We start from the raw sequence: 56789 nt of genomic DNA on the forward strand, positions 1-56789 counted from the left end.
CTCCGTGGCAGTCGTCGGAGCCCGGTAAGTCGGGTCAGAACAGGTGGGACAGGGTCCGGAAGATCTCCGCGTAGAAGTTGCCGTCGATCTCGCGGTACAGGCTGAACTTCATGCCTGGGCTGCCGAAGAAGGGCCGCAGGGTCCAGGCGAGCTGCGTGCCGACGAAGCCGAACAGCAGGATCCACACGTACAGCAGGGTCATGCTCGGCGGCGCGGGCTGCTTGACCGCGACGGGCCGCGGGGCGGGACGCGGCTGGCCGATCGGCGTGAGCATGTAGCCCGGCGGCACCTGAGCCGGGATCGGGGCGGGCGCCGGGGTGGGGCTCCCGTTCGGGGCCGCACCCACCGGGACGAGCTCGGGAGCGGGGACCGGGGCCGTGACCGGGGGGCTGACCGGAGCCTCGACCGGGGTCTCGCTCTTTTCGGGGGTCAGCAGGCCGTGGTCGTTGAGCACCCGCATGCCCCCGGTGAGGAAGCGCAGCCCGACCAGCGCCGACAGCGCCAGGATCGCGACGTTGAGCAGCTTGAAGAAGTTGTAGTCCGGCGCGGTGATCAGGAAGAACAGCGCGATCGGCGCGAACGCCAGCGCCAGCATGGCGGTCACGGTCAGCGCCACCATGACCAGGGCGAGGGACTGGCGTACGGACAGCCGCGCCCCGAAGACGAGGTTGAACAGATAGAGCGTGGGCAGGCAGATGGCCAGCGTCACGAGGAACAGCAGAGGCAACTTCACCGCGGATGTCAGCGCCATGAAGACACTGTGGAAGGAGCCGAGCACCGCCCCGTAGCACGCGAGGGCGATCACCGAGCTGACCAGCATCTGCCCGGTGAGCTTCGACAGTGCGCGGTCCTCGACGACCTGCTGCCAGATCCCCTGTCTGTCGCGCAGGATTCTCTCGATCACCAGCAATCCGGATGCGTTCGCCATTGTCGCCACCCTTCAGGTGTGTGACGTCGATACGCCATCGCACCGACGTGCGGCGAACGATACGGCACCGTGTCAACGGCACCGACCCGTCTTTTCGGTCGCCGGGGACCGAAATCGACTCGATGAGTCGAATGTCTTCTTCAGCGCCACCCGACATCGATGCGGTCGCCGCGCTCGTCGAAGAAGTGCAGCGCGTCCATCCGTACGCTGATCGCCAGCGGATGCCCGGGCGAGACCGCGGGATAGGGAGCCAGCCTTACCGCGAGTTCGGCGGGACGCCGGTGGTGCCGGCCCGGATCGCTGAGCACCGAGTCCTTCTCGGCTTCCTCGCGTTCGAGCACCGCACGATCACCGCGGCCGGCGAGCCGCTGCAACGCACCGCCGAAGCGCTTGAGCGCACCGCCGCTGGGGGCCGCGTCCGAGACCCCCTTGCCGAGCTCGTCCACGACGATCGCGGTGGCGCCGATGTCCAGGAAGGCCAGCGACTCGTGGCCGTGGTGCTCGAGGTAGCGGATCCGGCCCTGCAGCACGTCGCCCGGGGCGTCGGGCGCGACCGGGGTGAGCGCCTCGGCCCGCATGCCGATGACGATCCGCTCGCCGTGGTAGTGCGAGATGGCCCGGGCGCGGATGTCGCTCCACGGCAGGTAAAGCGCCTGTTCGCCGAGGTTGAGGGCGATGTACCGGTCGAGGTGCACGTACACCGACGCCTCGAGCAGGTTCATCCGGGGCGAGCCGAGGAAGGCCGCGACGTAGAGGGTGGCCGGGCGGCCGTACACCTCGGTCGGGGTGCCCAGATCCTGCAGGACGCCCCGGCGGATGATCGCGACCCGGTCGGCCATGGTCAGCGCCTCGGCCTGGTCGTGGGTCACGTAGAGGGTGGTGACGCCGAGCTCGCGGGTCAGGCTGGTGATCTCGGCGCGCAGCTCGGCGCGCAGGCCGCTGTCGAGGTTCGACAGCGGCTCGTCCATGAGGAACAGGCCCGGGCGACGGACGATCGCCCGCCCCATCGCGACCCGCTGGCGCTGGCCGCCGGAGAGCTGGCCGGGCTTGCGAGCCAGCACGTCGCCGATGCCCAGGGCGCTCGCCACGTCGCCGATCCGCTCGACGCGGGGACCCGGCTCGACGCCGGAGAGCTTGAGGGGAAAACCGATGTTGTCCCCCACGGACATGTGCGGGTACAGCGCGAAGTCCTGGAAGACCATGGCGATCTGCCGGTCTCGGGGAGCCAGGTCCATCACCGGTTCGCCGTTCAGCAGGATGGCACCGGCCGTGGGGTCCTCGAGGCCGGCGATCATCCGCAGGATCGTCGACTTCCCGCAGCCGGACGGGCCGAGCAGCACCATGAACTCGCCGTCCTGCACATCGAGGCTGACCCTGTCGACCGCCACGGTCCCGTCCGGCCAGACCTTCGTGACGTCCTTGAGCGCGACGGTGGACACCGTCAACCTCCTGCATGTGAGCTGCGACGATGGCTTAGCGTGACCAGACGCATCGATCGCTGCCATCGGGTGAACGGCCATTCGCGGTCAGTCACCAGATCGTCACAGCGGTAAATGTCTCCGCAGGAAGTCAGGTTGCGGCCTCACCCAGGAGCACTCGGCGGACCACCCGCTCGGCGGCTCCGCCGTCGTCCAGATAGCAGAACCGCCGCCGGAAGCGTGCCCGTTTCGCTGCGGCACCTGCACTTTCGTACGCCCCGCCGGCGAAGATCTCGGCGAGCTCTGTGACGGTGGTGGCGACCTCGCCCGGCGGCAGCTCCACGAGGTCGAAGTAGACCCCGCGCAGTTCCCGGTACGCCGCCCAGTCCGGCGCGTAGATCACGACTGGCCGGTCGAGGACGGCGAAGTCGAACATCGCGGACGAGTAGTCGGTCATCATCACGTCCGCGGCGAGGTACAGGTCCTCGACCACCGGGTACGCCGACACGTCCACGATGCGCCCGCGCCGGGCCGGCGCCTTGTGCTCGTCGGGCACCGCGAAGTAGTGGGCGCGGACCAGCAGAACGGTGCCCGGGCCCAGCGTGTCGGCGAACGCCTCCACGTCCAGCACCTGTCGGCCCGGCGGCAGCCACTCCCGGTGCGTCGGGGTGTAGAGGACGACGCGCTCGTGCGGCCGGATGCCGAGCTGCTCGCGTACGGCGGCGGTGTCCGCGGCGGTCGCGGTCGCCAGCCGGTCGTTGCGCGGGTAGCCGACCTCGAGGGTCTCGTGCCGGCACGGATAGGCGCGCTCCCACGCGATCGTCGTGTGCGCGTTGGCCGTGACGCTGAAGTCCCAGCGATCCGCCCGGCGCATCTGGGCGTGAAAGTCCCGGTCCTTCGCGCCCGCCGGGTGATCGGCCTGGTCCATGCCCATCATCTTCAGCGGCGTGCCGTGATGGGTCATCAGGTGCGTCGTGCCCTCGCGCTTCACCGCCCAGTTGGGCCAGTTCACGTTGTTGACCAGCCAGCGGGCCCGGGCCAGCGCGCGGTAGTAGGGCAGCGAGCCGGCGATCACGTAGTCGGTGCCGGGCGGGACCGTGCCCACCCGTCCCCGGCCCACGACCCAGACGCCGCGCACGCCGGGTGCCAGTTCGGCGGCCTTGCGCGCGATGGCAGCCGGGTTGCAGGTGACCCCGCGATACCAGTACGCGGCGTACAGGGCAAGGTTCTCGTCCACCGGCAGTCGCAGCTGCGCCCGGTAGTACGCCCGGAAGACCGCCTGATGGACGCGTCTGGCGAGCCCCTGGGCCTTGATCGCGGGCAGGTACCGGACCCGGTCGGCGGCCCGGACCGCACCGATCGCCCGCTGCATCGCCCGGTACGGCAGGAACGCGCCGCGGGCCACCAACCGGTGCCGCAGGCCCATGGCACCCGGCGGAACCCGGTAGCCCGCGGCCGGCTTGTAGCGGTGGTAGTCCTCGGTGATCCGATCGAAGAAGCGCCGTCGGGACGCCTTCCGCACCCGCTGGGCGTTGCGCAGCACCACCAGGTAGTGCCAGATCATCCGCTGGAACAGCACCGGTCGCAGCGCCTCGGCACTGTCGCTGTACTGGTCGACCAGCGTCATCGCGTGCGCCCAGTGGTCGAAGACCTCGAAGTGCCGGTCGTCGAGCGTACGGGTGATCGCCCCGGTGCGCCGCTGCCGGTAGTGCACGCAGATCCGGCTCAGGCCGCTGATCCGCGGGGCGGCGGCGAGCAGGGGGAAGGTGAACGAGACGTCCTCGTACCAGCCCGTGGCGAACCGGAAGCCGAGCTTGAGCAGCAGATCGCGGCGCACGACCTTGTTCCAGGCGACGTGCAGGGTGTTCAGGATCCGCGGCCACTCCTCGGCCGTGAAGGTCTCGGGCGCTTCGGCGAGGAGCCGGCCGGCCCCCGGCACGGAGACCCGGCCGTCCCAGTGCACCCGGTCGAAGCCGACGACCAGGACGTCCGCGGCGGTGTCGGCGAGCCGGTCCGCGACGGCGGTCAGGGCGCCCTGGGCGAGCCTGTCGTCGCTGTCGACGAACCAGACGTACTCGCCCACGGCATGGTCCAGGCCGGCGTTGCGGGCCTGGCCCAGGCCCACGTTCTCCGCCAGGGTGACGATGCGAACCCGGGGGTCGCGGGCGGCGTACTCGGCGAGGATGGCGCCGCTGTGGTCGGGCGAGCAGTCGTCGACGGCAACGACCTCGAAATCGGTGAACGGCTGCTCGAGCAGCGAGTCCAAACATTGACGCAGGTAGCCCTGCACCTTGTAGACGGGCAGGACCACGCTCAGCAGCGTCATCGGCGTCCTTCGGTGCGCCAGTCGCGGACCGCCTGCGTGAGGAATCCGAGACCGACCCCGACGGCGAGCAGGAGTTGACCGGCCGTCGCGACCCCCGCCGACGCGAAGAGCACCAGCAGCAGGACGCGCCCGTCCCAGCCGAGCAGCGCCCGCTTCGCCCGCGCCGCGGGTGCGCCCTTCTCCATTCTGGCCGTCAGGTCGTAGTGGTGCAGCGCAAGCACGAACAGCAGCGTGAACACCACCGGCGGCGGCACCGCGCAGATCATCGCGACGGCCACCGCCATCAGATACTCCGCCGCCCGCAGCCCGGCGGGTACCAGCCAGTCCAGCGGGCCGTCGTGTGGGGACCGGGCCGCCAGGCCGGCGCCCAGCACCAGCAGGCCGGCAACCACGAGCGCGATCGCGGCGTCCCCCGCGCGGACGAGCTCGATGTCTCCGGCGCCCCACCGCGTCCCGCGCGGCACCCACCCGGCCGCGACGGCGCCGATCAGCGCCAGCGGGGCCAGCGCGGCGACCGCCGCCCACAGCAACGGCCAGGACAGGTCCGCGGCGCTCACCGTTCCGCGCACGAGCCGGCCGTCGTCGCGGTGCCGCGAGGTGTCGACGGTGTTCAGCACACCGACGCGCATCGAGACCGAGCGCAGAGATCTCAGCCCCAGCGTGTACGCGGCGGCCAGCAGCCCCCAGATCACGACGGCCGCGAGCGCCACCCGGCCGTTCGCCAGCGCCGCGAGGACCGCGATCAGCGCCCACCGCTCGCCGATCGGGAAGACCACGATCCGCTTCAGCCAGTACGCGACCGAGCCGGTGTCCGCCTGCACCTTGTTGGAGGCGCGGCTGAGCCGGGCACCCATGCCGCCGCCCGCGTCGGTGTTGCCGGCGGTGCCCACGGCCTGACGGGCGGCGGCCTCGTCGTGCAGGGCGCCGTACCAGGTGTCGGTCATGTGCCGGACGGTCTGGAGGACGATCGCGGTGATGGCCAGCGGCCAGGCGTACGGCAACCCCACCCGCTCGGCACCGGCCGCGAGACCGGCGTAGGCCGCGTACTCCTTCGCCCGGTCGGCCATCGTGTCCAGCCATCCGCCGAAGGCCCCGAAACGCCGGGTGTAGCGGGCGAGCTGCCCGTCGACGCAGTCCAGCACGAATCCGAGGTACAGCAGCACCGCACCGGCGATCATCGCGGGCCGCGACGCCTCCCAGAACGCGAGCGCCGCCCCCACCGCGAAGAGCACCGACAGGGCCGTGACCCCGCTCGGTGTCAGGCCGGCGCGGGCGCACAGCTTGGTGACCAGCGGCGACCAGGAGCTGACCGCGTACGTGGTGAAGAAGTCGTCCTTCTCCTTGACGGCAAGTCGCAGCAGGGCCTTGTCCTCGTCGACCGCCGCGACCGCCGCCTGGGCCGCGGCCAGCTCGGCGTCGGTGTGCACGCGCTCGGCGTGGAGCAGGCGTACCCGGGTCGCGATCGGCACCAGCCCGCCCGCGAGCAGCGTGGGCAGCAGGGCCTCCAACGCGTTCCCGGCCGTCCGCGGCGCCCGGGTCATGAGGCCGGTGCCGCCGCCGTTCTCGCCGGCGATGATCGCCTCTTCGGCGGCGGCCGCCACGAGGCGCAGGTCGCCGGGCGCGAGGCGGAGGGCGCCGAGGAAGCGGGTGGGACCGTCGACCGCGGGGACCAGCCGGCCGCGCTCCTCGCGCAGGTCGCCGCCGGCGCCGCTGTCCGTGGTCGCGACGAGGGCGGTGCTGCGCCCGGCGGGCTCGGTGGCGAGCGTCCACAGCAGACTGGGGTGCGCCACCAGGTCGTCGGCGCAGAGCAGCAGGGGTTCCTTCGTGCCCGCCGCGATCCGCGCGATGTCCCGCAGCTGCCCCGGGATGTCGGCGCCGTCGGCGGTCAGCACGGCCGAGGCGCCGGCGGCGGTCAAGGCGACGGTCAGCTCGTCGGCAAGCCTGCCGGCGGCAGCCGGGTCGAGGTCGTTGCCGGTGCTGCCGCACAACACGGCGAGCGTCACCGCGACATCCCTCCCACCAGAAGCCGCCCGGGGGCGGAATTGCCCCGATGTTAACAGCGGATCGGTGACGGGTACGGGGAGCCCTTACGGGAATGTGAGCCGCCTTCTCCCCCTCACGGCCGAGGGCGCAGGCGCTGCGGGCTCCTACCGTTGATCGCAGGTCAGGCACCCCGCCGGACCGACACCGAAGGAGTGGATGACATGGCTCGCCGACTGGTTCGCCCCCGCGACGACCGATGGATCGCCGGCGTGTGTTCCGGCCTGGCCCGCCGCTTCGGCGTGTCCTCGGGCGTCATGCGGCTGATCTTCGTGCTGTCCTGCCTGCTGCCCGGCCCGCAGTTCCTGATCTACCTCATCCTGTGGGTGCTGCTGCCCAACGAGTGAGGGTCATTCAGTCACGGATTGGTGAACTCGACGGTGACCTTGGCGTAGCCGAGGCGCTCGAAGAGGCTGGTGAGCATCTTCTCGGTGTTGTCCCGCGCCCGCTGGTCGAGGCCGCTGGCGCGGGCCGACTCGGTGATCCGTTGCTGCGCGAGCTGGTAGACCCGCTGCTGCTGGTCGGGGTTGCTGGAGAAGGCGTCGCCGATGCGGTTGAGCAGGCCCCGCTCCTCCGCCACGACATAGCTGCGCTGCATGTCCAGGGCGGCCTGGCCCTGCTCCGGCGGCGGCAGCTTGATCTGGACCGACTTGTTCTCCTCGTCGACCGTCAGGGCGTCGGAGGCCAGCCGGCTGAAGTCGATGTACTCCTCCACCGTGCCGGCGCCGACGAACAGCGTGCGCTTGTTGAGCAGGAAGTCGGGGACGTTCTCCTTGTTCTCCTGCAGGTCGACGATCACCTGGAAGGTGCCGTCGGCGGCGACGTAGCGGCTGAGGTCGCGCATCGACTGCAGCAGGACCGGCTGGCTGCGGTCGGTCGTCTTGTCGGCGAACGGGTTGTCGAAGCCGGGCAGCACGTTGATCGCGCGCAGCCCGAGGCACATCGCCACGATCAGCGCGAAGACCACGCCGATGAAGATGACGACCCGGGCGAAGCCGCCGACGCCGGGCGACCGTTCCGGCGCCGCGGGCTCGGCGGTGACCGGCCCGGGCTCGGTCACGGCCGGATACTCCCTGGTCGGCTCATCCACATCGTGTGAGTTGGCCATGCTCCTTACGGTACGGCGGGGGTGCGACAACCGCAGCGCTCAACCGCCGAAGGCGTTCAGATCGGTCAATTTCTGCCCGATGACGAGCTGATGGATCTCGGAAGTTCCCTCGTACGTGAGCACACTCTCGAGGTTGCTGGCGTGCCGGAGCACCGGATACTCGCCGCTGATGCCGTTGCCGCCGAGGATCGTGCGGCACTCTCGGGCGATCTTGATGGCCTCGCGCACGTTGTTGAGCTTGCCGATGCTCACCTGCTCGGGCCGCAGTCCCGCGGTGTCGCTGCGCCGCCCGAGGTGCAGCGCGAGCAGGTAGCCCTTCTGCAGCTCGAGCGCCATGTCCGCGAGCTTGGCCTGGGTGAGCTGGAAGCCGGCGATGGGGCGGCCGAACTGTTCGCGGGCGGTCGCGTACGCGATGGCCGTCTCCAGGCAGTCCCGGGCCGCGCCGAGCGAGCCCCAGACGATGCCGAAGCGGGCCTCGGTGAGGCAGCCGAGCGGGGCCTTGAGACCGCGCGCCAGCGGCAGCCGGGCCGAGTCGGGCAGGCGCACGTCGTCCAGGGTGATCTCGCCGGTGGCGGAGGCGCGCAGCGACAGCTTCTTCTTGACCTCCCGCACCGAGAAGCCGGGCGTCGCCGTCGGCACGGCGAAGCCGACGATCCCCTCCTCGGCGCGGGCCCAGATGACGGCCACGTCGGCGAGCGGCGCGTTAGTGATCCACATCTTGCCGCCGTGCAGCACCCAGCCGTCGCCGTCGCGGCGGGCGCGGGTCGCCATGGTCGCCGGGTCCGAGCCGTGGTCGGGCTCGGTGAGCCCGAAGCAGCCGATCAGTTCGCCGGCGGCCATGCCGGGCAGCCACTGCTGCTTCTGCTCCTCACTGCCGAACTTCCAGATGGCGTACATGGCGAGCGAGCCCTGGACCGAGACGAGCGAGCGGACGCCCGAGTCGGCGGCCTCCAGCTCCATGCAGACCAGGCCGTACTGCACCGCGGTCGCGCCGGCACAGCCGTAGCCGGTCAGGTGCATGCCGAGGAAGCCGAGCTTGCCCAACTCTCGGGCGAGGTCGCGGACGGGCGCTTCGCCGCGCTCGTACCAGTCGGAGACGTACGGGCGGACGCGGTCGTCGGCGATCCTGCGCGCGAGCTCGCGGACGTCGCGTTCCTCGTCGGTCAGCAGGTCATCGAGGTCCAGCAGATCCAGCGGTGATACGGCCATGCCGTTAAAACTAACAGCGTTAGTTGTCGATGACGAGCACTCTGGCGTGGATCTGGTTGCGTTGTTGCAGCGCTGCCCGCAGCGCCCGGTGCAGGCCGTCCTCCAGATAGAGGGCGCCGTTCCACTCCACGACGTGCGGGAACAGGTCGCCGTAGAACGTCGAGTCCTCGGCGAGGAGCTTGTCGAGCGCCAGCTCGCGCTTGGTGGTGATGAGGTCGGCCAGCCGGATCGGCCGGGGCGGGATCTCGGCCCATCTCTTCAGCGTCGTGTGATGGTCGGGGTACGGCGCTCCGTCCCGTACCGCTTTGAAGATCACGACGGCACGCTCCCCTCGGTACCTCACTCTGGCCATACCCGGCGGACGGGCCTGTACGCCTGCCAGCCTAGCGAGCCGCCGTCGTCCCCCCGGCGGTCCACCGGCCATGATGCACCACCTCGTCCACCGGGCGGTGCCCCCGGCGCAGTGACGGTGACCTCTTGTCCGGCGCCGGATAGCCCACGGTGAGCGCGCCGACCGGCGTGAATTCGTCCGGAATGCCGAAAGCCTCCCGGAAAGCACCGATCCGCTCGGCCGGCACGCCGAAGAACAGCGAACCCAGCTCCTCGTTGACCGCGGTCAGGTGCATGAGCAAGGCAGCGAACCCGGTGTCGATGTCCCAGTACGGCACCGGCCACCGGCTCTCGTCGCGGTCGGTCCAGCCCTTGTCGGACTGGGCGTACCGGTCCAGGTAGACCGACTTGTTGGAGAGGGCCACGATGATCAGCGGCGCCGACCGCATCCGCTGCAGCCAGGAATCCCCCGGCCCATCCGCGGCCGTGACCGACCAGTAGAGCTCGCGATCCTCGGGCTGCTGGAGCACCAGGAAGCCCCAGCCCTGGGAGAACCCGGCCGACGGCGCTCGCAGCGCGTGCTTGACCAGCTTGTCGACGATCTCCGGCGGCACCGGGCGCTCCGGGTCGTACGTCCGCACCATCCGGCGCCGGCGGAGGACCTCGTCGAACTCCACGGCTCAGGCCGCCGAGGGCCGGATGCCCCAGGACGCCCGCCACGTCTGCCCCGGCGCCAGCACGGTCAGGTCCCGGCCGGAGCGGAAGGCGTCGGGCGGGCAGGTCATCGGCTCGATCGCCAGCGAGCGCCGGAACCGCTCGCCGCGCAGCGTGTCGCCCGTGAACACCTGCCACCACTTGAAGACGTCGTCGCCCCAGACGGTCACCGCCTGGCTGCCGTCGGGCGCCGCGATAGTGACCGACGAACCACCGTCGGCGTCCGTGATCAGGTCGCCCCAGGTGGTGTCGAGCACGGCGGCACCGATGCGGCGCGGCTCGGTGTAGTCGAACTCCGTACCGGCGACCCGCACGGCGCCGATCGGCAGCAGCCGCTGGTCGGCCAGGATCTTGCTGCGCCCCGGCACCCGCAGCACCGTGTCGTCCACGGCCACGCCCGGGAGCTGCACGTACGGGTGGACCGAGAAGCCCCACGGCGCGGCAGCGTCGCCGGTGTTCGTGACCTCCTGATCGGCGCGCAAGCCGTCGGCGGAGACGCTCCACCGGATGCGCATGGTCAGCGGCCACGGGTAGCCGACCTGGGGCGGCAGGTCGAACCCGAGGGTGACGGAGTCCGCGGTCTGCTCGGCGAGCCGCCACCGGGACCAGTTGACGAGCCCGTGGATCGCGTTGTGTTTGTCCGGCTCGGTGAGGGAGAGCTGGTAGGTCGTGCCGTCGAAGGTGTAATGGCCGTCGCGGATGCGGTTGGGCCAGGGCGCGAGGATCTGCCCCGCCGAGGCCGGCGAGATCTCGTCCGGCCCGAAGCCGTCCACCACCTCGCGGCCGCCCACCGCGTACTCGCGCAACACCCCACCGACCTCGGCGACCGTGGCCCGATGGCCGTCGGCCTCGATCGTCCACTGAGTCCCAGATCTCGCCGACACGACGTCCGTCATGGGCACGACATTATCGGTTCGCGTCAGTGTCAGCGGGAGGGCGGTATCGAACGAGGGCCGGGAATGCTAGAGCCAGCACCACCGCCAGCCCGGCGGCCGCGAAGCCACCGCCCGCCCAGGACGCGGTCGGTCCGGTGAGGCCGGCGGTGGCGCCCGCGCGCAGATCGCCGAGCCGGGGCCCGCCCGCCACCACCACCGTGAAGACGCCCTGCAGCCGCCCGCGCAGGCGGTCCGGCGCGTACACCTGCAGGATCGACTGCCGGTAGACCGCGCTGACTAGGTCGGCCGCGCCGCCCACGGCGAGCAGCAGCACCATCGCCCACAGCGAGGTGGCCAGGCCGGCGAAGCCGACCGCCACGCCCCAGCCCACCACCGCCAGGACCAGCGCGACGCCCTGCCGCTGCACCCGGCCGATCCAGCCGGAGGTGAGGCCGCCGATCACCGAGCCGATCGCGATCGCGGCGAAGAGCCAGCCCACCGCGGACCCGCCGCCGAACCGGTCCGCGGCGATCTCCGGAAAGAGCGCCCGCGGCATGGCGAGCACCATGGCGATGATGTCCACCGCGAAGGACAGCAGCAGCACCGGCTGGGTGGCGAGGAAGCGCAGGCCGTCCACGATGCCGCGCAGGCCGGCCGTCGGCTTCTCCGCGTGGCCGTCGTCGTGCACCGGCGGGATGGGCGGGAGCCGGTAGGTCGCCCAGAACGAGACCGTGAAGAGGGCGGCGTCCACCGCGTACGCGATCGTGACGCCGGTGCCCGTCGACCAGGTGCCGAAGATCAGGCCCGCCGCGAGCGGGCCGAGGACACCGCCCGCCGTGGTCGTCGTGTACGCGAGGGTGTTGGCCGCCGGGACCAGGCCGCCCGGCACGAGCCGCGGGATGATCGCCTGCCGGGCCGGCGAGCTGACCGCGAAGCCGGCGGACTGCACCGCGGTGAGGACGAGCAGCAGCACGCCGCTGCGGATCCCGAGCAAGGCCTGCACCAGCAGTCCCACGGTGGACAGCCAGGCGAGCGTCGAGCTCGCGAGCAGCAGCTTGCGGCGGTCGACCACGTCCGCGGCGGCGCCGCCCCACAGACCGAAGATCAGCAGGGGTACGAGTCCGGCGATGCCCAGCAGGCCCACCCACGCCGACGAGTGCGTGATCGCGAACATCTCGACCGGTACGGCCACCGAGGTGAACTGGAAGCCGAAGTACGAGACCCCGTTGCCGATCCACATCCGCCGGTACGCGACCTCGCGCAGCGGACGTACGTCGATCACCCAGCTCCGGTGCCGTCCCGCCTCGACGACCTTCTCGGCGGCCTCGACGGGCTCCTGGCTCACGGGGCGAGCCGCTCGACGACCCAGGTGTCCCCGGTCCTGCGGTAGCGCAACCGGTCGTGCAGGCGGTTGCTGCGGCCCTGCCAGAACTCGACGGTCTCCGGCACGACCCGCAGTCCACCCCAGTGCGGCGGGGCCGGAACCTCGCCGTCCTCGCCGAAGCGCTCGACCGCCTCCGCCAGTCCCCCCTCCACGGCGTCCCGGTCCGGCACCACCGTGCTCTGCGGGCTGGCCCAGGCGCCGAGCCGGGAACCGCGCGGCCGGGTGGCGAAGTACGCCTCGGTCTCCGCCCGGGTCACCTTCTCCACGCCGCCGCAGACGATCACCTGGCGCTGCATCGGGAACCACGGGAAGACCAGGCCGGCCTGCGGGTTCTCGAGCGCCTCGGCACCCTTGCGGGAGGTGTAGTTGGTGAAGAACACGAATCCGCGCTCGTCGTACCCCTTGAGCAGGACCGTGCGCGCGCTCGGCCGGGCGGTCGCGTCGGCGGTCGCCACGATCATCGCGTTGGGCTCGGGGAGCGCGTACTCCAGGACGTCGGCGAACCAGCGGCCGAACTGCTCCGGCCAGGTCGCCGCCAGATCCGTCTCGAGCAGCGCGCCGCGCTCGGTGTAGTCGCGCCGCATGGCGGCGGGCGACGATTGTTCGGGCGTCACATGCTTTCCTTTTCCGAGATCGACCCAACGAACCTAAGTCGCGTACGGCGGCCCGTCCCCTCAGGAAGGATAGGTGTCGCAGACAGCACATTTCCGCGGGTCGACCTCCCGGTCACCGGCGGGCAAGATGAAGCATCCACGGCTTTCGTCCAGCCGGAACTCCCAGGAGGCGTCGTGTCCGATTTCAAGCCGGGCCTGGAGGGCGTCGTCGCCTTCGAGACCGAGATCGCCGAACCCGACAAGGACGGCGGCTCCCTGCGCTACCGCGGCGTCGACATCGAGGACCTGATCGGCCAGGTGTCCTTCGGCAACGTGTGGGCGCTGCTGGTCGACGGCCGGTTCGGCCCCGGGCTGCCGCCCGCGGAGCCGTTCCCCGTGCCCGTGCACTCCGGCGACATCCGGGTGGACGTGCAGTCCGCGGTCGCCATGCTCGCGCCGTACTGGGGGCTCTCCCAGCTGCTGGACATCGAGGAGGACCAGGTCCGCACCGACCTGGCGCGGGTGTCGGTCACCGCGCTGTCGTTCGTGGCGCAGGCCGCCCGCGGGCTGGGCCTGCCGGCCGTGCCGCAGAAGGACATCGACAAGGCCCAGACGATCGTCGAGCGGTTCATGAAGCGCTGGCGTGGCGAGCCCGACCCGCGCCACGTCAAGGCGGTCGACGCCTACTTCATCTCCGCCGCCGAGCACGGGCTCAACGCCTCCACCTTCACGGCCCGGATCGTCGCCTCCACCGGTGCGGACGCGGCCGCCTGCATCAGCTCGGGCATCGGGGCGCTCTCCGGCCCCCTGCACGGCGGCGCGCCCTCCCGGGTGCTGCACATGATCGAGGCGGTCGAGCGCAGCGGCGACGCGGAGGCGTACGTCAAGGGCGTGCTCGACCGCGGCGAGCGCCTGATGGGCTTCGGCCACCGGGTCTACCGCGCCGAGGACCCGCGCGCCCGCGTGCTCCGGCGTACGGCCAAGGAGCTGGGTGCGCCCCGCTTCGAGGTGGCCGAGGCGCTCGAGCGCGCCGCCCTCGCCGAGCTTCAGGCCCGCAAGCCGGATCGGGTGCTGGCCACCAACGTGGAGTTCTGGTCGGCGGTCGTCCTGGACTTCGCCGAGGTCCCGTCGCACATGTTCACCTCGATGTTCACCTGCGCCCGGGTGGCCGGCTGGAGCGCGCACATCGTGGAGCAGAAGAAACTCGGTCGCATCGTGCGCCCCAGTGCGCGTTATGTGGGACCGTCGGCCCGCAAGCCGCAGGACGTGGAGGGCTGGGACGCCGTCCCGCATAATCTGTAGTCGCTTCGCCACCGCCCGGAAGGACCCCCCGTGACTGACCCGATCCGCATCCCCGACGACCTCAAGCCCGTCGACGGCCGGTTCGGTTCCGGTCCGAGCAAGGTGCGGCCGGAGGGGGTCGAGGCGCTCTCCCGGGTGGCGAAGACCCTCATGGGTACGTCGCACCGGCAGAAGACGGTGAAGGACCAGGTCGCCCGCCTGCGCACCGGGATCGCGGAGTTCTTCTCCCTGCCGGGCGGCTACGAGGTGATCATCAGCAACGGCGGCACCAGCGCGTTCTGGGAGATCGCCGCCTTCGGGCTGATCCGCGACAAGGCCCAGTTCGCCGAGTTCGGCGAGTTCGGCGCGAAGTTCGTCAAGGCGGTGAAGGACGCGCCCTTCCTCGCCGAGCCGACCGTGCACAAGGCTCCCGGCGGCAGCGCGGCCCACCTGACCGCCGAGGCGGGCGTCGACGCGTACGCGAGCGTGCACAACGAGACGTCGACCGGCGTGGCAGTGCAGGTCAAGCGGGTCTCGGGCGCCGACCCGGGTGCCCTGCTGCTGACCGACGCCACCTCGGGCGGCGGCAGCCTGGACGTCGACCTCACCGAGACCGACGTCTACTACTTCGCCCCGCAGAAGGCGTTCGGGTCCGACGGCGGGCTGTGGATCGCGCTGATGTCGCCGGCCGCCATCGAGCGGGCCCACGAGATCAAGGCGTCGGGCCGGTACATCCCGCAGTTCCTGGACCTGGTCACCGCCATCGAGCAGTCGCGGCTGGAGCAGACGTACAACACGCCCGCGCTGGCCACCGTGTTCCTCGCGGCCGAGCAGGTCGACTGGATGAACGCGCAGGGTGGCCTGGGCTGGGCGGCCAAGCGCAGCGCGGAGAGCGCCGCGGCGATCTACGGCTGGGCCGACCGCTCGGCCGTGGCGTCACCCTTCGTCACCGACCCGGCACTTCGCTCGAACGCGGTGGCGACGATCGACTTCGCCGACGGGGTGGACGCCGCGGCCATCGCGAAGGTGCTCCGCGCGAACGGGATCGTGGACACCGAGCCGTACCGCAAGTTGGGACGCAACCAGCTCCGGGTGGCCCTCTACCCCACTGTCGACCCGAGTGATGTCGAGGCGCTGACCCGCTGCATCGACCACGTCATCGAGCGACTCTGAACGATCCACGGCTGCCGCCCGTACTGACGGACGGCAATGTCGATGGATGTGAAGGAGTCGCCGTGGCCCGGACCGGTATCGACACCTCGATCCTGCACAAGGGAGCGCACAGCGCCTCTTATTTCGATCTTTCTCGAAGCATGGACGAAGGTGCGGAGATCGTCGACTTCTGCATTCCGTGCAACCCGTACTTCCCGACGCCGGAGATGTTCGACGAGCTCTCCCGCGACCTGAAGAACATCCTGAAGTACTACCCCAGCGACTCGCACAGCATCACGAACAAGCTGGCCAGTGTGCTCGGCCTGCACCCGCAGACGGTGGCGATGGCCAACGGCTCCACCGAGCTGATCACCTGGATCGACCACCTGCTGATCAAGCAGAGCGTGGCGATCCCGATCCCCACGTTCGGCCGCTGGACCGACCAGCCACTGGAGACCGGCAAGCGCGTCGACATGTTCCCGCTGCAGGAACGCGACGCGTTCCGTCTCAACCTCGACGACTACGTCCGCTTCATCCGCGACCGCGGCTCCCGCGTCGCCGTGGTCTGCAACGTCAACAACCCGGACGGCGGCTATCTCGCCCGCCGCGACGTCATCCGCTTCATGGACGCGCTCGGCGACCTGGACCTGGTCGTGATCGACGAGTCCTTCATCGACTTCTCCGACGCCGAGCAGTACCCGTCGGTCGGCCCGGACGCGGTCATCCGCCCCAACACGGTCGTGCTCAAGAGCCTCGGCAAGAACTTCGGCCTGCACGGCATCCGCTTCGGTTACCTGATGGCCAACCCCGCCATCGCCGGCAGGATCGGCAAGGCGCTGCCCAAGTGGAACCTGAACTCGCTGGCCGAGAAGGTCGTCTACATGATCCAGGAGCACGACGCCGAGTACGACGACAGCCTGCGCCTGCTCAGCCGCGACCGCCGTACCATGGCCGGCGAGCTGGCCCGCATCCCCGGCCTGACGGTCTTCCCGTCCCAGGGCAACTTCATCCTGGTCAAGCTGCCCACCGAGTGGTCCGGGGTGGCCCTGCGCGACTACCTGGTCGCCAACCACGGCGTCTACACCCGCGAGTGCGGCAACAAGCTCGGCATGACCAGCCAGTTCATGCGCCTGGTCGTGCGCCCGGCCCGCGACGTGGACCGGCTCATCGACGGGATGATGGACTACGGGCGCCAGTTCCGGGTGCGGCCTGCGTACGACGAGGACCCGCTCGACACCCGCCGCAGCTGGAACACCGCCGACGAGGAACCCGACAACCTCATCCAGTACCCCGGCCACCGCTCCACCGAATACACCGCGCGCCGCGCCGCCAACGGTTAGCCGAGGTGGCGCACCATGACGACCTCGCCGTCGTCCATCTCGCCGGTCGCCACGAAACCGGCGGAGAGGTAGAGGGCGCGGGCGCGGGCGTTCGACGGCACGAAGCTCAGCCGTACGGATTCCGCCTTGTGTTCGCGCCCCGCATACTCGACGGCGGCCTCCAGCGCCTGCCGGCCGAGCCCACGACCCTGGAACCGATGGTCGATCATGAGCCGGACCAGCACGTGCTCGCCGGCCCGCCCGCCGGGATGCAGCAGGACGAAGCCGACGAGCTGGCCGTCCGCGTAGACGGCGCGCGGCTCGGCCTCCGGATAGACATGCGTCTCGGCGATGCCCACGACGTTCGGGGCGACGAAATCGGCCTGGTCCGGGCCGACTTCCAGCTTGATGACGGCGCGGAAGTCGTCCTTGGTCACCGGGCGGAGTTCGACTGCCATACCGTCTTTGTAGGGTGGGTGACGGGCCCGGGCAACAGGTTATCCAGTGAAGATCATCTTCGCAGGTCAGCAAGTTGAACGGCGTGGCTTACCACCATCGAGTGATCGCGACGCGTACCGTGTTCCAAAACGTGCCCGGGTGGCTGACTCTCGGGACCTATATCCGATCAACAGCCGAGTTAGCGACGGGACGGAGGCAACGCATGCGGCCGGTACGCTTCGTCGCCCTCTCCGAGGACGGTCAGGCCCTGGTGCTCGCCGACGAGGTCGGCCGGCTCCTGGCACTTCCCATCGACGACCGGGTGAGCACCGTCCTGCACCACGAGGGCGGAGCCGTGGCGGTGCCCACGACGGCGAACGCCGTGGCCGTGGCCAACGCCGAGTCCATGGCGATCCTGTCACCCCGGGACATCCAGGCCCGGATCCGCTCCGGCGAGTCCGCCGAGGACGTCGCGCGCGTCGCCGGGGTTCCGGTCGACCGCGTCCTGCGCTACGCCGGTCCCGTGCTCCAGGAGCGGGCCATGCTCGCCCAGCACGCTCGTCGCACCCGGCTGAAGACGTCCGACTCGGGCGCGCCGCTGGCCGAGGTGGTCGACAGCCGGCTCGCCCAGCACGGCATCGACACCGAGAAGATCTCCTGGGACGCGTTCCGGCGCGAGGACGGCACCTGGCGCATCGTGGCCACCTGGCCGTCCGGCAAGGCCACCGCGCAGGCCGTCTGGGACCTCGACAAGGGCCGCCAGGTCGTCTCGCCGCACGACGACATGGCGCAGTATCTGTGCGCCGAACGCCCCACCCAGATCCTCGGTCAGGAGCCGGCGCCCGAGCGCAGCGCCCACGAGCGCGGCGGCCACGGCCTGCCCGGCCCGACCCGTGGCGCCGAGCCGGCCCGCGGCGGGCGTGGCCTGCCCACGACGGACTCTCCGCGCCCCACCCGTGACCCGATCCGGGCCGGGCGCGACGCGCTGCTCGCCTCCCTCGACCGGCCGCTCGGCAACGAGCGTCCCGGCCGCGGCCTGGAGCCGGCCGCCCAGGAGACCCGCCGCCCGGTCGCCGGCGGCGCTGCGGCGCTGCTCGGCGGCGGTGCCGGCTCGGCCTTCGACGACGACGCCGACCTGCCCAAGGAAGTCCCGGCGGTGCCCAGCCTGGCCGTCCTCCGGCCGCGCCGCACGGTCGGCGCCCAGCCCGGGGAGGTCGAGTCGGAGGAGGCAGCGAAGCCGCGCAAGCGCCTTCCGAGCTGGGACGACGTCCTCTTCGGCGGCGGCCCGGCAGCGCGCGAGAGCTCCTGAGCTACCAGGTTCGCAGGGTGGTGTAGGTGCCGGCCGGGTCGCTGCGGACCAGCGTCATCTCGTCCAGCGTCCACGGCGGCCCGGAGTAGGTCTCCAGGGCCGTGCGGACAGCATCGTCATGGGCGTACATGACGGTCAGGTGCGCGGTGAAGGGCCGTTCGTCGGGTGACACCCCGGCCTCCTTCGCGGCCCGGCGCACCTGGTCGCTGAGATCGCCCAGCTGTCCCTCCACGCCGGCCCACGTGACCCGGCCGCTGAACCCGCCCCCGCCGCGCAGCCGCAGCTCCCGGCCGCGGGGCAGCACGACCCGGTCGAGGGCGTCCTCGAGCCCGGGAAGCCCCTCGCCGGACACCTCGCCGAGGAACGCCAGCGTCACATGCCATTTCTCGAGCGCCGTCAGGCGCAGGCTGCGTCCCGCCACCGCTTCGGTCAGCCGCCGGCGCAGATCCCGCCGTACGTCGTCCGGCGGGTACACCGCCACAAAAAGCCGCACGCCGAGAACCTAGCGGAGGCGCAACCCCGCGGCACGCAGCTCCTCCTCCACCCGGATCCGTTCGAGGTCCCGGTCCATCCCGTCCAGCGCGGCCAGGTGATGCCGCACGCCGAGGGCCTCGCTGGCGACCACGAGGCGGTGGTCGTACGCCCGCAGCACAGCGGCCAGCCACGCGGCGGACTCGAGCGTGGGACCGCTGGACCGCTGCCGTGCCAGCCGGCGCAGATCGGCGGCCACCTCCTCGATGCCGGGGGCGGGTGCCGGCGGCCGGACGAACGGGTCGGCGCCGCTCAGCCGGCGATCGAGGCAGCGCAGGGCATGGAGCTCCCGCCGCCGGCCCCGCGCCCAGGGGCGGCGGGCGGCCACGGCGTCCGTGCAGACGACGACCGCGACGGCGCACGGCAGGCACAGCAGCGCCACCAGCGCCATCGCGAGCACCACGATGTGCGTGATTGCCACGGGATGACGCTAAGCCTTCCGGAAAGCGAAGCGAGACAGCCGTTCGGATGACTCGGTCTGCCAGGATCCAGCCGTGGGCGGGCCCGTCGTCAGCCGATCTGCCGGTCCCGGCCGGCGAGGTAGCCGGCCACCATCTGCGGCAGCATCAGGAACGTCATGAGGGCCAGCGGCACCCGCCAGCTGCCGCTGTGCTGATAGAGGGCGCCGACGACGATGGGACCGGGGATCGACAGGAGATATCCGGCGCTCTGCGCGAAAGCGGACAGCCGCACGACCACCGCCGCGTTCCGCCCCCGGAGTGCGATCATGGTCAACGCCAGCGGGAAGGCGCAGTTCGCGACGCCCAGCAACACCGCCCACACCCAGGGGGCCGCGGCCGGGGCGGCCCAGAGTCCTGCGTAGCCGGCGAGGCCGAAGAGACCGATCCCGACGGCGAGCCCACTCTGCCGGGGCAGGCGGCCGGCGACCGCGGAGAGCGCGAACGACAGCGGTACGCCGAGCAGCGCCGTCACCGCGAAGAGCAGGCCGGCGGTGGTCGGCGGGATCCCCGCGTCGCGGAACACCTGGGGCAGCCAGCCCATGATCACGTACGCGGCGGTGGACTGGAGCCCGAAGTAGACGGCGAGCGCCCAGGCCATCGGCTGGTGCCGCAGCCGCAGGTCCGGCTCGACAACTGCCGCGCCACCGGGCGGCGTCTCCCCGGCCCGATCGCGCGCGAGCAGGATCCACAGTGGCAGGGCGAGCGCGGCCACCACGGCCCACAGGCCCAGCCCAAGCCGCCAGTCGCCGCCGAACCCGGCGGTCACCGGCACGGTCACGGCGGCCGCCGTCGAGGCGCCGAAGTTCAGCGCCACGGAGTACAGGCCGGTCATGGCCCCGACCCGGTCCGGGAACCGTTGCTTGACGACGACCGGCAGCAGGATGTTGGCGAGCGCGATGCCGGCGAGCGCCAACGCCGTCAACGCGAGGAACAGGGGCGTTCCACCGGCCCAGGGCCGTACGGCCAGGCCGCACGCGAGCGCCGCGACGCCGACGGCGACCGCCCCGCCCGTGCCCCAGCGGCGGGCCAGGAGCGGCGCGGCCGAGCCGACCGCCGCGAAGCACAGGGCCGGCACGGAGGTGAGCAGCCCGGCGACGGCGGCGCTCATGCCGAGGCTGTCGCGCACCTCGGCCAGCACCGGTCCCAGGCTCGTGATCGCCGGACGGAGGTTGATCGCCGCCAGCACCAGCGCCGCCACGGCCAGGGCACGGGTGCGCCCGGCGCGGCCGGCCGGGAAGCGGGTGCTGGTCATCGTCATGGAACCCATCATAGAATCATGGGATGAATTTAGGACCGGTCACTCGTACCGAGCCGCTCGCCGGCCGGGTGATAGCCGAGCTGCGCCACCAGATCACATCGGGGGCGTGGCCGGTCGGCTCCCGCATCCCGACCGAGCCCGAGCTGGTCGCCCAGCTCGGCGTCGCGCGCAACACCGTGCGGGAGGGCGTACGCGCGCTGGCCCACAACGGGCTGCTCGACATCCGGCAGGGCTCGGGCACCTATGTGGCGGCTACCAGCGAGCTGGCCGGCGTGATGCAACGCCGCTTCGCCGCCGCCGACCCCGGGCAGGTCCGCGAGTTGCGCCGGACGCTCGAGGCTGCGGCCGCCGGCTTCGCGGCCCGCCGCCGCACCGACGAGGACCTCGGCCGCCTCGACGCCCTGTACGCCCAGCGCGAGCAGGCCTGGGCCACGGGCGCCCGGGACGCGTTCGTCGACGCCGACGCGGCCTTCCACCGGGCCGTGGTGGCGGCCTCCCACAACGAGGTGCTGACCGAGCTCTACGCCGACCTCGGCGAGGTGATCCGCGAGTCGCTGAGCGGTCACTTCGGCGCGTCGCTGAGCCCCGAGGAGTACATGCAACACCAGGGCCTGCTGGAGGCCATCCGCGCAGGAGACGCCGCGGCCGCCACCGCCGAAGCGTCGCTGATCTCAGGCGGCGATTGAGCGGGCCGGGGCTCGCTCCGCCTCCCCGACTTCCGCCTCCCCGACTTCCGCCTCCCCCACTTCCGCCGCCTCGCTGCGGATCAGCGTAAGCCGGGGCCGGGGGCCGACGCTGACGCTGACCTTGTCGCCGCTCACCCGTAGCTGCCAGACAAGGGCCGCGACGGACGCCAACAGGCAGACGATGCCGGCCGCCCAGATGCTGGACGACACCCCGAAGTGCTCACCCCACCAACCGGCCAGCGACGCACCGACCGGCGTCGTACCGAGGAACACGAGCACGTAGAGCGCCATCACGCGTCCCCGGTACTGCGCGTCGACGCCCATCTGGACCCGGTGGTTGGCAGCCTGGGCGAGGTACATGGAGAAGAAGCCGGTCGGCACCAGCAGGATCATCGCGACGAGGAAGGTCGGCGCGAACCCCACCGCGGTCTCGAAGACGCTGAAGATCAGCGCCGCGCCGAGCACGCGGTAGGCACCCGGCCGGCTGCGACGGCCGCTGCCGGCGAGCGCACCGCAGAGCGCACCCACTGCCAGGGCCGTGGTGAGCAGGCCGAAAGACGACGGCCCGGCGTGGAAGTCGATCTTCGCGAGGGCGGCCAGCGTGACCGGGAAGTTGAAGCCGATCATGCCGATGGCCGCCATGAGCCCGATCGGCAGCAGCAGGTCGTCGCGCTTCCGGACGTACTTCAGCCCGTCGACGATCCTCGTGTCCCCGGCCTTGGGGCGCCGATCGGCGCGATGCAGCTCTGCGGGGCGCATGCGCCAGTAGCTGAAGACCGGCGCGATGGCGAGAACCGTCGCGATGAGGAACACCGGGCCGGTGCCGAACAGCGCGAGCGCCACACCGGCCAGCGCCGGGCCGCCGATCCGGGCGGTGTTGAAGGTGGCCGCGGACAGGGCCAGCGCGTTGGGCAGCAACGGGAGCTCCACCAGCTCCGAGACGAACGACTGCCGGACCGGTGTCTCCACAGCGTTCGCCACGCCGAGCAGCGAGGCGAACAGGAACACGTGCCAGAGCACCACGATCCCGGCCGCGACCAGGATCGCGAAGACGATCGCGGTGATCGCGAAGACCGCGTTGGCGAGGATGAGCAGCTTGCGCTTGTCGTACCGGTCGGCAAGCTTGCCGCCCCAGAGGGTGAGCAGCAGCACGGGCAGGAACTGCAGGGCGGTGACCACGCCGAGCGCTCCCGGCGAGTTGCCGGAGAGGTCGAGCACCAGCCAGTCCTGCGCGGTGAACATCATCCAGACGCCGATCAGCTTCACCAGCTGACCGGTCGCGAAGATTCGGTAGTTAGGGATATGCAGGGACCGGAATGTCGTGCTCAGCACTGCCCGCACTCGGGTGCGCCTCCTCCTCAGTCGTACGCGTCATCGCCGTGTGACGGAACGACAGGAGGCGGGGGCGGTCAGGCCCGGGCGACCTGCTGGAGGATCTGCGCCGCCCGTTCGAGCGTGTCGCGTTCGTCCGGGGTGAGCTCGGCCAGCTGCTTCGCCAGCCACTCGTTGCGAGCCTTCTCGAACTGGGCGTACACGACCCGGCCCTGCTCGGTCGCGGCCAGAATGACCTGGCGGCGATCGGTCGGGTGAGGCGTTCGCGCGACCAGGCCGCGCTCCTCCAACTTGCCGACGATCTTGGTCATCGTCGGCGGCTGCACCCGCTCGACATCGGCGAGCTCACGCGGCGTCAGCGCCCCGGCCAGCTGCAGGCTGGTCAGGGCGGAGAGCTGACTGAACGTCAGATCGCCGACCGGGCGTTCCTGGCGCACCCGGCGGTTGAGCCGGGTGATCGCCTCGCGCAGCCCGACGGCCAGCTGCTCGGCTGAAGTCCGCTCCGCCACCGACCGCTCCATCACGTTAATTAGCCTAGCTAATGAGCTTGGCTAACGACATCCGATACGCCTATGACCGTAGTCACCGGGCACGGTAACGCACCCGGTGACTCACCGCGTCCGTCAGAGCAGCACCGATTCCAGCGGGCCGCGCAGGAAGTAGAGGACGAACAGCACGGCTACGGCGTACAGCAGAGGGTGAACGGCCCTTGATTTGCCCACCGCCAGCTTGATGACCACGTACGAGATGATCCCCGCGCCGATGCCGTTGGAGATCGAGTACGTGAACGGCATGAGGGTGATCGCCAGGAACGCCGGGATGGCGATCTCGTAGTCGGTCCAGTCGATCTGCCGCACGGCCGTCATCATGAGGAAGCCGACGACGACCAGCGCGGTGGACGCCGCCTCGAACGGCACCACCGTGACCAGCGGTGCCAGGAACATCGCCAGCAGGAACAGCACCCCGGTGACCAGGTTCGCAACCCCGGTACGCGCCCCCTCGGCAACACCCGACGCGCTCTCGATGAACGAGGTGTTGCTCGACACGCTCGCCGCGCCGCCCGCCGCGGCCGCGACCGAGTCGACGAGCAGGATCTCCCGGGTCCGCGGCGGCATGCCCTCGGCGTCGAGCAGCCCGCCCTCCTGCCCGACGGCCACCATCGTGCCCATGGTGTCGAAGAAATCGGTGATCAGCAGCGTGAAGACGAACATCAGCACGACCAGCCAGCCGGCCCGGCCCCACGAGTCCAGGACGTTGAACTTGCCGAGCAGCGACAGGTCCGGGGTGTCCACGATCTTCTCGGGAAGCCGGGGCACGTTCAGCGACCAGCCGGCCGGGTTCGGCTTTCCGTCGACGAAAGAGGGGCCGATCTTCGCGATCGCCTCGACCACGATCGCGAGCACCGTGGTCGCCAGGATGCCGATCAGGATCGCGCCCTTCACCCGGCGTACGAAAAGAATCAGGGTGAGCAACAGTCCCAGGCAGAAGACCAGCAGCGGCCAGCTCGTGAGCTTGCCGCCGATGCCCAGCTCGACCGGCACCGTCGTGCCGGAGGCGTCCGGGATGCGCCGCACGAACCCGGCGTCCACCAGGCCGATGATCATGAGGAAGAGGCCGATGCCGACGCCGATGGCCGTCTTCAGCTCGGTCGGCACCGCCCGGAAGACCGCGGTCCGCAGCCCGGTCAGGACCAGGAGGGCGATCACGACACCCTCGATGACCACCAGACCCATCGCGTCGGCCCAGGTCATCTCCGGCGCGATCTCGTACGCCACCAGCGCATTCACCCCGAGCCCCGCGGCGAGCGCCAGCGGGAACCGCGCGACGACGCCCATGAGGATCGTCATGACGCCGGCGACCAGGGCCGTACCGGCCGCGAGGGCGGTGATCGGCAGCTTCGCCCCGGTGGCGTCGACCCCGGCGGCAAGGATCAGCGGGTTGAGCACCACGATGTAGGCCATCGTGAAGAACGTGGCGAACCCGCCCCGGACCTCCCGGCCGACCGTCGAGCCCCGAGCCGAGATCTGAAAGAAACGATCAAAACCATTTCCGGGGGTACGCCCGGACGAGCCGACATTCGCATCGGCGGCAGCAGTGGCCATCGGAGCCCTTCCACGCGGGACATGCGGCGGTTGTTACGGGCATCGAATCAGACCATTGACCTCGGTAAAAGGTCGGAACTGTTACAACCGTCACGCGTCCCCACGGACGATCTCGCGAGACGTACGCTCAACACGTGGCCGACCTCTCCCCCACCCCGCACGCGACCACGCCCGGCACCGGTCCGGAGCGGCACGTACCCGGGCTGGACGCGGTGACCGGCACGAAGCCCAGGCCGGAGCCGCTCGACCCGCCCATGGTGCCGTTCGCGCTGGCCGGCATGGCGGCCTTCGCCGTGGCAGGCGTGGTTCTGCTGCTCGTGCATGCCCCGGACGACTGGCTCTGGACGTGCCTCGCCGGCCTGCTCGTCGGCATCCCCGGCCTGATCACGATGCTCCGCCACGACGCCCACCGGCGCCGCCGCCGCGCGCTCAGTCACCCCGAATTCACGGTGACCGACCAGGGCTGAGCTCCTCGCTCAGCTGTGGCCGTAGTCCTCGGCGGGCTCGCTCGCCTCGACGGAACCGTGTGCCCGGCTGACCGCCACCGCCTCGACCTCGCTGTCGTCGTAGACGGTCGGAAGCTCCTCGACCGGCTGCTCCGAGGTGCCCAGCAGCGCTTCGGAGTGCGCACCGCAGCCGTGGTCGGCGCTGACCGCCCGGCCGTCGTCGGGGGCGTACAGGTTGCCGCAGACGCCGAACATCGTCCGCATCGCCCCGGCGAGCGGCAGGTAGAAGCCGCAGGTGCCGCAGCGGGCCGTGCGGGGTGCCGCGGCGGAGATCGGGGCCTCCGGGCCGGGCTCGCCGTCGTACCACCGCTGGGCCGTCTCCATGCGGCCCTCGAGGGACATCACCCGGGACCGGCCCAGGCCGAGCTCCCAGGAGACCTCCTCCACGGCGGCGTCATCGCTGAGCACGTAGCCGGGCGCGAGCCGATCGTCGTCGGGCGCGGTCGGCATGAGGTCGCCGACGCCGAGGTCGCCGGGCTGCACCCGCTCGTTCCACGGCACCCAGCCGGGGGCGAGCAGCGCATCGGGCCCGGGCAGCAGCACGGTCTCGCAGACGGTGACGTGCCGCGAGCGCGGGACGCGGGTCACGGTCACCGCCCAGCGCCAGCCCTTGTAGCCGGCGAGGTGGCTGTCGAAGAAGTGGGTCACAACCCGGTCGCCTTCGGCCACCGCCTCGAGATGCTCGCCGATATCGGCGGCGTCCACATCGGTGATGGCGCCCCGGGCGACGCCGACCGCATCCGCACAGACCTGGTCGAGTCGGGCGGCACGGTTCCCGGTGGTCCTGGTCGTCACCCGGTCATTGTCCCTCACCCGCCAACCCCGATGGCAACGAGTCCCCCGAATCCGCGTAAGCGGGTCGCGCCGCCCGCCGAATTGGCCTCTCCACGACGCGAACCACCGGCACAGCGCCTCCGGCTGAAGCCGCCGAATTGGCCGCCTCACGACGCGAACCCCGGCACTCCGCGCCCGCGAGGCGACGCGGGTCGCCTCCATGCGACAGGATGGGGCGATGCCGCTGCTTCCCACGATCGGACGCACCGTCGGCACCGGCGTCAAGGCGATGCGGATGCTGGTGCGAGGCGGGCTGCGCGGCAGCGCGTGGGCGACCCGCCGGGTGGGCGACGCCCGCGCCCGCGGCGCGGCCAACGAGATCGGCATGATCCGCCTGTTCGACCTGCACGCGATCTCGTGTGCCGGCGACACGCTCATCGCCATCGGGCTGGCCGGCACGATCTTCTTCAACGTGCCGCTGGGCGAGGCCCGCAGCAAGGTGGCGCTCTATCTGCTCGTGACGATGGTGCCGTTCGCGCTGCTGGCCCCGGTGGTGGGCCCACTGCTCGACCATTTCCGCCACGGCCGCCGGTACGCACTCGCTGTGACCATGCTCGGCCGCGCGTTCCTGGCGTACGTCATCGCGGGCAATTTGCTCGGCTGGGGACTGTATCCGGCCGCGTTCGGCGTGCTGGCTCTGTCCAGGGCGTACGGGGTGGCACGCTCCGCGGCCGTGCCTCGCCTGCTGCCGGAAGGCGTCGGCCTGTCCCAGGTCGGTGCCCGGGCCAGCGTCTACGGCACCTTCGCGGGCGCGGTGGTCGCCCCCATCGGCCTGCTCGCCTTCGAGTTCGGTCCGCAGTGGCCGCTGCGGGTCGCGTCGATCATCTTCGTGATCGGCATGGTGATCTCCCTCCGGTTGCCGCCACGCGCCGACTCCGATCCGCCCGAAGAGGTGCCCCGGCCGTTGCGCACCATGCTGCGCCTGCGCCGCGGTCCGGACCGTCCGCTGTCCGGCAGCCTGGTCATCAACACACTCGTCGGCAGCGCGAGCTTCCGCTGCCTGTACGGCTTCCTCCTGCTCTACCTGGCGTTCGCGGTCAAGGCCGAGGGCCTGGACACCGACTTCTTCGGCCGCGACATCGGCAGCCAGGGCGCGGTGGCCCTGGTCGGCGGCGCACTGGCGGTCGGCACATTCCTGGCCACCGCGATCGGCACCCGCCTGCGCATCCGCCGCCCGGTGGCCCTGCAGTCCAGCGGCCTGACCATCACGGCCGGCGTAGCGGTCCTCGCGGCGATCTTCTTCACCCTGCCGATGGTGGCGCTGCTGTCGCTGGTGGCCTCGATCTTCAGCGGCATCTCCAAGCTCGCGGTGGACGCGAGCATCCAGGAGCGGGTCCCGGAGCGGCTGCGGGCCAGCGCGTTCGCGCACTCGGAGACAGTGCTGATGATCGCCTGGGTGGTCGGCGGCGGGGTCGGCATCATCCCCCTGGACGGCCGCATCGGCATCGCGGTGGCGGCGGTCTTCGCGGTGGCGGCAGCGGTACGAGGCACGATCGTGGCCGGCCGCCTGCACAAGGAACGGCTGCACGGCCGCCCGGACGTCGCGGCGGACGATCCCACGGGAGCCGAGGCGCCCACCGAGACCCCCACCGAGCCGATCCCGACGTCACCTGCCCCGGGCGGCCCGGCGTTCCCGACCGCCCCGGGCGGCCCGGACACTCCTGCGACCGCGGCCCCAGGCGGTTCGGCCGCGACGGCGGCGCGGAAGTCGGGTGCCGCGGCACCCCCGCCCGCGCCCATCTCCAAGCGCCGCCTCTTCTCGCGCTCCGGCGCCAAGGCCCGCAGGCCCCCGGCCCCGCCCACCGACGCACCGCCACCTTCGCTGTCCCCCGCCTCAGCCCCAACCCCGGCGGCAGCCCCGGCATCGGCCTCGGCACCAGCATCGGCGGCGGCCCCGGCACCGAGGCAGCCCGACAACCCGCGGAACGACGACCACTTGGCGCCGCCCGGCTTCCACATCTACCGCCCGTCGTCCGCCAAGAACGGCACCGACCCGGCCCGCGACGAGACCAGCCCGTGACGCCCATCCACCGACTGCTCATCGTCACTGCCGTCGAAGCCGAGGCAGAAGCCATCCGCTCCGGCACCCGCGCCAGCGCCAGCGCCAGCGCCGCGACCGTCCACGTCGCACCCGTCGGCGTCGGCCCGGCCGCGGCAGCCGCCGGCACCGCCCGCCTCCTCGCCCTCGCCGAAGCGCGCGGCACCCTCTACCAGGCCGTACTCAGCGCCGGCATCGCCGGAGGCTTCGCCGGCCGAGCTGACGTCGGCGCGACCGTCCTAGGCGCACGCAGCATCGCGGCCGACCTGGGCGCCGAGACCCCGGACGGCTTCCTGCCCGTCGAGGAGCTCGGCTTCGGCAGCAGCATCGCCGAGGCGGACAAATCTCTCCTCGAGGCCCTGCTCACATCCCTCCCGCACGCCGTCGTCGGGGACGTGCTGACCCTCGCCACGGTCACCGGCACCGCCAGCACCGCCGCCGGTCTGCTGAGCCGCTTCCCCACCGCGGTCGCGGAGGCGATGGAGGGGTACGGCGTGGCCTGCGCGGCCCGGGACGCGGGCGTGCCCTTCGCGGAGCTGCGCACGATCTCCAACGCGGTCGGCCCCCGCGACCGGGCCGCCTGGCGTCTCGCAGAAGCATTCTCCGCTCTCACCGACGCCGCCGCGAAGGCCTGTGGATAACTCTGTGGACGACGCCCCGGGTACGGCCGGTGTGGGGCAGCCGACGTGTGGCGATGCAGACACCCACGCGTACGGGCATCCCGCCGCCCAACCTGGCTACCGTGAGGGACGTGGCGCTTTCTCTGGCGGTTTCGCCCTGCCCCAACGACACCTTCGTCTTCCACGCCCTCGTGCACGGGCTGGTCCCCGGCGCCGAGCCGGTCGACCTCACGTTCGCTGACGTGGACGTGACGAACACCGCGGCCGAGCGCGGCGAGTTCGACCTGGTCAAGGTCAGCTACGCGGCGCTGCCGTGGCTGCTGGACGCGTACGAGCTGCTGCCCTGCGGCGGGGCCCTCGGCCGGGGCTGCGGGCCGCTCGTGCTGACCCGCGAGGGCCACGACGGGGACCTGAGCGGCGCGACCGTGGCCGTGCCCGGTGACCGCACGACGGCATACCTGCTGTTCCGCCTCTGGTCGCAGCAGAACCAGCCGGCGCGCATCGAGGTCGTGCCCTTTCACCGGATCATGCCGGGCGTGGCCGACGGGACGTACGACGCCGGCCTGGTGATCCACGAGGCCCGCTTCACCTACCCGCGCTACAACCTGACCGCGCTGGCCGACCTCGGCGAGTGGTGGGAGGACGACACCGGCCTGCCCATCCCTCTCGGCGCGATCCTCGCCCGCAGGGGCACCGTCGACCCGCACGCGGCCGCCGAGTGGATCCGTACCTCCGTGAGCATGGCCTGGGCCGATCCGGCCGCGAGCCGGGAGTTCGTGCTGGCCAATGCCCAGGAGATGGAGCCCGGGGTGGTCCAGCAGCACATCGGGCTCTACGTCAACGAATTCACGCTGGACCTGGGCAAGGACGGTCTCGCGGCGGCGGACGCCCTGCTGGGCCGGGCCGCCGCAGCCGGGCTGACCCCACCGGTGCCGAGCCTGCTGCCATGACGAAACATGACGAAGGCCGCCCCGAGGGGCGGCCTTCGATCGGGAACGGGGCTCAGACCTCGAGCTCGCTCGCCACCGCGTGCACGAGCTGAGCGATCTTCTGCGCCGCCCGCTTGTCCGGGTAGCGCCCTCGGCGCAGGTCCGGCTGGACCTTCGCCTCCAGAATTTTGATCATGTCTTCCACCATGCCGTGCAGCTCGTCGGCCGGGCGGCGGCGCAGCTCGGCCACCGACGGCGGGGCGTCCAGCACCTTCACGCCCAGCGCCTGGGCGCCCTTGCGGCTGTCCACCACGCCGAACTCGACCCGCTGGCCCGCCCGGAGGTCGGCGACCCCGGACGGCAGGGCACCCTTGGGCAGGAACACGTCCCCGCCCTCGTCGCTGGTGACGAAGCCGAAACCCTTCGCCGCGTCGTACCACTTCACTCGACCCGTGGGCACCGCTGACCTCAACTTCACTCAATGGACTCGATTGCTCACGGCAAGGTTATCGAGCCGCCGGGTCAGGACCCAACCGTTATCTCCCGTAGCAGAACCGGGAGGCCGGTGAGGTCCGGCAGCACGTGCGCCGCACCCACTTCGAGCAGTTCCTGCGCCGAACAGGGTCCGGTCGCCACGCCGATTCCGGGGATGCCCGCCGTCCGGGCGGCGACCATGTCGGCCACGTGGTCGCCCACGTACCAGCGCACGCCGTGCTCGGTGAGCGCCGCGGCCTTGCCCTCCGCGAAAAGATCCCCGGCCAGCTCGTCGTATTCCATGCCGAGGTGCGAGAGGTGCAATGCCGCCAGCCGCCCGAGCTTGGACGTCACGACCACGACCCGAAGATCCTTTTCCCGTACGGCGGCCAGCGCGGCCACCGCCCCCGGCATGGGAACGGTGGGCGCGATGGCGTGCTCGGGGTACAGCGCCCGGTAGGTGGTCACGGCCTCCTCGACGTCCGGCTCGGGGAACCATTCGCTGAGCTCGGTCCGCAGCGGCGGCCCCAGGCGCGTGACCGCGAGATCGGCATCCACGTACACGCCGGTCTTCTCGGTCAGCGCCCGATAGGCCGCGCGGATCCCGGGCCGGGAGTCGATCAGGGTCATGTCCAGGTCGAACCCGACCGCCGACCTCACGGAGTGGTGGTCGGGGTGTACGTCAAGCGCTCCACCGGCAGCGGGAAGGTCTGGTCGTCACCGAATGGCGAAGGGGCGGCCGCACGGTCGCTGATCAGCTCGGATACGGCGAGATGCCCCTCTTTGATCGAGGACTCCCGGCCCGGCTTCTGGGTGGCCGCGCCGGCCTCCACCGCCGTACCCGGCATCTTGTTGTTCGCCCCCACAGTCACTCCCCTTGGTCGCTCAGTCGGCCCAGCCACGCCCCGGGCCCCCGCCAATCGTCCCATGGCGGTTAGCGTTGAGGACGATGGCCACCGCATTCGCCGACCAGCTCCGGTCCCTCTCCGACGACGCCCTGGGCGCGCTCATCCAGTTGCGTCCCGATCTTGTCGTGCCCGTACCCGCCGACATCTCCGCCCTCGCCGTACGAGCTCAGTCCCGCGGCTCGGTGGCCCGCTGCCTGGACGCGCTGGACGAGTTCACGCTCGCCGTGCTGGACGCGGCGCGGCTCAGCCGGGGCGAGGACACCGCGCTGACCTCGGTCTCCGCGATCATGGCGCTGACCGCCGCGGCTTCGCCCGACGACGTGCGGGTGGCCGTCGGGCGGCTGCGAGCCCGGTTCCTGCTGCACGGGCCCGAGGAGGCGCTGCAGGTCGTCGGTGCGGTCGACGAGGTGACCTCGCCGTACCCGGCGGGCCTCGGGCGTCCCGCCGACTACCTGGACGCGCAGGCTGCGGCCCTATGCGCGGACCGGGCCAAGCTGCGCCGTACGGTCCTGGCCGCTCCCCCGGGCGCACGGGCCGTGCTGGACCGGCTCGCTGCGGGCCCCCCGGTCGGCGCCCTGAGCTCGGGCGGCACGGTCGCCGAGCCGGTGCAGTGGCTGATCGACCAGCACATCCTGGTGCCGGTCACGGAGGCCGGCCGCGCTCCCCGGCCCGACGGCGAGCTGGTCGAGCTTCCCCGCGAGGTGGGGTTGCTGCTGCGCCGCGACTCCGGCCCGCTGGGCGAGCTGCGGCCGTTCCCGCCGTCCCCGTCCGGCCCGGTCCGCGACCTCAAGTCCGTCGACTCGGCGGGCGCCGGCCAGGTCATGGAGGCCGTACGCACCACGGAGGCGCTGCTGGAGGCGCTGTCCGGCGAGCCGGCCCCGGTGCTCAAGACCGGTGGTCTGGGCGTACGCGATCTCAAGCGCCTCGCCCGCGCCGCCGGTGCCGACGAGCCGGCCACCGCCCTGCTGCTCGAGGTGGCGTACGCCGCCGGGCTGCTCGGCGAGTCCGACGTCGCCGGCACCGCCCGCGGCGTGACCACCAGCCGGGCGACCGGCGCGGCCGACGAGATCTTCCTCCCCACCGGGGCGTACGACCTCTGGCGGGCGCTCAGCGTCGCCCAGCGCTGGTGGGCGCTGGCCACCGGGTGGCTGGTGATGACTCGCCAGCCGGGGCTGGTCGGGCAGCGCGACGACCGGGACAAGCCGATCAACGCCCTCTCCCCGGACGCCGAGCGGGCGGGCGCCCCGCAGGCCCGCCGGGAGGTGCTGGCCGCGCTCGCCGAGCTGCCGCCGGGCACCGCGCCGGCGGCCGACGACGTGCTGGCCCTGCTCGCCTGGCAGGCACCGCGCCGGGCCCGGGGCCGTGAGCAGACACACCGCGACGCCCTCGCCGGCGCGGCGACCCTGGGCCTGAGCGGGCGGGGGGCGCTCACCTCGTACGGCCGGCTGCTGGAGTCCGGCGACGACCGGGCCGAGGGCGACCCGCTGGGCGCCGGTCCGGGCGGTGAGCGGATGTCGGGGGTGTCCGAGGCGGTCCGGGCCCTCGACGCACTCCTGCCCGCGCCGGTCGACCACGTGCTGGTGCAGGCCGACCTTTCGGTGGTGGTGCCCGGCCCGCCCGAGCCGGAGCTGGCGGCGGAGCTGGAAGTGATCGCCGAGCTGGAGTCGGCGGGCGGCGCGAGCGTGCACCGCGTCACGCCGGCGAGCGTGCGCCGCGCCCTCGACGTCGGGTACGCGGCCACCGACCTGCACGGCCTCCTCCAGCGCCGGTCCCGCACCCCGATCCCGCAGGCGCTCACGTATCTGATCGACGACGCCGCCCGTAAGCACGGCGGCCTGCGCGCCGGGTCGGCCGGTTCCTACGTCCGCAGCGACGACGAGGCGCTGATCGCCGAGGTGCTCGCGGACAAGCGGCTGACCACCGCTTCCCTGCGCAGGCTGGCCCCCACGGTGCTGGTCAGTCCGCTGCAGCTGGCCCGGCTGCTGGGTGCGCTCCGGGACGCCGGTTTCGCCCCGGTCGCCGAGGACGCCGCCGGATCGGCCGTGCTGTCGCGGCCCAAGGTGCGCCGGGCTCCCGGCCGTACACCCGTATCAGCGCGGATCGCAGAGCCCGCCGGACCGCTGCTGGCCGGTCCGCGCCTGGCCGGGGTGGTCGAGCAGATCCGCCGCGGCGACATCGCGACCCGGGCGGCCCGGCGTGCTCCGGTCACCGTGCGGGCCGCGAACGGGCAGAGTGTGCCCGGACTCACGTCGGTGCAGGCGCACACCCAGGCCATGGCCGTGCTGCAGCAGGCCGTCCGGGACAAGGCCAGGGTCTGGGTCGGGTACGTGGACGCGCACGGCGCGACGCTGTCCCGGCTGGTGCGCGCGGTGTCGCTCAGCGCCGGATACCTGCGCGCCGAGGACGAACGGACCGAAACGCTGCATACCTTCGCCCTGCACCGGGTGACCGCGGCCGTGCTGGAGGAGTGACGGCCGGGACCGCGCGCCCCCGTTTCCCCCGCCGCGCGCGATCCGCCGCCGTGTTCCTCGATCGATAAACGCCTACCTGTGCAGCAGGGTTGCACGAGCGGTCAAGGTTTCCCGCATTTGCCGAGGGCCGTGTCAGAGCCGGGGGCCGTGTCACACTGGAGGGTCTTCTCTCGTTCGTGGAAGGGCACCCTGGTGAGCGGCGGACCCCTGATCGTGCAATCCGACAAGACCCTGTTGCTGGAGGTCGACCACCCCGACGCGCAGGCCTGCCGGATGGCCATCGCGCCGTTCGCCGAGCTGGAGCGCTCGCCCGAGCACGTGCACACGTACAGGCTGACCCCGCTCGGCCTGTGGAACGCCCGGGCCGCAGGTCACGACGCCGAGGGCGTCGTCGATTCATTGATCAAGTTCTCCCGTTACCCGGTCCCGCACGCGCTGCTGGTCGACGTCGCCGACACCATGGACCGGTACGGCCGCCTCCAGCTCGCCAACGACCCGACGCACGGGCTCGTCCTGCGCGGGCTGGACAAGATCGTGCTGGTGGAGGTGGCGAAGAGCAAGAAGCTCGCGGGCATGCTCGGCGCCCGCATCGACGACGAGACGATCGTCGTGCACCCCTCCGAGCGCGGCCGCCTCAAGCAGGCGCTGCTCAAGCTCGGCTGGCCGGCCGAGGACCTGGCCGGGTACGTGGACGGCGAGGCGCACGAGATCGAGCTGGCCGAGGACGGCTGGACGCTGCGGTCGTACCAGCAGGAGGCGGTGGAGGGCTTCTGGGCCGGTGGCTCCGGCGTGGTGGTGCTGCCCTGCGGCGCCGGCAAGACGCTGGTCGGTGCCGCCGCGATGGCCACGGCCAAGGCGACGACGCTGATCCTGGTGACCAACACGGTCGCCGGCCGGCAGTGGAAGCGCGAGCTGGTCGCCCGTACGTCGCTGACCGAGGAGGAGATCGGCGAGTACTCGGGCGAACGCAAGGAGATCCGCCCGGTCACCATCGCGACGTACCAGGTGCTCACCTCCCGCCGCGGCGGCGCCTTCACCCACCTCGACCTCTTCGGCGCCCGCGACTGGGGCCTGGTCATCTACGACGAGGTGCACCTGCTGCCGGCGCCGATCTTCCGTTTCACGGCCGACCTGCAGGCCCGCCGCCGCCTGGGCCTGACCGCGACCCTGGTCCGGGAGGACGGCCGCGAGGGCGACGTCTTCTCGCTCATCGGACCGAAGCGCTACGACGCGCCCTGGAAGGACATCGAGGCGCAGGGCTGGATCGCCCCCGCGGAGTGCACCGAGGTCCGGGTGACGCTGACGGACGCGGAGCGCATGGCGTACGCGGTGACCGACGCGGAGGAGCGCTACCGGGTCGCGGCCACCGCTCGTACGAAGCTGCCCGTGGTCCGCGCCTTGGTGGAGAAGCATGCGGGCGACCAGACGCTGGTGATCGGCGGCTACATCGACCAGCTGCACCAGCTGGGTGAGTACCTCGACGCCCCGATCGTGCAGGGCTCGACCACCAACAAGGAGCGGGAGCGGCTCTTCGACGAGTTCCGCGCCGGCAACCTGCGCACGCTGGTCATCTCCAAGGTGGGCAACTTCAGCATCGACCTGCCCGAGGCGGCGGTGGCGATCCAGGTGTCCGGCACGTTCGGCTCCCGCCAGGAGGAGGCACAGCGTCTGGGCCGGGTGCTGCGGCCGAAGGCGGACGGGCGCCAGGCCCACTTCTACACCGTGGTGTCCCGGGACACGATCGACACCGAGTACGCGGCGCACCGGCAGCGGTTCCTGGCGGAGCAGGGGTACGCGTACACGATCGTCGACGCCGACGACGTGCTGGGGCCGCCCCTTCCGCAGATCGACTGAACCGCCGACCGGGGTCGGCTCACTCGGTCGCAGTCGGCCTGGCCGGCTCCTTGGGCCGCTGGGTGGGCGGTTCTGTGGGCTCCTCGTTGGGCGGCTCGGTGGCCGTCTCGGTGGCCTGCTCATCGAGGCCGGCGGGCGGCTCGTCGGGGTCGGCCGGGAAGACCGAGGACGCGGGCTGGGGAACCACCACCGCAGGCTCCGAATCGGGAACGTCGCTGCTGAGCAGGAACGCGCCGCCGAGGCAGCCGAGGACGACCACGAAGGCGAGGGCGAACGCGCCGGCGATCAGCGCCCGGACCCACGGAGCGGTACCCGTCCCGGGCCGGCGCGACAGCGGAGGCGGCGCCAGCGGCGGTCCGCCGACGAACGGCGGCGGCGCACTCGTCGGCGCGCGGAAGCCCTGTCCCGGCCCGCTCGGCGGGAACGGCCCCGGCCGGGTCCGGCGCAGATCGTCCGGCGGCGGAATCACGGCAGCGGGCTGCGGCGGCGCATAGGGCTGCGGCGCCGGCATCGCCGCCGGCACCCAGACCGGCGGCACCGAGGCCGGAGCGGGAGCCACCGACGCCGGGGCCGGGGCCGGGGCCGCAGCCGCCGCGGCTGGGGCGCCGGCGGCTGCCACCATCGCGGCCACTTCCGACGTGTCCACCAGCGCGGTCCGCTCGGCCCGGCCGCTGAAGCGCGACGACGACGCGAACGTCACCGTCCCGGCGAAGACCCGGCCACCGGCATCCGGCCCCGCGCCGGACGGCATCGGCGCCGATCCCACGGAGACCGCCGGCAGCGGCACGGTCGGTTCCGGCAGCCCCGCCTCCTCGTACGCCGCCGCGGCCACGACCTCCGGGCTGCCGAGCCGCTCCAGCACGTGCAGCAGCTCCGCCTCCGAGGACACTCCCCGCTCGGCGCGCTCGTTGACGATGTGCGCCTCAAGGTCGCCGAGCAGTTCGCGCCGCTGGAGGACAGGCAGGCCGTGCAGCCGCTGTTCGATCTCGTGCAGGTACTCGGCGACGACGTCGTCGATTCTGTCGCTGCTCATTCCCCACCGGTCCCTACGAGACGGTCGACGGTCTGTCGAAACGAAACCCATTCCGTGCGGAAGTGCTCGAGTGCCGACCGGCCGCTGTCGGTGAGGGCGTAGTAGCGCCGGGGTGGGCCCGACGGGGACTCGCTCCACTTGCTGTCGAGCCAGCCGACCCGGCGCAGCCGGGACAGCAACGGGTAGATGGTGCCTTCCGAGGCCGCGAGGTTGCTCTCGTCGCCGAAGCGCCGCACGATCTCGGTGCCGTACCGGTCCTCGTGCTCGACCATGGCCAGCACGCAGAACTCCAGGGTCCCGCGCCGCAGGCCGGTCGAGAGCTGCGCCACGTCTGCCATGCGGCACACGGTACCTTGCGTCGCAAGGTACCTCAAGAAGTCACGGCAGCGCGGGTCCGGGCTCCAGCAGATCCTCGAGCAGATCACCGTACGCATCGACGCGCTCAAGTACCTCCGTGGCGCCGAACTGCCGCGCGGGCTCGTCCCCCAGCGCCATCGCGGCCACCTCGTCCCAGGTGAGCGGCGTGGACGCGGTCGGCGCCTCCTGGGCCCGCAGCGAGTACGGCGCCACAGTCGTCTTCGCGGCGGCGTTCTGACTCCAGTCGATGAACACCTTGCCGGGCCGGATCGCGCGGGCCATCTTCGCCGTGATCGAGCCCGGCACCTGCGCGGACAACTCCTCGGCGACCCTCTTGGCGTAGCCGGACACGGTCTCGGAGTCCTGGGTGCCGGAGATCGGCACGCACAGCTGCATGCCCTTCTTGCCCGACGTCTTCGGGTACGCGCTCAGCCCGTCCACGGCGAGCCGATCCCGCATGAGCATCGCCACCGCGCAGCACTCCTTAAGCCCCGCCGGCGCACCCGGGTCCAGGTCCACCACCATCAGGTCCGGGTGCTCGCCGATCCGCCACTGCGGGGTGTGCAGCTCGAGCGACGCCAGGTTCGCGACCCACACGAGGGTCGCCAGCTCGTCGACGACCACGAAGTCGATGGTCTCCCGGGACTTGGTGGACCCCGGAACGGGCAGCGTCTCCAGGCGTACCCATGAAGGGGTCCCGCCCGGCGCGTTCTTCTCGAAGAAGTGGGCGCCCTCGACACCGTTGGGATAGCGGATCCGGGTGAGGGCGCGGCCCCGCAGGTGCGGCAGCAGCACCGGCGCCATGCGCGTGTAGTAGTCGATGACCTCGCCCTTGGTGAAGCCCGCGGCCGGGTACATGAGCTTGTCCAAGTTCGACAGTTCCAGGTCGCGACCGTCGATCTGGACGGCGAAGCGCTCACCCACCATCGTCGTCCTCCTCCACGCATTCCGCGGGCGTCTTGTCCGGGCGCAGCCGCAGGAAGCGTGGGAACCGCAACCGGCCGTCCGGCGTACGGTTGCCGTAGCGCACCTCGACCACCAGCTCCGGGCTTACCCAGTGGGCGCCGCGCGCATCCTCCCTGGGCACCGCACCGGCCGCGAACGGGGATTCGGGGGTGGCCAGGGGCGCCAGCACGGACAGCAGCTCGCGTTCCGCCGCCCCGCCGATCCCGCCGCCGACCCGGCCCCGGAAGCGCAGCCGGCCGCCCGGTCCCGGCAGGCCGACCAACAGGCCGCCGAGCCGCCGGGCCCCGGACCGCCACCCGCCGATCACGTAGTCGCCGGTCCGGTCGAACTTCACCTTGACCCAGTCGGGCGAGCGGACTCCCGGCACGTACGGCGTGTCCAGCCGCTTGGCGACCACGCCCTCGAGGCTGTTCTCGCGTGCGGCCGCCGCGGTCGCCCGCCCGTCGGTGAAGGCGGGTGGCACCATCCACGGCCCCGAGCCCAGGTCCAGCTCCTCGAGGCGGGCGCGCCGCTGCTGGTACGGGAGGTCGAGCAGCGGCTCCCCCGCGTACCGAAGCAGATCGAAGATCATGTACGTGACCGGCAGTGTGACCGCCAAGCGGGCCGCCTTGCCGGGGTCCCGGACGTGCATCCGCTCGGCAAGCGAGGTGAAGGACGGCCGTCCGGCCGAGTCGAGGACCACCATTTCGCCGTCGAGGAGTGAATCGGGCGGCAATGCCAGCGCGGCGATCTCCGGATAGGCGAGGCTCACGGAGGTGCCCGAACGGGCCCACAGCCGCGGCGCACCGCCGGAGAACGAGGAGAGGACCCGGACGCCGTCCCACTTGAACTCGTAGCTCCAGCCCGCGCCGAGCGGGAGCGGCCCCGCCGTCGCGAGCATGGGAGACAACGGCGCACCCGGCACCTGATCACCATAGGCAGGCACGAACACCTTACGCAGGGGTCTCGGTGATGCAATCCTTGATCGAGCGGCTGCTCAACGGGGGTAGGAGGCGACAATGCGGGCGATCTGGAAGGGCGCGGTCTCGTTCGGGCTGGTGTCGATCGCTGTCAAGCTGTACTCGGCCACCGAGGAGAAGGACATCCGGTTCCACCAGGTGCACCGCACCGACGGCGGCCGGATCAAGTACCAGCGGACCTGCTCGGTCGACGGCGAGGTGGTCAGCTACGACGACATCGCCAAGGGGTACGACCTCGGCGGCGGCGAGATGGTCATCCTCACCGACGAGGACTTCGCCGAACTGCCACTCACTACATCCCGGGCGATCGACGTGCTGCAGTTCGTGCCGGCCGACCAGATCGACCCGCTGCTGTTCGCCAAGGCGTACTACCTCGAGCCCGAGGGGCAGGCCGCGAAGCCGTACGTGCTGCTGCGCGACGCCCTGACCGAGGCCGACCGGGTCGCGATCGTCAAGATCGCCCTGCGCCAGCGGGAGCAGCTCGCCACCCTGCGCGTCCACGACGACGTCCTGGTGCTCAACACCATGCTTTGGCCCGACGAGGTACGCACCCCCGACTTCGGCTTCCTGGACGACGACATCGAGACCCGTCCCGCGGAGCTGGCGATGGCGTCGTCGCTGATCGACTCGATGGCCGGCAGCTTCAAGCCCGAGGAGTTCACCGACAACTACCGGGCGGCGCTGCAAGAGGTCATCGACGCCAAGGTGGAGGGCCGCGAGATCGTCGCGCCCGAGGAGGCCGAGGAGGCCCCGGCGGCCGCGGTCGACCTCATGGCCGCGCTGAAGGCCTCGGTCGAGCGGGCGAAGAAGGCCCGTGGCGAGAAGCCGGAGGAGCGGGCGCGCGCCGTCGAGGCGACGCCGATGCCCAAGAAGAAGGCCACGCCGGCCAAGAAGAGCGCACCGGCGAAGAAGGCGCCACCGGCGAAGAAGGCAACCAAGGCGACGAAGAAGACCGCCTGATTAACTGGTCCGCGTGGGATTGACGTGGGCTGAGTCTTATCTGGGTCGGGTTCGCAGCAGTGTCGGTGATTCGGACACCCTGCTGTTCGTCGGTGCGCGGGGTGTGATCCTCGACGACCATGGGCGGCTGCTGCTGATCCAACGCTCCGACAACCGGCGCTGGGCCATCCCGGCCGGCGCGATGGAGCTCGGCGAGAGCATGGAGGAGTGCGCGGTCCGTGAGGTCTGGGAGGAGACCGGCCTGCGAGCCACCTCGCTGACGCCGTTCGCCTTTTACAGCGCGTACACGTACACCAACGAGTGGGGACACACGTACCAGCAGATCCTCATGTCGTTCCGGATCCACGAGTGGGAGGGCGAGCTGCAGAAGGTGACGGACGAGTCGGTCGACGCCGGCTTCTTCCCGCTCGACGCGCTGCCCGGTCCCCGCTCGCGGATCATCGACGAAACCCTCGCCGACCTCGCATCCTTCGAGAGCACGGGCCGCATGGTCCTGAAATAGCGTGGACCTCACTCCCCTGCGCACCTCCCGCGACTTCCGACTCGTCTTCGCCGGCGGGGCGGTCTCCGGCTTCGGGTCGTTCATCACGTACGTCACCATCCCGTACCAGGTAGCGGCGATCACCGACGACCCGTTGATGGTCGGGCTGCTGGGCGTGTGTGAGCTCGTACCCCTGCTGTTCATGGCCTTCGTCGGCGGCGCCCTCGCCGACTTCCTGGACCGCCGCCTGCTGGTCCGCGGCGGCGAACTGGCGCTCGCGGCGCTGTGCGGGGTGCTGCTGCTCAACGCCCTGTCCGCAAAGCCGCACTTGTGGCTGCTGTTCGTGATCGCCGCCCTGACGGCCGCGGTGGACGGCCTGCAACGCCCGGCGCTCGAGGCGATGATCCCGAGGCTGGTACGGCCGGAGGAGCTCCCGGCGACCATGGCCCTGAACTCCCTCGGCATGCAGATCGCCCAGCTCGGCGGCCCGGCCCTGGCCGGCGTCCTCATCGCGTCGGTCGACCTCTCCCTGGTGTACGCGTTCGACCTGCTCACCTTCGCCGTATCGGTGACCTGCCTGACGCTGGCCAAGGCGGTCCCGCCGCCAGCGGACGCGGACCGCCCGTCGCTGCGGTCCGTGGCCACCGGCCTGCGCTACGCCCGCAGCCGCCCCGAGCTGCTCGGCACGTACCTGGTCGACATCAACGCCATGTTCTTCGGCATGCCGCAGGCGCTCTACCCGTTCCTCGCCACCCAGCTCGGCGGCCCCAAGATCCTGGGTCTGCTGTACGCGGCGCCGGCGGTCGGTTCCCTGCTGGCGACCCTCGGCTCGGGCTGGACCGGCCGCATCCACCGCCACGGCCTGATGGTGATCGTCGCGGCGGCCTTGTGGGGCGTGGGCATCGTCGGCGTGGGCCTGTCGAACACCCTCTGGCTGACGCTCTGCTGCCTGGCCTTCGCGGGCGCGGCGGACATGGTGTCGGGCATCTTCCGCTCGATCATCTGGAGCCAGACCATCCCCGACCACCTCCGCGGCCGCCTCGCCGGCATCGAGATGCTGTCCTACACCACCGGCCCGCTGCTCGGACAGCTGCGCTCGGGCCTGATGGCCCGCACCCGCTTGGGGGTGGGCGGCTCGATCTGGGTGGGCGGCGCACTCTGCATCATCGGTACGGCCACACTCGCGGTGGCCCTGCCGACGTTCCTCCGGTACGACGGCAAGGACGGCATGGCGCGCAAGAAGGCCGAGGACGACGCGTGGGCAGCGGGCGCCGGAGCCCGTTCCTGACCGGCCCTTCCGACGCGGTTCCTCCTCGGCCCGGCCGTCCCGTCCTTGACCCGGCCGTCCTTTCTCCTCTTTCCTAGACCCGGCCGCCGCCGATGACGCTGACCGCAAGCCCGATCGGCTTGCGCTGCAGCACTTCCGCCATCGACAGCTCGCCGCGGCAGAACGCCTCGAACGCCCGCCAGCCCAGCGGGATCCGCATCGCCGTGTGCATCAGCCCCGGGTGGCGGGAGAACACGCTCAGCAGCCGGCGCCCCGCCGCCATCTCCGGGGCGAGCTGCGCCTCGACCAGCCGCTCGTACTCGGCGAGATCCTCCGGCGTGCGGGCGCGGGCGGCCACCTCTCCCGCCCAGGAACCCGAGCGCAGCGCGTAGCTGATGCCCTCCCTGGTCCAGGGCTCAAGAAGTCCCGCCGCATCGCCGACGACGAGCACCCGCCCGCGGCGCACCGGCGCATCCGCGCTGCGGCATCGGGTCAGATGTCCGGAGTCGCGGACCACCTTGCGGTCGGTGAGCCCGAGCTGCCGCACGAAGTCCGAGAGGTACTGCTTCGTCTCGGCGCCTTTGCCCTTGGCCATGATCACGCCGACGGTCAGCTCGTCATCCTTGGGGAAGACCCACCCGTACGAGCCGGGCACGGGACCCCAGTCGAGCAGCACCCGGCCGCGATAGGCGGCGCGGTCCTCCGGCGTGGCGGCGAGCTCGACCTCCAGCCCGAGGTCCTGCTGGTCGAACGTGACGCCGACGTACCGGGAGGTGACCGCGGCAGAGCCGTCCGCGCCGATCACCGTCCGCGCGCTGATCACCTCGCCGTCGGCCAGGGTCACCCGCGCCGCGTCGGCGTCCTGGTCGACCGCGCGGACCTGGGCGTTCTGGCGTACGTCCGCGCCGGCCGCGACGGCGGCCCCGTACCAGGCGAAGTCGAAGTCGTCACGCCGCACCATGGTGAGCAGCGGGCGATGCGGGCTCCGGCGGGTGAACGCGCGGCGCCCCCGATCGGTGAACGTGATCGCGTCCACCGTGTCCCGAGCGGGGACCGTGATCAGCGGCCCGGCGATCGCCAGCGAGGTGCCGATCAGGCCGCCGCCACAGGTCTTGTAGCGCGGGTGTTCCGCGCGTTCCAGCACGATCGTTCTGGCCCCGCCCGACGCCGCCGCATGGGCTGCCGCCAGGCCACCCGGACCCGCACCGACCACGGCCACGTCCCACTCCGCCACCACGACCGGAGTCTATCCACGCGCAGCTGTGTACACGGTCGTCAAGGCTCTGACGGCTGTGGCCGTCCTGCTAGCGGTCGCCATCGCCGCAGCCGGCGCAATCCGCCCCCTCCCGACCGCGGAGTAACCAGCGGAGCGCCCAGCAAAGCGACCCGCGAAGCCACCCAAGCGAAACGACCCGCGAAGCGACCATCAGACCGCCCCCCGACCCGCAGCCGGTCCCCGCGAAGCCGCCCCAGCAGCCCGATACAGATCGCGCGGTCAGGGCGCGTACCCAATCCATAGGTTTGGTCTATCAGTCGCCACCGACATTTTCGGGCGCGCGCAGCGGCCAGGGCGCCCATTGCACCGCCGCGGCGAAACCCTCCCGTCGGGCGTCGCGGGCGTCCCTGCTTTCCAGCGGAGCCTGCCGGGCCAGCCGCAGCCCGGACCCGATCAGGCGCGTCTCGCTCCACGAGCCGGTCACACCCCGGCGTACGCGTTCCCAGAGGCCGCCCTCGACGTGCGCGGCGGTCAGCGACCGGAGGTCGGCCACCAGCTCGGCCGCGTCCTCGGCACAGTCGTCGCAGCCACAGGTCGGCAGCGGCTCGGCGAACCAGCGTCCCAGCCGGAGCACGATCCCCGGAAAGTCCGTGAAGGTGATCGCCAGCGGCCCGGCGGCGGGGTGCCTCGGTACGAGCCGTACGGTGCGCACGATCTCGGCATCGGGATGCGGGCCGATGGCCTCTTTCACCTCGCGCCGGTCCACGACGTACCGTTCGGTCAGCTCGTCGAGGAGCCGTTCCGAAGCGTCGTGCAGCACCTGGAAGCGCCCGCGGTCACCGACCCGGACGGCCCGGTGCGGATCCGGCCGTCCCTTTCCGTCGCCCACCTGGGCAGTATGCCGCGCTCGGCCCGCGACGATGCCGGGTTCTCAGAAGCCGAAGTCGCCGGCTCCCACTCCTTCGACGAACGCCGTCCATTCGGCCTCGGTGAAACGGAGTGGTTCGGCAGCCGGATCCTTGCTGTCGCGGAGCCAGAACTCGTCACCCACCTTGGCGACCTCGACACAGGCTCCGGACGAGCACCGGCTAGAGCTGCGCCAGACGATCGACTTCTCCGTCCAGTTGGTCATGCTCGCTCCTCCGTGACGGTTTCCCGACCCACGGTACGCGACGCACGCTTCCTTCCTCCATGACGAAAAGATGAGTGAAGCGCAACTTAATCCGTCATCTCAGGACTTGTCGTGAAGGACGTGATTGGTCAAGGTCCCATCGACCGATGGAGCGTTGACGGCGGGGACAGACTCGTTGAGCTGCGTGCGACGGGTTGCCGCACGCAAGCCAGCACGGTCAGTTCGCGTCGAACTCGTTCGCCTTGACGCCTCGGACGAATGCGGACCACTCGTCGCGCGTGAAGGTGAGCGCCGGAACGGCAAGGTCTTTCGAGTCCCGGATCATGATTCGATCCGCGAACTGAGCGACCTCGACGCAGGCGCCGGTGCTGCAGCGGCTACTCCTGCGCCACTGACCAGTCTGCTGAGTAATGTTCACCGTCTGACCTTTCGCATGGACATAATCGTCTAATCGTTAACTCTTCACTCCCTTGGAAGTTGCTAGATCATCTCAGTTCGCGGACCCGCTTTCTGATAAAATCGACCGTTTCCTCCTCGTTTGTGGCCGCTTCCCAGAGCTTCCGGTAGCGCGCGAAGTGCCGCGTCGCCAGCGCCTTGTCCTCGATGACCTCGTCGGACGCGCCGGTCTCGCGATACATGACCGCGTTGATCTTGTCGCCCGTCTCCGTCGCCTCGTCCTCGTCGCCCAGGAAGAGGATGTCGAATCCGGCGTCGTAGGAGAGGCCGGTGTCCGCGGTGAAGGGGAACATGCGGATCGCCACCGACTGCTGCTCCTCGAGCCGGAGAACCTCCTCCAGCTGGTCCGCGAAGACCTGGGGACCCCCGACCGCCCGCCAGAAAACGGACTCGTCCAGAACGACGGTCATCCGCAAGGGATGACTTCGCTCGAGCACCGCCTCGCGACGCAACCTGCGCGCTTCGAGGCGGTAATGGCGTTGGGTGTCGGTGAGATCGTCGCGCCACATCTGAATGAGAGCGCTCGAATATGACGGAATTTGCAGAAGCGCCGGAATGTGGAACACCGAGTAGGTGTAAACCGACGTCGCCTCGGTCTCATATTCGATGAGCCGGCGGAGTCCGTCGGTGAGGTGCTCGCGGAACTCAGGCTTCTGGTACCAGGCCTGGCGTTGCCGCGTACGCGCGATCTTCGCGGTGGCGAGGAGATCGGCGACCTGCGCACGGTCCTTGACGTTGAGGTAGTTGAGCAGCGGTCGCAGGTCGTTGGGCGCGATGGTGACGTCGCCGTTCTCGATCCGGATGACCTTGCTCAGGCTCCATTCCATCTGTTCCGCGACGTCCAGCTGGGTATACCCGGCGGCCTCGCGTGCCTCGCGCAGCACGAGGCGCACGCGTCTGCGTGCGACCGTAGGCGAGTCACCCTCAGCCATGAGTCCTTCAACGTCGAAGTCGGTGGTGCTGGAGTTGGATCAATTCATGCTCAAGCAGCTACCTCGCTGGTTGCCAGAAGGCAGCCAGCGAGGTCGCGCGTCAGCCTACTCACTGTCCTATCAGAACAGGAAAGGCCGAACGGAAGGTTCACCGAAAAGAAACAAGTCACACAACCGAAACTCTCGGTGATCTTCCTAGGCTGTCGCGAGGCGAGGCACCTCCCGGATCGGACGGGAATCCTCGATGGCCCGCATGAGGGCGCGGGCCACCTGGTTGAACATCTGCTGGTCGGTGGAGGAGTACAGGGTTGTCTCGGCACCCCGGTACGTAGCCCGCACGTGCCACCACCGGTCGTTGCGGCGTCTCGCCGACACCATCACCAAAGCGATGACGACTGCCACGCCGGCCATGCCGTAGCCGGCAGCCGGGCCGATCAGCGACCAGCTCGCCGCCGTCAGGGTCACCAGCCCGGCCCCGGTGACGAGCAGCCCACCCAGGCGGTCCGGGGCGGAGGCGCCCTGCACCCGCACTACGTTGCGAAGGTCACGAACGGCGAAGACGACCTCCGCCGAGGAAGTGCGGCGGATGAAGTGCTGGTCGGTCACGCTTGCGTCGGGGCCACGGTAGTAGGTACGCATTGCGAACTCCCTTCCATGCTCCTCAGCGAGAGGGAAAGGGCGTCAGGGAGAGAATTCCCGTCTCGCTCGAACGGGCCGGAGAATGCTCGAGAGGCAAGAACGGCACCCGGTTGCCGCCGGGTGCCGTGATGTCGTCTCCCCTCGATCTGTCCGCCCTGACTGCCTGCCACGAGTACAGCATGGCCACTACCCTGATCGCTACCTTTCAATGTGCCACCTCGCAGATTGCGAACAAGCACTCTCAGGCGGCCGCGGCGTCGTCCCAGGAAGAAGGCGGCCTGGCGTCCTCGATGGCGCGCCGCAACGCACGGCTGACCTGGTTGAACACCCGCGCGTCGACCGACCCGTACAGATCGACCGACTGACCCCGGTAGATCGCCTGGAGCAGCCACGTCCTCGTCCGGCCCCGCCGCACCAGAGCGGCCGCCGCCACCCCGAAGCCGGCCAGTCCCAGGACGCCGATCGCGTACAGGGGCGACACCTTCCACAGCGGCCAGGCCGCCACCAGGGCAGCCGCGAGGCCAGCCAGGGGCAGGGCGATCGGCAGACCCGGGCTATCGACGCTGGTGATTCCGACATTGCGCAGGTCGCGCACCAGAAAGGTCTTGCTCGCGGTGGGCGTACGGTAGATGAAATAGTCGCTGGTCACCGTCGCGTCGGGCCCACGGTAATAGATGCGCATGACGAACTCCCCCCTCCGACTCCTTGCGAGGAGAGGGAAGGCGAGCCACCATTGGCGCAGAGAGAATTCCCCGCCTCGCTCGTGTGCCGCAGAGCTTGAGAGGCAACAACGGCACCCGGTTGCCGCCGGGTGCCGTTGCCCGTTTCGCCTCGGCTCCGCTCGTCTTGCCTGACCTCAGTACAGCACGCCACCCGGCTCTCCGCCACACATCAACCTGCCATATCGCAGATTGCGTACGAGCCAAGTACGCCCCCACCCGCCGAGCGGCTAGGCGTTTTGTCCGCTACAGAACCGTCTCCAGCCGCGAGGATGAGACGTGGATCCGCGGAACACCGTGGTGGTCAACCGCCCCATCGATGCGTTTCACCGGCACGACCACCGGGTAGGCCAACCCGGGAACCGGACAAAAAGCAGCTCGAGGAGGGTGATGGCCCGCATGGAGAGCCGACTCAAGATCGCCGGTCAGGCGATCCAGCCCGTCCTGGTGATGTTCCCGCTGGGGCTCTTCGCGATGGCCGTCCTCTTCGACATCGGCGACCTGCTCGGCGGTCCCCACATCCTCGGCGCCCTCGCGTACTGGAACATCCTCGCCGGCCTGATCGGCGGCATCCTGGCCGCCCTGGCCGGGGCGATCGACCTGATGTTCGTCCGCAACGGCACGCCGGCGAAGCGCATCGGCGTCCTCCAGGGCCTGACCAACATGGGCGTACTGATCCTCTTCGCGGTCATCCTCATGCTGCGCATGCGTACCCCCGACCGAGTAGCAGGAGGCGGCCTCCTCGCCGTCGAATTCCTGGCCCTCGCCGGCGCGGTCTTCGGCGCCTGGTACGGCGGCGAAATCGTCAACCGCCGAGCCACCACGTTTGCCCGCGCCGAGGCCGGGAACCGCACTTACTGATCGCAAGAACAACGCCGAGAGAGAAAGGAAGCCGACCATGCCCACCTCCATCAAAGGCAAGCGCGTCGCTTTCCTCGCGACCGACGGCGTGGAAGAAGTCGAGTACACGCAGCCCCGCAAGGCCGTCGAAGAGGCGGGCGGCAAGGCCGACCTCGTCTCCATCAAGAGCGGCGAGATCCAAGCCGTGAACCACATGGACAAGGCGGGCACGTACCCGGTCGACAAGCAGGTGAAAGACGCCAACGCCGACCAGTATGACGCCCTGGTCCTGCCGGGCGGCGTGGCCAACCCCGACTTCCTCCGCACCGACCCCGACGCGGTCCGCTTCGTCCGCGACTTCTTCACGGCAGGCAAACCGGTGGCGGCCATCTGCCACGGACCCTGGACCCTTGTGGAGGCCGGGGTCGTCGACGGCCGCACCCTGACCAGCTGGCCCAGCCTTCGCACCGACCTCGCGAACGCCGGGGCGACCTGGGTCGACGAAGAGGTCTATGTCGACCAGGGGCTGGTCACCAGCCGTAAGCCGGACGACCTACCGGCCTTCTGCAACAAACTCCTCGAGGAAATCGCCGAGGGCGCCCACGAGAGGCAACACGCATAAAGATCCGACGGTACGGATGCAGCAATGCGAAGTGGCGCACGGACGAGGGTCCGTGCGCCACTTGCCGCTATATCGTGTGAACGCGCAAAAGCGTCTGCACCTGCGACCGCAGGTCGGCCCGCGATTGTTCATCGTCACCGGACTCGTCCGCCCAAGCGGCGATCGCCAGAGCCTCCGGAATGGTGAGCCCGAATTCATCGCGCAGCAACCCGGCCGTCCGAGTCACCCGACCGCGTTGGCCATGGGTCTGCAAGGCGAGGGCGAGCTCCACGACGTCGCCGTCCGTGGCGGCAGCACGCAGGACCGACCGCAACATTTCCGATTCGCTCACTGCGGCCTCCCGAAGATGAGCTTCACCGGCGACACCCCAGAGTACCGCCGGGACGACCAAGAGGACGGGCCTGCGGGCACAGGCGCGAAAACATGACGCTCCCCTGAGGACGGTTGTCGGCACATTCGCCGCGACGGATCCGCCGCCCCGCGGGCCGGCCGTCAGGAGGCGCCTCGGGCCCGGATGGCCTGAGCCATCATGGCAACCGCCTCACGCGCAGTGCCCTCGAACTCACGCACAGGGAGCTCCAAGTCGTCCTCTCCACCGCCCGGCCCAAATTTCGCGAACCACTCAGGCCGAATCAAAAATATGGTGATCAGCACGTCCTCGTTGTCTTCGTTCTCGGACAAAACGAAGCGATGGTTCAGCCGAGGAAAGCATCGCCTCAGGACCGGTTCCTCGGAAGCCAGGGTCACCAGCTCGCGATAACCGTGGAAGTCGTCGCCCTCGACATCCCGGAGAACGGCCCGCCACTGATACTCGACGGCTTCTCCTCGCTCATAGGCCAGCTCGATATCGTGGTACTGGACGAAAGGATGCGCGGCGGACAGTCGGCTCAAGCCCACTCCTTCCACCCACAAGCGCGCCGCATCCGCGACAGAAGGAATCTCTGCCGTCATGCCGTGTGCTTGTTTCCGGCCTTTCCACCAGAAGGTGCAGCGATATCCGCCGGCCTTGCTCGAGTAGGCTGCCACGACCCTGTTCTCATGGGTCAACTTCGCCGTCGAATCGTCTTGCCCGGGCTGATCCGCCACGAAGCGGTACGGCGAATCCGCACCCAGTTCCGCGTTCAGCACAGAAGCGAGATCCAGGTCTGCCATACCTAGCGCACCCCCGGTGGCAAAGACTCAACGCGGCCATGTCGGACGTGACGTCCTTGCCATCGACCAACCAGCGTATCCGCCCTCTGTCCGGGATGGCGGCGCAGTGTGTGCGCTGTTACACGACCGCTTCGTTACAGCTTGCTCGGGAGTCTGCGCACACTGCCATTGGCTGCGGTCCAGCTCGTCGCCGGCCGCCTCGGGGCTGGTGCCACAGCCGACACCCGCCACGGCTGTATGCCTGAGCTCTCCTCGGCATTCCTGCATGTCAGCTGAAACGCGTCCTATGGGAGCTCACGAGTGCCTTCACGCAAATCCGCAGTCGGTCTGCTGGCCGCCGGCCTCGTCACGCGCCGGACAGCTCGAGCATCCTCGACAGCTCGGCGCAGATCCGGCGCACAAAGAAGACCCAACCGGTCGGCAACTTCCACCCCGGGCCGCATAGGAGCGCACACCGTGCAGCCGGGCCGCTTGGTCCGGCGCTGCGGGCGACACCGAACCTGATCGCCCGCACGCGTTTCTGGGGGTTTCGTGGAGCGATTTAAAACCGGAAGAGGCCCTGACCAGCATCTGAGCTGGTCAGGGCCTCTTTTCTTGGAGCCGCCTGACGGAATCGAACCGTCGACCTACGCTTACCGAACGTCACGGTCTCTGGCTTGTCACTGGTTGGCAAAAGCGATCGTTGACCTGCGCAGACGCGATCGTCGACTGATTAGCACTTGTCCCTGGCAGTCCACACTTTGCAGGGGTTTTCGGGGGGTGTCCCTATGGGTTTCGTCAAGCGGCGAGGGCGTGTTCTGTCGGTCGGGTTTGGTAGGGCGTCTGATCTCGGAGCATGGCGAACAGGACATCGCAGCGGCGTCGGGCGAGGCAGATGAGGGCAGCGTTGTGGCGTTTGCCTTGGGCTCGGTTGGGTCGGCCCGAGACGCGGTGCCGGTCTCTCGACCGGTCCGTTTCCTCGGGCCGCCCGCCGAACCCGGCGTGCTATGGGGTACCCGTTGGTGGGCATGCGGCGTATGCCGGCGGCGATCGCCACCGTGCCGGTGACGACGCCGAGCACTACACCGGCCAGGGGCGCCCAGACGATCGTCGCCAGGCGGTACAAGCATGCTGGGAGTGCGGCCGGACCCCTCGGGCCCGGCCGCACTCCCAGCCTGACCAAGATAGGGGCCAGACAACATGTCGCGATCCCGAAACCTTGCCATGTCACTGGCTCTGGTCGGCAGCCTGGTCAGCGCCTGCGGCCACACAAACGACCGAAGCCCTGCACAGAAGTGCACCGACCGCCAGCTCTCCATGCTGTCCCAACTGAAGGAGTTGGCGGTCCTCGACCAGCACCCGACCACCTCCATCAGCAATAATAGAGTCGCCGTCTGCGCCGACGACGGCCGCGACGTTCAGGTAAGCAACGAATACCAGACTCTATTGCCCCCGGCGGACATTCATACGTTCTATACCGACGTCGCGCATACTGACGGGTGGCACGCCCTGCGAGTGAATGATCCACCCATCAATGACCCAAATCCTCAGGACTCCGGGCAGGACATACTCTGCGCTACCCGCGACATCGACGGGACTCCCGTGTACCTCGAAGTGTGGTACCCCGACGCCGACTCCGACCTGATCACAAACGGAGACCCAGGAAAGGTCTACTTCGTCGACGCATCGCTGGAGAGCAGAAATGACGATACCTGCTTGACCGAATAAGATCACACGATTGACATTGCCATTGCCATTCTCCCAAATCCAGCAGCTATTTGGGACCGCCAGGGAAACCCCGCCGAACTACTGGCAAGGATTCACTGGGATGCATTGACGCTTCACTCAAATGCCGCGATCCGCGCGCCGACCCGCCTCTACCGATAACTAGCGTAAACAGCGGAAGAGAGGCGGCCGAGGCGGGATCCAGAGCGCCAGGCTTCCCGCCTATGTACGTCTGGCGTACCTGGCTTTGCACCGGAACCGGAACTGGAACTCGTACGCCGACGCGAGCGGCCGTACCGAAGTTGGGTCTGCTGCACCGATAGGTGACAGGTTCAGTCACGCGGCCTGACTGGCCGGTGGGGTCATGATGGTCTCGTAGTCGATAGGGGTCAATCGGGACAGGGACCGCTGCCGTCTGCGGCGGTGGTAGGTCCGTTCGATCCAGGTCACGATCGCGGTCCTCAGCTGCTGCTGATTCGGCCAGTTGCGGCGGTCGAGGACGTTGTTCTGCAGCAGGCCGAAGAACGATTCCATGGCGGCGTTGTCGCCGGCTGCGCCGACTCTGCCCATCGATCCGATCACGTGGTGCTGGTGGAGCGCGCGGACGAACTTTCGGCTGCGAAATTGCGACCCGCGGTCGGTGTGCAGCACGCAGCCGGCCGATGTCTACCCCGATCGGTGCCTCGACGTGAGGATGTTCGGGTCACGAGCGGACCGCGGGTGAAATGCTGATAGGCGACAGAAGCGAACCGCCACTACACCTATTGGAGCCTTCGCCGGTCATGTCACGATGGTCCCTGGCACCGCCCGGCCCTTGCGAGCGCCCTTGAAGTTAGTCGACCTGACCGAGAGGCCCGACCGATGTCGGAGCGCAGCACACAGGACGGGCCGAGCACTGAGCGTCGACAGGCTCCCGGCCGGAGCGACGACCGGGGCCCGCAGGTGCCGGCCATCACCTTGCCCAAGGGCGGCGGCGCGGTTCGCGGCACTGGCGAGAAGTTCGCCGCCAACCCGGTCAACGGCACGGGAACGATGTCCGTCCCGATCGCCACCAGCCCAGGACGTCCGACTTCGGTCCCCGGCTCGAGCTGTCGTACGACTCCGGCTCCGGCAACGGCCCGTTCGGGTACGGCTGGACGCTGTCGACGCCCGCGATCACCCGCAAGACCGACCTTGGCTTGCCGCGCTACCACGACGGTGACGAGTCCGATGTGTTCCTGCTCTCCGGGGCCGAGGAACGGCTACTTCCTCAACGTCCGGAAGGACTAGGAGATGGACACCGCCGGCTCCCGTCACTCAGACGAAGATGAAGGTAGGAAACGCGATGGACCTCCAGGGCCGTGAGATCGCTACGTTCATCGTCCGGGGGCGGGTCCAGCACGCCGGTGGCCGGCCCCCGCTCGGGGCCACGGTGTTCGCGTTCGACCGGGATCTGCGCCGCGAGGAACCCCTCGGCGACACCAGGCCCGACGCCGGCGGCCGGTACGAGATCACGTACACCCGGGACCGGTTCGCCCGCGCCGAGAAGGAGAACGCCGACCTGGTCCTGCGCGTCGTCGGCCCCGACGGCCGGGAGCTGGCCGTGTCCGAGGCCTTGTTCAACGCGCCCGAGGAGGTCGACCTCGATATCACCGTCCCGGCAGGTACCTGGGAGCTGTCCAGCCTGTTCGAAACCCTGGGCATGGCGCTGGAACCGTTGCTCGTCGAGGTCGCTCTGGCCGATCTGGAGGAGGACGCGGAGCATGAGGACCTGAGCTTCCTGGCCGGCGAGACCGGTTTCGCGCCCGACCTGCTGGCCCGGTTCGTGCTGTCGCACCGCATACCGGGCGACGGCCTGCCTCCGGAGTTCTGGTTCGCGGTCCTCGGCGGCGGCGCGGTGGCGGCCTCCGCCGCTCGTAGCTTGCGCGACCAACTGCCCTCGCTGGTGACGGCCGCTACCGGACTGGATGCCGCAGCGGTGTTGAAGGCGTTGACCAGCGCCTTCACCCTCAGCGAGATCGCGGCGCATCTGCGCGACCGAGTTCCCGAGTGGATGGCTGCCTTGCGCCGACTGGCGGCGCTGACCATCCTGACCGATGGGCCGGCGCCGAGCTTCGTCAAGGCCGCGCTGGCCGACGCGGGGGTCGATGCCGACGACAAGCAGGAGCAGTTCGCGGCCCTGCTCGGCGAACACCGGGCGATCACGCCCCAGATGGCGCGGAACCTCAGAAAGGCCGGGTTCACCGGCCGCGAGACGGCCGACCTGCAGACCTCGTTCCAGTTGGCGGAGATGACCAAGGGCGACTTCTCGAGTGTCCGCGTCATCAAGGAGGCGTTCGAGGTCAGGACGCCCGACCGGATCCGCGCCCTGGCCGGTGTCGCCGAGGCCGACTGGGTCAAGCTGGTGGCCGAGCGGCATGCCGCCGGGGAGATCACCCTGCCGCTGCCCACCGGCGCGGTCGTGGACCAGGTCAAGTTCCCCGCCGCGGAGCTCTACGGTCGCGCTCTCGCCCGCCGCTTCGCCGACGGGTTCCCCACCGCCGCCTTCGCCGGCGACCTGGGCCGGGCCACCCGCAACGGCGGCGTCCCCGCTCTCGACCACGCCCCGCAGATCAGCCGGCTGCTGGATGAACGGCCGCAGTTCGATCTACTGACCACCACCGTGGACGAGTTCCTCGACGGGCCGGACGGGAAAGGCCTGGACGGCCACGACCCGGCCTTCCGGATGGAGCTCAAGGCGGTGCAGCGCCTGTTCAAGCTCGCGCCCGGCTTCGACGCCACCACCACGCTGCTGGCCGACCGGGTCCGCTCCGCGCAGCAGATCTACGCCATCGGTCAGGCCGAGTTCGTCGAGCGGTACGGCGCGCGCCCCGGGTTCACCGCCGAGACGGCCCGGGTGGCCTGGAATCGCGCCGCCGACACTCACGCCGCGGTCCTGACGATCGTGGGCGAGCTCACCTCGTTCGACCGCGGGGTCCCGAAGGCGCTCGGTGGCGGTAACCCCTCGGCGCTGTCGAGCTTCCCCAACTGGAACACCCTGTTCCAGACCGGCGACTTCTGCGAGTGCGACACCTGCCGGTCGGTGCTCGGCCCCGCCGCCTACCTCGCCGACCTGCTCAGGTTCCTCCGGGATCGCTGGGGGACGGCCGGAACGGCCAAGGAGGTGCTGTTCCGCCGCCGACCGGACCTCGGCTGGCTGGAGCTGAACTGCGCCAACGGATCGGTCCCGCTGCCCTACATCGATGTCGTGAACGAGGTGCTGGAAGCCGTCGTCGCTCCCGGCGCGACGGACCAGGAGCTGGTCGGCTTCACCACCGTCCCGGCCGACCCCGCCCACGCCACGCGGGCGGTCCTCACCGCTCTGGCCCAGGCCCGCCTCGATCCCGGCAACGCCCATCTCACCCGGGTGGTCACGGCCGTCGACGAGTGGGTGCTGCACGGCGACAAGGCGACCTACCGGCTTCGGAAGAAGGGCACGCCGAGCTTCGTCGCCGAGCCGCTGCTCAACACAAAGGCCACCGCCGACGAGGTGCGTGCTTTTCCGCAGTACGTCAACGCCGGGGCCTACCGCAAACTGCGGCAGATGACCTACCCGTACGCGCTGCCCTTCGACCTGTTCGCCGAGGAGGTGCGGGCCGCCTTCCAGAAGAGCAACCTGCGGCGCTGGGAGGTCATGCAGACTCTCGGAACGGCCGACGGCGACGTCGCAGCCGAGTATTTCGGGATCAGCAGCGACCCGGCCGCGGCGATGGACGAGAAGCGTCTGATCCTGCTGGCCGACCCCTCCGACGCCGGCCAGCAGGTGCTCTGGGGCCAGACCGGCGGCGGCTGGCTCAACGCGGTGGGGAACGTCGCGGCGTTCCTGCGCAAGACCGACCTCGAATACAACGACATGCTCGCGCTGCTGGATCTCCCCTGGATCAACCCGCAGGGCGACATCGCCGTCGAGTACCTCCAGCCGTCCTGCGACATCGCCCAGCAGCGCCTCCGCGGCATCGACGCCGTCAAACTCGACCGCATCCACCGGTTCCTGCGGCTGTGGCGCAAACTCCCGGGCTGGCGGATGTGGGAACTTGACCTGGCCCTGACCAGTCCGGCTCTCGGCAAAGGGGGGCTGGATGAGGACTTTCTGATCAGTCTCTTCCTGCTCAGCGTCGCCCGGCGCCGGCTCGGGAGGGCCGCGACCGTCGAGCACGTGCTGGGCCTCTTCGGCGACCTGAACACCAGGACCCGGTTCACCGAGCCGTTCGAGCCGAGAGCGGACGCGCTGTACCAGAGCTTGTTCCTCAACCGCAGGCTGGCGCAGCCAGTCGACCCGGCCTTCCAGGTGCCGCTGCGGACCGGCGAGAAGATCGGCGGCCATCGCCCGGTGGTGCTTGCCGCGCTGGGCATCACCGAGGCCGACCTCGCCACCTTCCAGACCTGGAACCCAAGCGACGATGTCACCCTGGCGAGCCTGTCCTTCCTGTGGCGGCACGCCTGGCTGGCGAAAACGCTGAAGTGGACGGCTGAGGAGTGGCGCCGGTTCCTGCGCCTGTTCGCACCCGACCTCGAGAAGCTCTCCGGGCCCGCGGCGCTGCAGGACCTGCTGGACACGGTCGAGGTCGTCCGCGCCGCCGGCTTCACCGTCGACGAGCTGTGCTGGCTGCTCGGCGCGGACCGGACCGCCAAGGCGGCGACCAAGGAGGCCGACACCGCCGCCTTCCTGCGGGCTTTGCGCACGCAGCTACAGACCATCCGGGCCACCTACGATCAGGGCACGCCACCGACTGACATCGGCCAACTGGACGCCCTTCTCGTCCGGCTGCTGACGGAGCTCAAGCGCAGCGACACCGAGACTCGAAGCTTCCTGGCGACGCTGCGCGGACCGGTCATCCTGGAGTCCGCAGCCGCGGGCCTGCCGGCCGCATTCGCGTTCCCCGCCGCGGTGAGCATGCCCATCACCCACGATGCCGCCGCGAAGATCCTGCGCCTCACCGGGGTGATGACCGACGCCCAGCTCACGGGTCTGCTGGACGACACGGGTCCCGCCCTCACGGCGCTACGAGCCGCGAACCAGCCGGCCGTCGCCGCCCAGCTTCCGGCCGGGTTCGCCTTCCCCGCCGTCATCACCGTGCCCATCGTGTACGACGAGCCGAACGAGCGCCTGCTCTTCACCGGCCTGATGACCGACGAGCAACGAACGACACTCCTGACCGACCCTTCGCTCGCGGCCGTCACCGACGATCCCGTCTACGTCTCCGCCGTCCAGGCGCTGTTCCAGCAGTCGGCCGGGGTGCTCGCCACGTATCGCGGTGCCGTCGAAGACCTCCGCGCACAGTCGGTCGCCGCCCCGACGGTCTACGTCACCACCCAGGTCCAGGGCCCACCGGGCGGCACCCTGACGCTGCCCGCCACCCTGCCCACCCTCCCGATCACTTACGACGCCGCCTCCGGCACGTTCGGCTTCACCGGGCTGATGACGACCGCCGAGCAGACCGCCCTCAAGACGGCCGGCAACCCGGCGACCGTGATCGACGAGCTGTTCCGGCGCCCACGCCTGGCAGTGAAATTCTTCGACCCGGTGTTCACCGCGCCGCTGCACACGCTGCCGACCGGCATCGACTTCCCGACACTGCTCCCGTCCGATCTGGCGGCGCGGATCGCGTACGAGGAGGAGGAGCGTCTCCTGCGGTGCACCGGCGTGCTCAGCGCCGACCAGACGGCGCTGCTGCGAGGACTCTCCACCGACCCGTCCTACCGCACCGCGGTGGACAGCCTGAGCGCCCAGCCGACGACCATCGTCGCCCCCGATCGGCGCGTCTGGCTGACCGAGACCGACCTGGACCCGGCCGGCACGCTCGCCCAGCGACTGCGCGACGCGGCGGTCAAGGCGCTGCGCTACCTCTGCGACACCTCCGCGGCCGGAGCTGTCGTCGACGCCGCGAGCATCCAGCTCGGGCTCACC

Annotated in this window: 54 protein-coding genes and 3 pseudogenes (1 of these 57 cut by a window edge); 20 read left to right on the forward strand and 37 right to left on the reverse strand. The window is 70.5% G+C overall.

What is annotated here, in order from left to right:
* Positions 1–34: 34 nt before the first annotated feature.
* The 4 genes from AB0368_RS05310 to AB0368_RS05325 form a co-directional block, all read right to left on the reverse strand.
* The gene (locus tag AB0368_RS05310) at positions 35–928 is read right to left on the reverse strand and encodes a hypothetical protein (protein WP_366152540.1); all 894 of its coding nucleotides are present in this window, start codon (positions 926–928) and stop codon (positions 35–37) included.
* 140 nt (positions 929–1068) lie between these two features.
* Positions 1069–2367, reverse strand: coding sequence for an ABC transporter ATP-binding protein (locus tag AB0368_RS05315; protein WP_366152541.1), 1299 nt, complete (start codon positions 2365–2367; stop codon positions 1069–1071).
* Between the two features lie 130 nt (positions 2368–2497).
* The gene (locus AB0368_RS05320) at positions 2498–4672 is read right to left on the reverse strand and encodes a bifunctional glycosyltransferase family 2 protein/CDP-glycerol:glycerophosphate glycerophosphotransferase (protein ID WP_366152542.1); all 2175 of its coding nucleotides are present in this window, start codon (positions 4670–4672) and stop codon (positions 2498–2500) included.
* Positions 4669–6675: a DUF5941 domain-containing protein gene (locus AB0368_RS05325; RefSeq protein ID WP_366152543.1), complete on the reverse strand. Its 2007-nt coding sequence runs from the start codon at positions 6673–6675 to the stop codon at positions 4669–4671. The genes AB0368_RS05320 and AB0368_RS05325 overlap by 4 nt, the downstream gene beginning before the upstream one ends.
* A 201-nt stretch (positions 6676–6876) precedes the next feature.
* Between AB0368_RS05325 and AB0368_RS05330 the strand changes: the two genes are divergently transcribed.
* Positions 6877–7059 (forward strand): PspC domain-containing protein, encoded by a 183-nt coding sequence (locus AB0368_RS05330; RefSeq protein WP_366152544.1) that lies wholly within the window; start codon positions 6877–6879, stop codon positions 7057–7059.
* An 11-nt stretch (positions 7060–7070) separates the two neighbouring features.
* Here the strand turns inward: AB0368_RS05330 and AB0368_RS05335 are convergent, their stop codons facing one another.
* From AB0368_RS05335 to pdxH, 7 genes are all read right to left on the reverse strand, one after another.
* Positions 7071–7820: a DUF4230 domain-containing protein gene (locus AB0368_RS05335; protein ID WP_366152545.1), complete on the reverse strand. Its 750-nt coding sequence runs from the start codon at positions 7818–7820 to the stop codon at positions 7071–7073.
* Positions 7821–7859: 39 nt separating this feature from the next.
* Positions 7860–9029, reverse strand: a complete 1170-nt coding sequence (locus tag AB0368_RS05340) for an acyl-CoA dehydrogenase family protein (protein WP_366152546.1) — start codon at positions 9027–9029, stop codon at positions 7860–7862.
* A gap of 19 nt (positions 9030–9048) precedes the next feature.
* The gene (locus AB0368_RS05345; protein ID WP_366152547.1) at positions 9049–9345 is read right to left on the reverse strand and encodes a type II toxin-antitoxin system VapB family antitoxin; all 297 of its coding nucleotides are present in this window, start codon (positions 9343–9345) and stop codon (positions 9049–9051) included.
* A gap of 67 nt (positions 9346–9412) precedes the next feature.
* The gene (locus tag AB0368_RS05350) at positions 9413–10036 is read right to left on the reverse strand and encodes a nitroreductase family protein (RefSeq protein WP_366152548.1); all 624 of its coding nucleotides are present in this window, start codon (positions 10034–10036) and stop codon (positions 9413–9415) included.
* Between the two features lie 3 nt (positions 10037–10039).
* Positions 10040–10969 (reverse strand): aldose 1-epimerase family protein, encoded by a 930-nt coding sequence (locus AB0368_RS05355; RefSeq protein ID WP_366152549.1) that lies wholly within the window; start codon positions 10967–10969, stop codon positions 10040–10042.
* A gap of 10 nt (positions 10970–10979) precedes the next feature.
* Positions 10980–12293 carry an MFS transporter gene (locus AB0368_RS05360; RefSeq protein WP_366152550.1) on the reverse strand — a complete coding sequence of 438 codons (1314 nt, stop codon included), beginning with the start codon at positions 12291–12293 and terminating at the stop codon, positions 10980–10982.
* Positions 12290–12916 carry a pyridoxamine 5'-phosphate oxidase gene (gene pdxH / locus AB0368_RS05365; RefSeq protein ID WP_366152906.1) on the reverse strand — a complete coding sequence of 209 codons (627 nt, stop codon included), beginning with the start codon at positions 12914–12916 and terminating at the stop codon, positions 12290–12292. Before pdxH ends, AB0368_RS05360 begins: the two co-directional genes overlap by 4 nt.
* A gap of 204 nt (positions 12917–13120) precedes the next feature.
* Between pdxH and AB0368_RS05370 the strand changes: the two genes are divergently transcribed.
* The 3 genes from AB0368_RS05370 (at position 13121) to AB0368_RS05380 (ending at position 16698) form a co-directional block, all read left to right on the forward strand.
* Positions 13121–14227, forward strand: a complete 1107-nt coding sequence (locus AB0368_RS05370; protein WP_366152551.1) for a citrate synthase 2 — start codon at positions 13121–13123, stop codon at positions 14225–14227.
* 30 nt (positions 14228–14257) lie between these two features.
* On the forward strand, positions 14258–15379 hold the full coding sequence (gene serC, locus AB0368_RS05375; protein WP_366152552.1) for a phosphoserine transaminase: 1122 nt from the start codon (positions 14258–14260) through the stop codon (positions 15377–15379).
* 62 nt (positions 15380–15441) lie between these two features.
* A complete protein-coding gene (locus AB0368_RS05380; RefSeq protein WP_366152553.1) occupies positions 15442–16698 on the forward strand; it encodes a histidinol-phosphate transaminase in 1257 nt (418 codons plus the stop codon).
* Here the strand turns inward: AB0368_RS05380 and AB0368_RS05385 are convergent.
* Positions 16695–17135: a GNAT family N-acetyltransferase gene (locus AB0368_RS05385; RefSeq protein ID WP_366152554.1), complete on the reverse strand. Its 441-nt coding sequence runs from the start codon at positions 17133–17135 to the stop codon at positions 16695–16697. The two genes, AB0368_RS05380 and AB0368_RS05385, sit on opposite strands and share 4 nt — an antisense overlap.
* Before the next feature lie 203 nt (positions 17136–17338).
* On the opposite strand from AB0368_RS05385, the gene sepH reads away from it, so the two are divergent.
* Positions 17339–18424, forward strand: coding sequence for a septation protein SepH (sepH, locus tag AB0368_RS05390; RefSeq protein WP_366152555.1), 1086 nt, complete (start codon positions 17339–17341; stop codon positions 18422–18424).
* 1 nt (position 18425) lies between these two features.
* On the opposite strand, the gene thpR is transcribed toward sepH, so the two are convergent.
* From thpR to AB0368_RS05405, 3 genes are all read right to left on the reverse strand, one after another.
* Positions 18426–18917 carry an RNA 2',3'-cyclic phosphodiesterase gene (gene thpR, locus AB0368_RS05395; protein WP_366152556.1) on the reverse strand — a complete coding sequence of 164 codons (492 nt, stop codon included), beginning with the start codon at positions 18915–18917 and terminating at the stop codon, positions 18426–18428.
* A gap of 9 nt (positions 18918–18926) precedes the next feature.
* Positions 18927–19376 carry a hypothetical protein gene (locus tag AB0368_RS05400; RefSeq protein ID WP_366152557.1) on the reverse strand — a complete coding sequence of 150 codons (450 nt, stop codon included), beginning with the start codon at positions 19374–19376 and terminating at the stop codon, positions 18927–18929.
* 89 nt (positions 19377–19465) lie between these two features.
* Positions 19466–20674: an MFS transporter gene (locus AB0368_RS05405; RefSeq protein WP_366152558.1), complete on the reverse strand. Its 1209-nt coding sequence runs from the start codon at positions 20672–20674 to the stop codon at positions 19466–19468.
* A 23-nt stretch (positions 20675–20697) separates the two neighbouring features.
* On the opposite strand from AB0368_RS05405, the gene AB0368_RS05410 reads away from it, so the two are divergent.
* Entirely contained in the window at positions 20698–21360 is a 663-nt protein-coding gene (locus tag AB0368_RS05410; RefSeq protein ID WP_366152559.1) for an FCD domain-containing protein, read from the forward strand.
* On the opposite strand, the gene AB0368_RS05415 is transcribed toward AB0368_RS05410, so the two are convergent.
* The 3 genes from AB0368_RS05415 to AB0368_RS05425 all read right to left on the reverse strand — a co-directional run bounded on the left by AB0368_RS05415 (position 21346) and on the right by AB0368_RS05425 (position 24794).
* The gene (locus AB0368_RS05415; RefSeq protein WP_366152560.1) at positions 21346–22701 is read right to left on the reverse strand and encodes an MFS transporter; all 1356 of its coding nucleotides are present in this window, start codon (positions 22699–22701) and stop codon (positions 21346–21348) included. The genes AB0368_RS05410 and AB0368_RS05415 overlap by 15 nt on opposite strands.
* Before the next feature lie 68 nt (positions 22702–22769).
* Complete coding sequence (locus tag AB0368_RS05420; protein ID WP_366152907.1) at positions 22770–23213, reverse strand: MarR family transcriptional regulator; 444 nt, start codon at positions 23211–23213, stop codon at positions 22770–22772.
* Positions 23214–23315: 102 nt separating this feature from the next.
* A complete protein-coding gene (locus AB0368_RS05425) occupies positions 23316–24794 on the reverse strand; it encodes an NCS2 family permease (protein WP_366152561.1) in 1479 nt (492 codons plus the stop codon).
* Between the two features lie 254 nt (positions 24795–25048).
* Between AB0368_RS05425 and AB0368_RS05430 the strand changes: the two genes are divergently transcribed.
* Entirely contained in the window at positions 25049–25261 is a 213-nt protein-coding gene (locus AB0368_RS05430; protein WP_366152908.1) for a DUF2530 domain-containing protein, read from the forward strand.
* Between the two features lie 9 nt (positions 25262–25270).
* Here the strand turns inward: AB0368_RS05430 and AB0368_RS05435 are convergent, their stop codons facing one another.
* Entirely contained in the window at positions 25271–26113 is an 843-nt protein-coding gene (locus AB0368_RS05435) for a DUF3027 domain-containing protein (RefSeq protein ID WP_366152562.1), read from the reverse strand.
* Positions 26114–26312: 199 nt separating this feature from the next.
* On the opposite strand from AB0368_RS05435, the gene AB0368_RS05440 reads away from it, so the two are divergent.
* The 3 genes from AB0368_RS05440 to AB0368_RS05450 all read left to right on the forward strand — a co-directional run bounded on the left by AB0368_RS05440 (position 26313) and on the right by AB0368_RS05450 (position 29742).
* Positions 26313–28154 (forward strand): MFS transporter, encoded by a 1842-nt coding sequence (locus AB0368_RS05440; protein WP_366152563.1) that lies wholly within the window; start codon positions 26313–26315, stop codon positions 28152–28154.
* A gap of 5 nt (positions 28155–28159) precedes the next feature.
* Positions 28160–28813, forward strand: coding sequence for a futalosine hydrolase (locus tag AB0368_RS05445; RefSeq protein ID WP_366152909.1), 654 nt, complete (start codon positions 28160–28162; stop codon positions 28811–28813).
* 110 nt (positions 28814–28923) lie between these two features.
* Positions 28924–29742 (forward strand): 1,4-dihydroxy-6-naphthoate synthase, encoded by an 819-nt coding sequence (locus AB0368_RS05450; protein WP_366152564.1) that lies wholly within the window; start codon positions 28924–28926, stop codon positions 29740–29742.
* Positions 29743–29794: 52 nt separating this feature from the next.
* On the opposite strand, the gene AB0368_RS05455 is transcribed toward AB0368_RS05450, so the two are convergent.
* The 3 genes from AB0368_RS05455 to AB0368_RS05465 all read right to left on the reverse strand — a co-directional run bounded on the left by AB0368_RS05455 (position 29795) and on the right by AB0368_RS05465 (position 31061).
* Positions 29795–30181, reverse strand: a complete 387-nt coding sequence (locus AB0368_RS05455; protein ID WP_366152565.1) for a cold-shock protein — start codon at positions 30179–30181, stop codon at positions 29795–29797.
* Between the two features lie 62 nt (positions 30182–30243).
* Positions 30244–30855: an HAD family hydrolase gene (locus tag AB0368_RS05460; RefSeq protein WP_366152566.1), complete on the reverse strand. Its 612-nt coding sequence runs from the start codon at positions 30853–30855 to the stop codon at positions 30244–30246.
* Positions 30852–31061, reverse strand: a complete 210-nt coding sequence (locus AB0368_RS05465; protein ID WP_366152567.1) for a hypothetical protein — start codon at positions 31059–31061, stop codon at positions 30852–30854. Before AB0368_RS05465 ends, AB0368_RS05460 begins: the two co-directional genes overlap by 4 nt.
* Before the next feature lie 83 nt (positions 31062–31144).
* Here AB0368_RS05465 and AB0368_RS05470 point away from each other — a divergent pair, with 83 nt between their 5' ends.
* Together AB0368_RS05470 and AB0368_RS05475 are read left to right on the forward strand one after the other, a co-directional pair.
* The gene (locus tag AB0368_RS05470) at positions 31145–33574 is read left to right on the forward strand and encodes a helicase-associated domain-containing protein (protein WP_366152568.1); all 2430 of its coding nucleotides are present in this window, start codon (positions 31145–31147) and stop codon (positions 33572–33574) included.
* A gap of 192 nt (positions 33575–33766) precedes the next feature.
* A complete protein-coding gene (locus AB0368_RS05475) occupies positions 33767–35428 on the forward strand; it encodes a DNA repair helicase XPB (RefSeq protein WP_366152569.1) in 1662 nt (553 codons plus the stop codon).
* Positions 35429–35447: 19 nt separating this feature from the next.
* Here AB0368_RS05475 and AB0368_RS05480 read toward each other — a convergent pair whose 3' ends face one another.
* From AB0368_RS05480 to ligD (AB0368_RS05495), 4 genes are read right to left on the reverse strand one after another with little or no spacing between them, the layout of a single operon-like run.
* On the reverse strand, positions 35448–36461 hold the full coding sequence (locus tag AB0368_RS05480; protein ID WP_366152570.1) for a hypothetical protein: 1014 nt from the start codon (positions 36459–36461) through the stop codon (positions 35448–35450).
* Positions 36458–36799 (reverse strand): PadR family transcriptional regulator, encoded by a 342-nt coding sequence (locus AB0368_RS05485; RefSeq protein WP_366152571.1) that lies wholly within the window; start codon positions 36797–36799, stop codon positions 36458–36460. Before AB0368_RS05485 ends, AB0368_RS05480 begins: the two co-directional genes overlap by 4 nt.
* A gap of 40 nt (positions 36800–36839) precedes the next feature.
* Positions 36840–37742 (reverse strand): non-homologous end-joining DNA ligase, encoded by a 903-nt coding sequence (gene ligD, locus AB0368_RS05490; protein ID WP_366152910.1) that lies wholly within the window; start codon positions 37740–37742, stop codon positions 36840–36842.
* Positions 37735–38688, reverse strand: coding sequence for a non-homologous end-joining DNA ligase (ligD, locus tag AB0368_RS05495; RefSeq protein WP_366152572.1), 954 nt, complete (start codon positions 38686–38688; stop codon positions 37735–37737). The genes ligD (AB0368_RS05490) and ligD (AB0368_RS05495) overlap by 8 nt, the downstream gene beginning before the upstream one ends.
* A 94-nt stretch (positions 38689–38782) precedes the next feature.
* Here ligD (AB0368_RS05495) and AB0368_RS05500 point away from each other — a divergent pair, with 94 nt between their 5' ends.
* From AB0368_RS05500 to AB0368_RS05510, 3 genes are read left to right on the forward strand one after another with little or no spacing between them, the layout of a single operon-like run.
* On the forward strand, positions 38783–39703 hold the full coding sequence (locus AB0368_RS05500; protein WP_366152573.1) for a Ku protein: 921 nt from the start codon (positions 38783–38785) through the stop codon (positions 39701–39703).
* A 13-nt stretch (positions 39704–39716) separates the two neighbouring features.
* Positions 39717–40205 (forward strand): NUDIX domain-containing protein, encoded by a 489-nt coding sequence (locus AB0368_RS05505; RefSeq protein WP_366152574.1) that lies wholly within the window; start codon positions 39717–39719, stop codon positions 40203–40205.
* Between the two features lies 1 nt (position 40206).
* The gene (locus AB0368_RS05510) at positions 40207–41472 is read left to right on the forward strand and encodes an MFS transporter (protein WP_366152575.1); all 1266 of its coding nucleotides are present in this window, start codon (positions 40207–40209) and stop codon (positions 41470–41472) included.
* 73 nt (positions 41473–41545) lie between these two features.
* Here the strand turns inward: AB0368_RS05510 and AB0368_RS05515 are convergent, their stop codons facing one another.
* From AB0368_RS05515 to AB0368_RS05545, 7 genes are all read right to left on the reverse strand, one after another.
* Positions 41546–42685 carry a geranylgeranyl reductase family protein gene (locus AB0368_RS05515; protein WP_366152911.1) on the reverse strand — a complete coding sequence of 380 codons (1140 nt, stop codon included), beginning with the start codon at positions 42683–42685 and terminating at the stop codon, positions 41546–41548.
* Positions 42686–42980: 295 nt separating this feature from the next.
* Entirely contained in the window at positions 42981–43556 is a 576-nt protein-coding gene (locus AB0368_RS05520) for a DUF6226 family protein (protein ID WP_366152576.1), read from the reverse strand.
* 42 nt (positions 43557–43598) lie between these two features.
* Positions 43599–43799, reverse strand: a complete 201-nt coding sequence (locus AB0368_RS05525; protein ID WP_366152577.1) for a DUF397 domain-containing protein — start codon at positions 43797–43799, stop codon at positions 43599–43601.
* 217 nt (positions 43800–44016) lie between these two features.
* On the reverse strand, positions 44017–44217 hold the full coding sequence (locus tag AB0368_RS05530; protein WP_366152578.1) for a DUF397 domain-containing protein: 201 nt from the start codon (positions 44215–44217) through the stop codon (positions 44017–44019).
* A gap of 67 nt (positions 44218–44284) precedes the next feature.
* Positions 44285–45148, reverse strand: a complete 864-nt coding sequence (locus AB0368_RS05535; RefSeq protein WP_366152579.1) for a helix-turn-helix transcriptional regulator — start codon at positions 45146–45148, stop codon at positions 44285–44287.
* Between the two features lie 234 nt (positions 45149–45382).
* Entirely contained in the window at positions 45383–45826 is a 444-nt protein-coding gene (locus AB0368_RS05540) for a DUF6232 family protein (RefSeq protein WP_366152580.1), read from the reverse strand.
* 241 nt (positions 45827–46067) lie between these two features.
* On the reverse strand, positions 46068–46508 hold the full coding sequence (locus AB0368_RS05545) for a DUF6232 family protein (protein ID WP_366152581.1): 441 nt from the start codon (positions 46506–46508) through the stop codon (positions 46068–46070).
* 436 nt (positions 46509–46944) lie between these two features.
* Between AB0368_RS05545 and AB0368_RS05550 the strand changes: the two genes are divergently transcribed.
* Positions 46945–47406 (forward strand): DUF2231 domain-containing protein, encoded by a 462-nt coding sequence (locus tag AB0368_RS05550; RefSeq protein WP_366152582.1) that lies wholly within the window; start codon positions 46945–46947, stop codon positions 47404–47406.
* 37 nt (positions 47407–47443) lie between these two features.
* Positions 47444–48007: a type 1 glutamine amidotransferase domain-containing protein gene (locus AB0368_RS05555; RefSeq protein ID WP_366152583.1), complete on the forward strand. Its 564-nt coding sequence runs from the start codon at positions 47444–47446 to the stop codon at positions 48005–48007.
* Between the two features lie 67 nt (positions 48008–48074).
* On the opposite strand, the gene AB0368_RS05560 is transcribed toward AB0368_RS05555, so the two are convergent.
* From AB0368_RS05560 to AB0368_RS05570, 3 genes and pseudogenes are all read right to left on the reverse strand, one after another.
* Positions 48075–48338 carry a hypothetical protein gene (locus AB0368_RS05560; RefSeq protein WP_366152584.1) on the reverse strand — a complete coding sequence of 88 codons (264 nt, stop codon included), beginning with the start codon at positions 48336–48338 and terminating at the stop codon, positions 48075–48077.
* Between the two features lie 161 nt (positions 48339–48499).
* Entirely contained in the window at positions 48500–49159 is a 660-nt protein-coding gene (locus AB0368_RS05565; RefSeq protein ID WP_366152585.1) for a DUF6193 family natural product biosynthesis protein, read from the reverse strand.
* 777 nt (positions 49160–49936) lie between these two features.
* Positions 49937–50068, reverse strand: a pseudogene (locus tag AB0368_RS05570) (IS110 family transposase); the annotation flags it as partial.
* Positions 50069–50362: 294 nt separating this feature from the next.
* On the opposite strand from AB0368_RS05570, the gene AB0368_RS05575 reads away from it, so the two are divergent.
* Positions 50363–50866: a hypothetical protein gene (locus tag AB0368_RS05575; RefSeq protein ID WP_366152586.1), complete on the forward strand. Its 504-nt coding sequence runs from the start codon at positions 50363–50365 to the stop codon at positions 50864–50866.
* Positions 50867–51199: 333 nt separating this feature from the next.
* On the opposite strand, the pseudogene AB0368_RS05580 reads toward AB0368_RS05575, so the two are convergent.
* Positions 51200–51514 (reverse strand): annotated as a pseudogene (locus AB0368_RS05580) (integrase core domain-containing protein); the annotation flags it as partial.
* A 422-nt stretch (positions 51515–51936) separates the two neighbouring features.
* On the opposite strand from AB0368_RS05580, the pseudogene AB0368_RS05585 reads away from it, so the two are divergent.
* Positions 51937–52173 (forward strand): annotated as a pseudogene (locus AB0368_RS05585) (SpvB/TcaC N-terminal domain-containing protein); the annotation flags it as partial.
* Positions 52174–52187: 14 nt separating this feature from the next.
* Positions 52188–56789 carry the 5' portion of a neuraminidase-like domain-containing protein gene (locus AB0368_RS05590; RefSeq protein ID WP_366152587.1) on the forward strand. The gene runs 5736 nt beyond the window's last position, so only the first 4602 of its 10338 coding nucleotides appear in the window; it begins with the start codon at positions 52188–52190; its stop codon lies beyond the right edge, outside the window.

Source organism: Actinoplanes sp. NPDC051475 (assembly GCF_040689425.1).
Lineage (GTDB): Bacteria > Actinomycetota > Actinomycetes > Mycobacteriales > Micromonosporaceae > Actinoplanes.

Excerpts from the sequence above, each read along its gene's own strand:
- AB0368_RS05355 (WP_366152549.1), bottom strand. The coding sequence starts at position 10,969 with ATGACGGACGTCGTGTCGGCGAGATCTGGGACTCAGTGGACGATCGAG.
- AB0368_RS05575 (WP_366152586.1), top strand. The coding sequence starts at position 50,363 with ATGTCACTGGCTCTGGTCGGCAGCCTGGTCAGCGCCTGCGGCCACACA.
- AB0368_RS05470 (WP_366152568.1), top strand. The coding sequence starts at position 31,145 with ATGGCCACCGCATTCGCCGACCAGCTCCGGTCCCTCTCCGACGACGCC.
- AB0368_RS05310 (WP_366152540.1), bottom strand. The coding sequence starts at position 928 with ATGGCGAACGCATCCGGATTGCTGGTGATCGAGAGAATCCTGCGCGAC.
- AB0368_RS05410 (WP_366152559.1), top strand. The coding sequence starts at position 20,698 with ATGAATTTAGGACCGGTCACTCGTACCGAGCCGCTCGCCGGCCGGGTG.
- AB0368_RS05565 (WP_366152585.1), bottom strand. The coding sequence starts at position 49,159 with ATGGCAGACCTGGATCTCGCTTCTGTGCTGAACGCGGAACTGGGTGCG.
- AB0368_RS05555 (WP_366152583.1), top strand. The coding sequence starts at position 47,444 with ATGCCCACCTCCATCAAAGGCAAGCGCGTCGCTTTCCTCGCGACCGAC.
- sepH (WP_366152555.1), top strand. The coding sequence starts at position 17,339 with ATGCGGCCGGTACGCTTCGTCGCCCTCTCCGAGGACGGTCAGGCCCTG.
- AB0368_RS05430 (WP_366152908.1), top strand. The coding sequence starts at position 25,049 with ATGGTGCCGTTCGCGCTGGCCGGCATGGCGGCCTTCGCCGTGGCAGGC.
- AB0368_RS05335 (WP_366152545.1), bottom strand. The coding sequence starts at position 7,820 with ATGGCCAACTCACACGATGTGGATGAGCCGACCAGGGAGTATCCGGCC.
- pdxH (WP_366152906.1), bottom strand. The coding sequence starts at position 12,916 with ATGCGGCGCGACTACACCGAGCGCGGCGCGCTGCTCGAGACGGATCTG.
- AB0368_RS05550 (WP_366152582.1), top strand. The coding sequence starts at position 46,945 with ATGGAGAGCCGACTCAAGATCGCCGGTCAGGCGATCCAGCCCGTCCTG.
- AB0368_RS05480 (WP_366152570.1), bottom strand. The coding sequence starts at position 36,461 with ATGAGCAGCGACAGAATCGACGACGTCGTCGCCGAGTACCTGCACGAG.
- AB0368_RS05320 (WP_366152542.1), bottom strand. The coding sequence starts at position 4,672 with ATGACGCTGCTGAGCGTGGTCCTGCCCGTCTACAAGGTGCAGGGCTAC.
- AB0368_RS05330 (WP_366152544.1), top strand. The coding sequence starts at position 6,877 with ATGGCTCGCCGACTGGTTCGCCCCCGCGACGACCGATGGATCGCCGGC.
- AB0368_RS05405 (WP_366152558.1), bottom strand. The coding sequence starts at position 20,674 with ATGACGATGACCAGCACCCGCTTCCCGGCCGGCCGCGCCGGGCGCACC.
- AB0368_RS05485 (WP_366152571.1), bottom strand. The coding sequence starts at position 36,799 with ATGGCAGACGTGGCGCAGCTCTCGACCGGCCTGCGGCGCGGGACCCTG.
- AB0368_RS05425 (WP_366152561.1), bottom strand. The coding sequence starts at position 24,794 with ATGGCCACTGCTGCCGCCGATGCGAATGTCGGCTCGTCCGGGCGTACC.
- AB0368_RS05540 (WP_366152580.1), bottom strand. The coding sequence starts at position 45,826 with ATGCGTACCTACTACCGTGGCCCCGACGCAAGCGTGACCGACCAGCAC.
- AB0368_RS05440 (WP_366152563.1), top strand. The coding sequence starts at position 26,313 with ATGCCGCTGCTTCCCACGATCGGACGCACCGTCGGCACCGGCGTCAAG.
- AB0368_RS05525 (WP_366152577.1), bottom strand. The coding sequence starts at position 43,799 with ATGACCAACTGGACGGAGAAGTCGATCGTCTGGCGCAGCTCTAGCCGG.
- AB0368_RS05420 (WP_366152907.1), bottom strand. The coding sequence starts at position 23,213 with ATGGAGCGGTCGGTGGCGGAGCGGACTTCAGCCGAGCAGCTGGCCGTC.
- AB0368_RS05545 (WP_366152581.1), bottom strand. The coding sequence starts at position 46,508 with ATGCGCATCTATTACCGTGGGCCCGACGCGACGGTGACCAGCGACTAT.
- AB0368_RS05500 (WP_366152573.1), top strand. The coding sequence starts at position 38,783 with ATGCGGGCGATCTGGAAGGGCGCGGTCTCGTTCGGGCTGGTGTCGATC.
- AB0368_RS05340 (WP_366152546.1), bottom strand. The coding sequence starts at position 9,029 with ATGGCCGTATCACCGCTGGATCTGCTGGACCTCGATGACCTGCTGACC.
- AB0368_RS05385 (WP_366152554.1), bottom strand. The coding sequence starts at position 17,135 with ATGGCAGTCGAACTCCGCCCGGTGACCAAGGACGACTTCCGCGCCGTC.